Source organism: uncultured Brachybacterium sp., from assembly GCF_947500705.1.
Lineage (GTDB): Bacteria > Actinomycetota > Actinomycetes > Actinomycetales > Dermabacteraceae > Brachybacterium.
Genome location: NZ_CANMSY010000006.1, coordinates 1 through 56,563, shown reverse-complemented (window position 1 = coordinate 56,563; position 56,563 = coordinate 1). Strand labels below are relative to the sequence as shown.

Below are 56,563 nucleotides of genomic sequence, written 5' to 3'. Positions count from 1 at the left end.
GGCTGAGCGGTGGGGGCCTGGAACAGCAGCGAGGCGAAATCCATCTGGACCTGCTCGCGGCGGCGAGCGCGGTCACCATCCGCCGTCGCGGCGGAATCGTCCGCGCCGGCGCCTCGGGCCGAGGCGAGGGCACGGAGGTCGCCGAGGACAGAGTTGTCGTCGGTCACCATCGCCGGCTCGACCGCAGCGGGCGTCTCCTCGACAGCCTGATCCTCGACAGCCTGAGGCTCCGGCGCGGGCTCCGCGACGGGCTCCGCCGCCGGGATCACCGGGGCGCCGGCCGGGGCTCCGGCGCGGCGTCGGGGGCGCTTGGCACGAGACGCTGCCGGAGGGGGCTCCGCCGCCGTCGGCTCCTGTGCGGCCACCACGGTGCGCGGGGCCGAGGTCTCCGGCTGCGGGACCGCAGGCGGGGTGAAGGAGGGGGCTCCGGCAGGGGCTCCTGCGCGCCGCCGACGACGAGCGGGAGCAGCGGGCTGCGTCTCGTCCGACGAATCGTTCTCGGGAATATGGGTGCTGTCAGCCATGCGGCCGTCTCCTTCTGGAGGACCAGCGCACCCTGGCCCCTTCTGGTCATCGTCGCTGTGGACGGAAGTCTCAAGCCCTCGCCGTCGCGCAGCTCCCCGATGGAAGCGCTGCGATGCCGACCGAGGGAACACTGCGGTCGCGGTCGTCCGCGTAGCCGGTGCTCCGACGTCACGACGCCGGGAGGTTCCCCCACCCGGTACGGAGCAGGAGAGTGCCGCGATCAGTATGGCACAGGGGGTGCTCCCCCCGGAGGCGACATGCTCGGATCGTTCGCGCGGGATGACGCTCGCAGGAGGGACCATCGTCCTTCGTCGCGTCGCTGACTGCCCGGTAGTTTTCATGACGGCGTGTCATCCACTCGGGAGGATCCATGGAAGCCCTCGACCTGGCACGGTGGCAGTTCGGCATCACCACCGTGTACCACTTCATCTTCGTTCCGCTCACGATCGGGCTCTCCCTGCTGGTCGCGATCATGCAGACCCGGGCGGTGTTCTCGAAGGACCCCGCGCGCAAGGACGCCTGGACGCGGATGACGAAGTTCTTCGGCTCGATGCTGATCGTGAACTTCGGCATCGGCATCGCCACCGGCATCGTCCAGGAGTTCCAGTTCGGCATGAACTGGTCCGAGTACTCCCGCTTCATCGGTGACGTCTTCGGAGCCCCTCTCGCCCTCGAGGGCCTCGCCGCCTTCTTCGTCGAATCCGTGTTCCTGGGTCTGTGGATCTTCGGCTGGGGCAAGATGCCCGAGAAGATCCATCTGCTGACGATCTGGGCGGTGGCGCTGGCGACCACGGGCTCGGCCTACTTCATCGTGGCTGCGAACTCGTTCATGCAGCACCCCGTCGGCGCGACGCTGAATCCCGAGACCGGTCGCGCCGAGCTGGACCCTTCGCAGGGCTCGCTCCTGGCGGTGCTGACGAACGTGACCACGCTCGCAGCCTTCCCCCATGTGGTCTCCGGCGCCTGGTTGGTCGCGGGTGCCTTCCTCACCGGTGTCGCCGCCTGGCACATGGTCCGCCACCACAATCGGGCCCGGGAGCTGGGCTTCGAGACCGAGGAGGGTCAGGAGCAGCACCTCGCCGCCCGTGATCTCTACCGTCCCACCGTCCGCTTCGGCGTCGTCGCGATGTGCGTGGCAGCGGTGGCGCTGGTGATCTCCGGCGACTTCCAGGCGCAGATCATGTTCAAGCAGCAGCCGATGAAGATGGCCTCGGCCGAGGCGCTGTGCGAGACCGAGACCGGCGCCTCCTTCTCGATCCTCTCCGTGGGCGGCCCCGAGGCCTTCGCCCAGGACTGCGAGGACGTCACCCACCTCATCGAGGTTCTCTACGTCACCTCGTTCCTGGCCACCCACACCTTCGACGCCACCCTGCAGGGCGTGGACGACCTCAACGCCCAGTACAAGGACCAGTTCGGCGAGACCGCGACCGATATCCACGGCAACGAGGTCGAGCTCGACTATCGACCCAACCTGTTCGTGACCTACTGGTCCTTCCGCCTGATGATGGGCCTGGCCGCCTTCAGCGGGATCCTCGCGCTCTGGACCCTGTGGGTCACCCGTGGCAAGGGCGAGAACGCCCGCACCACCGGGTCGAAGCGCTTCCAATGGTTCGCAGTGCTGGCGATCCCGATGCCGTTCTTCGCCAACGCCGCAGGCTGGGTGTTCACCGAGATCGGGCGACAGCCCTGGGTGGTGCACCCCAATCCCGATGATCCGACGATCCGGCTGATGACCATGCAGGGGGTCTCGAGCCATCCCGGCTGGATGGTGCTGACCTCGCTGGTCGCCTTCACGCTGGTGTACGGCGTGCTCGCGGTGCTCTGGTTCGGGATGATGCGCAGAGCCGCCCTGAAGGGGGTGCCGCTCGCGACACGCGATCCGGAGACCGACGAGCTCGACACCCCCACCCTGTCCTTCGACTACTGAGAAGGGACCAGATCAGATCATGGATGCCATGCTCGACCCCACGGTCCTCCAGACCCTGTGGTTCGCCCTCATCGCCTTCTTCTTCCTGGGCTACTTCGTGCTCGAGGGATTCGACTTCGGCGTGCAGATGAACGTCGCCACCTTCTGGCGGCGCGGCATCGGCACCCGCGGCACGATCCTGAAGACCATCGGCCCCGTCTGGGACGGCAACGAGGTCTGGGTGATCACCGGCGGCGCCCTGATGTTCGCCGCCTTCCCCGAGTGGTACGCCACCCTGTTCTCCGGCTTCTACCTCGCGCTGCTGCTCCTGCTGCTGGTGCTGATCGTGCGGGTCTGCGCCTTCAAGTGGCGCGACAAGGTCGACAGCGATCGCTGGAAGAACTCCTGGGACGTGGTGCACATCATCGGCGGCTTCGCGCCCGCCCTGCTGTGGGGTGTGGCCTTCGGGAACATCGTCGCCGGAGTCGCGATCGATGAGAACCGCTGGGTGACCACCTCCCTGCTGGGGCTGCTCAACCCCTTCGCCCTGCTGGCCGGCGTGGTGTTCGTGCTGCTGTTCTGGCTGCACGGCACCCACTACCTCGCGCTCAAGGTCGAGGGCCGGCTGCGAGAGGACGCGAACCGCCTGGCCGGGATCCTGGTGTGGCCGACGATCGTGGCCGGTGCGGCGTTCCTCCTCTGGTTCCAGCTCGCCCACTCGAACACCTGGTTCACCCTGATCCCGGTGGCCGTGGCCGCGCTGGCTCTGATCGCCGCGGTCCCTCTGCACCGGAGACGCCGCGAGGGCCTGGCCTTCGGCGCGACCACCACCGCGATCGCCGCGGCCGCGATCACCCTGTTCGGCGGCCTGTTCCCCTACGTCATGCCCGCCACCAACGATCCGGCGAACTCGCTGACGGTCGCGAACGCCTCCTCGACCGAGCACACGCTCACGGTGATGCTGGTCGCGCTGTGCCTCTTCCTGCCGCTGGTGATCGGGTACACGATCTGGGCCTATCGGGTGTTCCGCCACCGGGTGAGCGACGAGGACTCCCCCGCCCCGGGCGCCGAGCTGCTCGAGAAGGCGAAGAAGGGCTACCGGGAAGCCTTCGAGCAGGGCTGACAGACTGATCCCGATGACCACCGCGACCGCAGAGCCCACCATGGCCCGCTCCGCCGACCCCGCCGCCGACCCGGCGCCGCGGCGGAGCCGGGCACCGCTGGACCCCCGCCTGGTGCGGGAGGTGCGAGCGGCCCGACGCCATCTCGCTCGGTCCGTGGTGCTGGGACTCGTCCAGTCCGCCTGCATCATCGTCACCGCCCTGGTCATCGCTCGCCTCGGCGCCCAGCTCCTGACCGAGCGCGACGTCCCCCAGGACGCGCCGGCCCTGCTGCTGGTGCTCGTCCTGGCGCTCGCGGTGCGGGCCGGCGCCGTGCTCCTCGAGGAGGCCACGGCCCACCGTGCTGCGACTGCGGCGATCAGCGAGCTGCGCGGGAGGATCGTGCGCCACGCCGCGTCCCTCGGTCCGCGCGCCGGTGCCGGCCGCGGTGCGGACCTCACGGCGCTGGCCACCACCGGCATCGAGAACCTCCGCCCCTATCTGGTGGGATATGTCCCGCAGCTGCTGCTCTCGCTCACGGTGACCCCGCTGTGCCTGCTGACCATCGGTCTGCTGGACCCGCTCAGCGCGGTGATCGCGGCGGTCACGCTGCCGCTGGTGCCGCTCTTCATGGTGCTGGTCGGAAAGCTCACCGTAGGGCGCTCCGAGAAGCTGATCGCCGATATGCGCTCCCTGTGGACCCAGCTGCTGGACCTGGTGGATGGGCTGCCCACGCTGCGGGCGCTGGGTCGCGAGCGCGGTCCGGAGAGGACGGTGCGGGAGCTCGGTGACCGTCACCGCGCCTCCGCGATGGGCTCGCTCACGTTCGCCTTCCTCTCCTCGATGGTGCTCGAGCTGCTGGCGACGCTGTGCGTGGCGCTGATCGCGGTGAGCATCGGGATGCGGCTGGTCTACGGGGACATGGAGCTCGCGCCCGCGCTCGCGGTGCTGGTGCTGGCCCCGGAGATCTACCAGCCGCTGCGCAACGTGGGCTCGCAGTACCACGCCTCCACCGACGGCCTGGCGGCGGTCTCAGCGGCCTTCGAGGTGCTCGATGAGCAGCCGCCGGCCGACGGCACACTCCCCGCCCCGGATCTGCGCACCTCCACCCTCGCCCTGCGCGGGGTCTCGGTGCGCTCCCGCGAGGGCTGGGCACCGCATGCCGCCGAGCTCACGGTGCGCCCCGGGCGGGTGCTCGCCCTGACCGGCGCCTCGGGCGCCGGCAAGACCACGGCGGTCCAGGTGCTGCTGGGACTGGTGGACCCGGAGCAGGGCAAAGCGGAGATCATCACTGCCGACGGCACGGCGACCGACGTCCGCGAGCTCTCGCGACGCAGTCTGTGGGACCAGATGGCCTGGCTGCCGCAGCGTCCCGTGCTGCCCCCGGGGACGATCCGTTCCGTGCTCGTCAGCTCCCGTGCCGGTGTCGGCCAGGCCGAGCTGGAGGCGGCGGCCGCCGCGACCGGACTCGATGCGGTCATCGCCGAGCGCGGCTGGGACGCGGATCTCGGTCGCGGCGGGCACGGGATCTCGCTCGGAGAGCGGCAGCGCCTCGCTCTGACCCGGGCCGTGCTCTCCCCCGCCCCGCTGGTGATCCTGGACGAGCCCACCGCGCACCTCGACGGTGCCGCCGAGCAGGTGGTGCTCGACCTGATCGAGGAGCTGCGCGGCCAGGGACGGACCGTCGTCGTGATCGCCCACCGCTCCCGGCTGGTGGATGTCGCCGATGACGTCGCGAGCGTGGAGGCCGGCTCATGACCTTCACCCCGACGACCCCCGCCGCCCCCGCTCGCTCCGACCTGCGCCAGGCGGTGGCGGCGCTCGAGATCCCCCGTGCACGGCTGCTGGCCGCGGTGCTCGCCGCCTGCGCGACCCTCGGCTCCGCCTTCGCCCTTGCCGCGGTCTCCGCCTATCTGGTCACCCGTGCGTGGACGATGCCTCCAGTGCTGGACCTCACCGTCGCCGTGGTGATGGTCCGGGCGCTCGGCGTCTCCCGCGGGGTGTTCCGCTGGCTCGAGCGGATGCTCACCCACGATGTCGCGCTGCGCGGCGTGGTCTCCCTGCGCACGAACCTCTTCACCGCGCTCGCCGCCCGCACCGATGACACCCTCACCCGGCTGCGGCGCGGTGACCTGCTGAGCCGTCTGGGCGACGATGCGCAGGAGCTCGGGGACCACGTCATCACCGCGGTCGTGCCCGGTCTGGTCGCGATCGTGATGGGGATGGTCGTGCTCGCGACCTTCGCCCCCCTGTCGCCGGCTGCGACCGTGGCCATGCTCGGGGCGCTGCTGCTGGCGAGCGTGCTCGCGCCGGTGGCCGCCCACCGCGCCGCCCGCCTCTCCGAGCAGGCCGTGCTGACCACCCGCGCCGGGGTCAGCGCCCAGACGCTCGAGATCCTCGATGACGCCACCTCGCTCCAGGTCGAGGGCCGGCTCGAGGCGGCGCTGACGCAGCTGCACGCCCGGCAGGCGGCGCATGATGCCGCGATGGACCGCGCCGCCCTGCCCGCGGCCGTCGCCGCCGCGGCGGTGCCGCTCACGCTGATCCTCGCCGTGACCGGTTCCCTGCTCGCCGCCGGTGGGCTGTGGCTGGACGGCGGCGCATCGGCCGGGCAGATCGGCATCCTGCTGCTGCTGCCGCTGTCCTCCTTCGAGGCGGCGACCGCGCTGCCCGCCGCCGCTGCCCAGCACGCCCGCTCCACGGCTGCCGCGCAGCGCCTGGGACAGCTCGTGGGAGGAGCTGGCGCAGCGCCCGCACCCGCACCCGCTGCACCGGCCCCGCAGCGCCCCGGGACCGCCTCTCTCCGCGCGGTGGGGCTCACGGCCGGCTGGAGCGCCGATGCCCCGCGCGTGCGTTCGCTGGACCTCGACCTGCCGCCCGGAGCCCGGCTCGCGGTGGTCGGCCCTTCGGGCAGCGGGAAGTCCACCCTGCTGGCGACCCTCGCAGGCCTGCTCGATCCGCTCGCGGGCCGGGTGGAGCTCGGCGGCCGGGACATCGCCTCCCTCGCCCCGCAGGACGTGCGCTCCCGGGTGACGATGTTCGCCGAGGACGGCCACGTCTTCGCCACCACGCTGCGAGAGAACCTGCGGGTGGTGCGCGGGGATCTCACGGACGCCGAGGTGCAGGAGGCGCTGCGGGCCGTCGGCCTCGAGGACTGGGTCGCGACCCTCCCCCGCGGGCTCGATACCTTGCTCGGACCGGATGGCACGACGATCTCCGGCGGAGAGCGACGGCGGCTGCTGCTGGCCCGTGCGGTCGTTCGCGGCGGGCCGGTGCTGCTCCTGGACGAGCCCACGGAGCACCTCGACCCCGGGCGGGGTGACGCACTGCTGCGCGCGCTGCTCGACCCGGACGGGAGCACCCTCGTCCCTGCGACCACCACCGTCGTGGTCGTCACCCACCGTCTTGAGGCGATCCCCGCCGACACCCCGATCCTCTGTCTTCAGGAGCACCGTTGACCGTTCACCCGTCGTCCGCCCCGCCTGCCCGCCCCCATCGTCCGCGGGTCCAGGATCTCGCCGGTGCCGTCCTCGCCGGCGGTGAGACCGAGGACCTGCTGGACCTGCTGCTCCGCTCCGCCCGTACCGATCTCACCGCCCGCAGCGCCGCCCTGGTGATGCCGCTGGGCCCCTCCCGCTGGGCGATCGAGATGGTGGACGGCCCGGACGCCGACTCCCTGCTCGGCGAGGAGATCCCCGCCGACTCGCTCCTCGGCGAGGGCCTGCTGCGTTCGGATCCCGAGGCGCTCGAAGCCATCGGCAGCTTCGAGCTCGGCAACGGGCAGGAGGACGGCCGGGCGCTGCTGGCCGTGATCGATGCCGCCGAGCAGGGGACCGGGCTGCTCGCGGTGCTGCGCGCCGCCGATGCCGAGCCGTTCACGGTCGCGGATCGCGAGCGGCTGGACTCCCTGGCGGGCCTGATCGCCCTCACGCTGCGCGCGCCCTCGCTGCGCCGCGACAGTGACAGCGGTATCGATGACGAGCGCGGCCGCATCGCCCGCGACCTCCACGATCTCGCGATCCAGGAGCTCTTCGCCGTCGGGATGGAGCTCGAGAGCCTGGTCCAGTCCCTCGAGGCGCCGGGCATGACGCCGTCGAACGCCCGGATCCGCAGCTCCGTCACGAGCTCTGTGCAAGGGGTCGAGAACGCCGTCTCCCAGATCCGGCAGATCGTGCAGTCGCTGCGCCGCGAGCGCGCCGTGGCCAGCCTCTCCGAACAGCTTCGTCACGAGGTGGGTCTCGCCACCGCCGGGCTGGGCTTCGTCCCCTCGATGCGGCTGCCCCCGCATCCCGCGGAGATGGATGCCGAGCTGCCGCCGGAGATCGCCGAGGATGTGGTGGCGGTGGTGCGCGAGTGCCTCGCCAATGCAGCCCGGCATGCGCATGCCAGCGCGGTGGCGGTCTCGGTGGCGGTGTTCTCCGAGGGCGTCGACAGGGTGGTCCAGGTGAACGTCTCGGACAATGGTCGAGGGATCGATCCGTCGGTGCGCCGGCGCAGCGGACTGGCGAACATGTCCGCCCGGGCGCGGCGTCATTCCGGCTGGGCGGACGCGATCAACCTCGAGCCGGGGACGATGATCTCCTGGCGGGTGACACTGCCGAGCTGAGGGCTGCTACTGCTGCTTCCAGCCGGCGCGACGGCGCGCGGCGACCAGCGCCGCCACCTGGGTGCGGCGCTGCATCCCGAGCGCCTGCAGGATCACGGTGACCCGGTTCTTGACGGTCTTCTCGGCGATGCCGAGCGCCTCGGCGATCTCGCGGTTGGAGTGGCCGTCGCCGATCAGCTCCACGATCCGCTGATCGGACTGCGAGAGGTCCGGCCCCTCGTCGTCGTGGTCAGGGGGCCAGATCGACTTGCCGGCGTGCACCGCGATGATCGCCTCGACGATCTCCTGGGAGCGCGCAGACTTCAGCATCAGCCCGGCGGCTCCGGCCGCCTTCGACTCGCGCAGCGCGGCGTCGTCGTCGAAGCTGGTGAGCACCAGCATCAGCTGCTCGGGGTTCAGCTCCCGGGCCGTCTTCATGACGTCGATGCCGGTGCCGTCCGGGAGCTGGAGGTCCACGACCAGCACTTCGGGCCGGATCGCGGGCAGGCGACGGTTCGCCTCGGTCACCGAGGACGCCTCGCCGATCACGCTCAGCTTCTCGCTGGCGTCGATCACGGTGACGATGCCGCGACGGACCACCTCGTGGTCGTCCACCAGCATCACGCGGATCGGGCCCTGCTGTTCGGTCGCTGTCACAGAGCGTCCTTCCTCGTATCACCTGCTGAGATGTGTCCTCGACGAATCTACCGCACCTTGCGCCGTGCTCGTCGATCCCCTCGCTCACGGCGGCGACGCCGGATCAGCGTCGCCGCTGACACCTCGGGCAGAAGTGCGAGGAGCGGTTCTGGTGCAGCTCCCGACGGATCGTCACCCCGCAGCGAGGGCAGGGCTCGCCGGTGCGTCCGTAGGCGCTCAGTGAGCGGGCGAAATACCCGCTGCGCCCGTCGACGTTCACATACAGCGCGTCGAAGCTGGTCCCGCCGACCTCGAGCGCACGGTGCATCACCTCACGGGCGGCGCGCAGGATCTCGAGCGCCTTCCGCTGGCTGAGCACGGTGCCGGGGGTGTCGAAGCGGGTGCGGGCCGCCCACAGCGCCTCATCGGCGTAGATGTTCCCGATCCCGGAGACGATCTCCTGGTTCAGCAGCAGCGACTTCACGGCGCTGCGCCGCGTGCGCAGGGCACGGGCGGCGGCCGCGAGGTCGAGGGCGGGATCGAGCAGATCGCGGGCGATATGCGAAGCGTCCTCCGGCAGGAGCGCATCAGGGCTGCCCGTCCCCGCGACCGCACCGTCGGCCGCCACGACCAGCGGACTGGTCCACAGCCCTCCGAACAGCCGCTGGTCGATGAGGTCCACCCGGGAGGCGTCGTCGAGGTGCAGCGACAGGCGCCGGTGGCGGAGCGGGTCGGAGGCGGGACCTTCCGAGCGCTCCGAGCCGGTCGCCGGGACGGCGCCTGCGGTGCCGATCCGCAGCTGACCGCTCATGCCGAGATGGCCCATCAGCGCCTCGCCGGTGTCGGCGCCGTCCTCGTCGGCGAGCCGCCACCACAGGAACTTCCCGCGCCGGACCACCGCAGTGAGGGTCGTGCCGAGGAGGGCGGCGCGCAACCGGTCCGCTCCCCCGGCCTGGCGGCGGATGATCCGGGAGTCGAGCAGCTCGACCCCGGTGACGGTGCGGCCGACGGTGAGGGGCTCGAGACCCCGCCTTACGACCTCGACCTCAGGCAGCTCCGGCATGGGCTCTATCTCCGCTCAGCCTCGCGGGATCAGGGTCTCGCCGCGCTCGGCGAGGATCCCCCGCACCGCGTTCTGGGCGGCGGCGAGCTCGGAGTCCTTCTTCGAGGCGCCGTCTCCACGGGCGGTGACGATCCCCTCGACGGTGACCGTGGCGGTGAAGGTCTTCTGATGCTCGAGACCGGATTCGGTGATCTCGTAGGTGACGCTCTCCCCCTCGGCGGCGGCGATCTCCTGCAGCCGGGACTTGAAGTCGTATCCCGTCTCGAGGAACTCGTCGGAGTCCAGCAGGGGACGCAGCAGCTCGAGCACGAAGTGGCGGGAGATGTTCTGACCGAGTGCCAGGTGGGTGGCACCGATCACAGCCTCGGTGGTGTCCGCGAGGATCGATGCCTTGGCACGGCCTCCGGTGAGGTCCTCGCCGCGCCCCAGTCGCACATAGGCGCCGAGGTCGAGCTTGGAGGCGATGACGGCGAGCGCACGCGTGCTCACGGTCGCCGCGCGACGGCGGGCGAGATCACCTTCGGGCAGCGTGGGATGGGTGGCGTAGAGATGCTCGGTCACCGCGAGCTGCAGCACCGCGTCGCCGAGGAACTCGAGCCGCTCGTTGTGCGGCAGACCGTCGTTCTCGTACGAATAGGAGCGATGGGTCAGCGCGAGCTCGAGGAGCCCGGACTCGCTGAGATCGGCCGCCTGCCCGGCGTCCAGCGGCAGGCGATCCAGCAGGCCCTGCGGGGTGGCGGCCTCGGTGGCGCGGCGCCTGCGCGCCATCAGGCCTCCTCGTTCTTCGACTCGTCCTCGAACAGGCCCTGCAGCGCGGCGAAGCGGTCATCGATGACGTCGTGGTGGTGGTCCGGATCGTCCTCCATGCGGAATCCGCACTGGCCGCACAGGCCGGGGCAGTCCTCACGGCACAGTGGGCGTTCGTCGGCCTCCATCGCGAGCGCGTCACGCACCAGCGGGCCGAGGTTGACGGCTTCGTCCTCGAGCAGGGTCGAGTCCTCCCTCTCGTCGGCCTTCACCTTCTCGGGGAACATGAAGAGCTCGTTGAGGCGGGCGGTGACGTCCTGCTCGACGGGGTCGAGGCAGCGGGAGCACTCGCCGTCGAGGTGCGCGGTCACGGTCCCGTGGACGTAGATCCCTTCGACCACGGACTCGAGCTCCGCCTCGACAGCGATATCCTGGCCTTCGGGGACCTGCATCGCGATGCCGCCGGCTTCACGGGCCGGGGCGGGGACGGTGCGGTCCACGTGACGGTGCGCTCCGGTGCGGCTGATGAGGTCGACCGCGTCGAAGAGCAGGGCGGTGTCCAGCGATGAGGTGGAGGCGGGGTCGGAAGACATCGGTGATGGTCCTGTTCGTGTCGAGGGGGTCACTCAGGATACGGCGGAGGCGGTGCGAAGAGCGTCCATGGAGGGGGCGGGAAGCATGTCGGAGACGTCACCTCCGAGCGCGTGCACCTCCCGCACGAGGGACGAGGAGATGTGGGAGAGAGTCGCATCGGTGAGCAGGAAGAGCGTGTCGACCTCCGCGAGATGATGGTTCATCCGCGCCATCGGCTCCTCGTAGGCGAGGTCGAGCTGGGAGCGCAGCCCGCGCACCACGGCGCTGGCACCGAGCTCCCGGCAGAAGTCGACCAGCAGCCCCCGGGGAAGCGTGCGGACCTCGACGCTCTGGGAGAGGTCCCTCTCCTCGAGCGTCCGGGTGATCGCAGCTTTGCGGGTCTCGAGATCCAGCGTCCCCTGCTTCGAGGGGTTGTGGGAGACGGCGATGATCACGTGGTGGCCGAGGGCGGCGGCCCGACGGGTGAGATCCAGGTGTCCCAGGGTGAAGGGATCGAACGAGCCGGGCAGGACGACGGTGCTCATATCGCCACTCTAGTGCTGATCAGCTCGGGTGCTGATCAGTCGAGCTCGATGCTGACCTGGTGGACGCCCTCGTCATCGATCACGCCGATGGTGAGCGTGCCGGTGACTCCGGCGAGGTCACCGGTGCCGGAGCCGGGGGCGATGAGATAGAGGAGGTTCGGATCGCCGCCCGACATGGTGCCGAGCTGTTGGAAGGTGAGGCTGCCGCGGCGACCGTCGAGGACGCCCTCGAAGAGCTCGGACGCGATGTACGAGGCGCTGCCGCTCGCGGGGTCCCCTGCGGTGAGCATGACCCCTCGGGAGGTGCCCGCGAGGTCACCGGTCCAGGTCTTGGCCAGATCGAAGCGATCAGCGGCGCCGGGGAGCATCTCGGCGGGGGTCAGGTCGACGGTGAAGGTGGCGCTGAGAGTGGTCATAGCTCAAGTATCGCCGCTGCGCGCTCCTCCGCTCTGTTGCTCCACCGCTCTGCTGCTCCACCGCTCTGCTGCTCCACCGCTCTGGCGTGCGCGGTATTCGCTCGCCAGCAGCGCGTAGGACATCCCGTCGAGCCAGCGACCGCTGCGGTGCAGGGATTCCTCGCGGAAGGTGCCCTCGAGCCGCAGACCGATCTTCTCCATCACCCGTCGCGAGGGAAGATTGTCGGCGAAGCACGATGCTTCGACTCGGCGTACTCCGAGACCGTCGAACGCGAGGCCGAGCAGGGCGGCGGCGAACTCAGTGCCGAATCCGCGGCCGTGGATCGAGGGTGCCAGGACCCACCCGATCTCGGCCTGTTGCCCGGCGGCCTGGTCTTTCATGTCGGCCTGGGACCACGCGTCCTGGCGCTCGAGCTTGCCGGAGGCGAGGATCTCACCGTCGAGCAGGCCCACCAGGCAGCTGTCGAGAGTGCTGTCCCACCACTGCTGATGATCCTCAGGGGTAGTGCTCAGCGTGGTGGTCCATTCCTGCACCTCGGGACGACGGAACCACGGCCACACCGCCGCGGCATCTTCAGGGAGTCCTGGACGCAGGACCAGGCGGTCCGCGCGCAGAGGCCAATCGAGGTGAGTGAAGTCGGTGAGCGTGCGCGCCATCCGGTCAGGGTATCGGCGCGCTCAGTACGGCGGCGGGCGATGTTCTGGCAGTGACGCCAGCGGCGGCGGCCCGGGATCGGTGTGCTCGTCGTACTCAGGGCGGGAGTAATACTCGGTGAGGTGGAGCCCCCACCGGTATGCCTCCTCGCGGTCCGCGCTCTCGGCGGGACTCTCGTCGAAGATTCCGAGGCTGGTCAGGGCCTCGAACTCGAGATCGCTGCTGTACTGCTCCCATGCGCGGTGCAGCTTCTCGGAGAGTTCCCGGGTGACCAGATCGGTGGTTCCGGCGACGTCGCAGACGGCGGCGCCACCGATCACCCACCGGGTGGTGCCGGTGGCTTCATCTCGGTCGGGATCGAGATGTCCGGCGGTCTTCATCCGATGGTGGATCCTGCAGAGGCGGTGGAGGTTCGCGATCGTGGTGGGTCCGCCGCGGGCCGGGTTCTCGAGATCGAACTCCTCGATGTGGTCCATCTCGCCGATGGTCATCACGGAGCGGGTGCAGCCCGGGACCGCGCAGACGGGATCGATCAGGCGGAGATTCTCGGCCATCGCTGCGGACGGTCGGTAGGTCTGGGAGGCACAGGGCGGGTAGTCCCCCGAGATCGGGTCGGAGAGCACCCGCTCGAAGGCGGGCGCCTTGGCGACCAGCTCCCGTGCCAGACGTGGCGGAATCGGGATCCTGCCATCCAGCGTGGCAGGGGCATTCGAGAGTCCGAGCAGCGTGAGCACGGGGACGACGACAGAGATCCGGAAGGCGGGAGCGGGAACTTCGACCGCCCCGGTCTCGAGCATCGACCGGACCGCGATCGCATACTGCAGGGCTGCGAGCGACAGGTGCTTGCCCTCGCGGGCGGCGTCGCCATCGAGGTCGAAGGGGATCGGCGCGCCGGTCTCGAGCGCATGGCGCTGGGCGTCCTGGACGGCACGGGCTGCGGCGTCGAGCCGCTGGCCGAAGTCGAGGATCTCGGGGATCGGGCCGCGAATCATGATGCAGGCGGTACCGTCGCCGTCGGGCGAGGGCCGGATGAACACGCTGCGCTGTTCCTGCGGGGTCTCCTGGACGGCTGCGCGGCCGAACCATTCGATGAGCGTGCGCAGCTCCCGGTAGAAGCGCTCGACGTCGATCGCCTCGAGCTGCCAGGCCGCGACCCGTTCATCGACCTGGCGGCGCTGGACGTGCGTCAGTCGCAGCACGCTGCGGATCAGCCAGTCGAACCAGTCCACAGGCAGGGCGCCCTCCTCCACGCGTGCGAAGCACGCGGGCAGATCGGTGACCGCGACGTGCGCATCTCGGAGGCGGTCCTCGCCGCGGGGCAGCTTCATGCGCAGTCCGGCAGCGGCCGCCAGTGCGTGGAGGGCTTTCTCGTCTCCTTCGTCGTCCTCGGACCAGAGGGAGGCGAGGTCGCGCATCTCGGCGACATAGAGGGCGGCATGCTCCTGCCGCCGGCGGTGGAAGATCCGCAGCACCGTCTCCGCCTCAGGCGTGCTGGGCAGGACATCGGCGCGTTCGACGAGCGATGTCGGGGTGAGAGGGCTGCGGGCTCGCACCGTGATGCAAGGAGGCTCTGCGCCGTGCTGCTCCATGGCGATCCCCTCTCTGCGTCGCTGCTCGTGATGTGCGGCCCGTGATCTGCGGCAAGTCCGGCCGTTCTTTCTGGGAAGACAGACCATCCACCGATGCCTCTTATTTTAGAACACTTGCTCGACATGCGCCAGAGTAATGGACCAAACGTACGAAATTGTGGAAAACCATGGTCGGTGGAGGAACAGTCGAGATATCCACATTTCGTGCACTATTTGGGGATACTCCTTGGTCACTTGGCCGCATGCACTGCAGGGAAAATTCCGCACCAACACTCTCGCGCGTCGCATGTATCGCATTTACGCAGATCAGGAAGCCGTTGCTCACGAGTACCCAACAAACCTCGCACCGCAAGCACTTCACGGGAATGTGGAGAGAGCGGCCGTGTATCCCCCGAAGCGAGCACCGTGAGCGCTGGGAGACGCCGGGGCGGGAGGCACCGGTCAGGTACCTCTGATTTAGGCCGGGCCCGACAGTGTCAGGCCGGGCCACCGAACTGCAGCGCGGTCTCGCCATAACCCTTGCTGCCGTCGTCGGCCCACCCCTCGGGCCAGACGACGGGGCGGGTGCGTGAGGATCTCTCGATCACGACCACTGCATCGTCGGCCAGGGCGGGGCGGAGGGTGAGCAGAAGCTGCTCGAGCGCCTCGGTGGTGACGTCATACGGCGGGTCGAGGAAGACCAGGGTGGCGGCATGACTGTCGGGCTGAGTCGCAGGCTGGTTCGCGAGCTGCGCCGCAACAGCGGCAGCCCTGCCGATCCGGATGTCCGTGCGTTCGGCGAGTCCGAGGTCCGCCGCAGTGCGGCGCAGCTGCTTGGCCGTCGGTCCGTGCAGCTCGACCAGCAGAGCATGCTCGGCACCTCGCGACAGCGCTTCGAAGGAGAGTCCCCCGGTGCCCGCGTAGAGGTCGAGCACGCGAGCACCGGCCAGAGCGTCCCAGCCCTCGAGCCGGTTGAACAGGGCTTCGCGCACCTTGTCCGTGGTGGGGCGGGTGCCCTTGCCGGGCGGGCCGGGGATGGTGCGGCCGCCGAGGGTGCCGGAGACGATGCGCGGCATATCAGCTCCTCTCCACGTCGGGGTCGGCATCCCGCAGCCGGTCCTCGATGGCGCCGGCGAGCACGGGATGGGTGGTGAGCTCGGGATCGGCGGCGACCACGGCGAAGGCGTCCTCGCGGGCCTGCTCGATGGCTCGGGCGTCCCGGATGACATCGAGGTGCTTGAGCGTGCGCTGCAGCCCGGACTGCTCCTCCCCCACCAGGTCACCGGCACCACGGCGACGCAGGTCGAGCTCGGCGAGCTCGAAGCCGTCGGTCGTCTCCGCAATGGCCCGCAGGTGCGTGGAGTGCTCCTTCCCCGGCACACCGGAGGTGTCGAAGAAGGCGATGCCGGCATGCTCACCACGACCCACCCTCCCGCGCAGCTGATGGAGCTGGGAGACGCCGAAGCGCTCGGCGTCCAGGATGATCATCACCGAGGCATTGGGGACGTCGACCCCCACCTCGATCACGGTGGTGGAGACCAGCACGTCGATCTCGCCCCGGACCATCTGCCCCATCACCTCCTGCTTCTCCTCGCCGGTGAGGCGGCCGTGGAGGATGCCGAGGCGGGCCCCGGTGAGCTCGGGCCGCTCGGTGAGCCGCAGGGCGGTCTGGAGGACACCGCGGGCGGGATCGAGACTCGGCGCCTGCTCCCTGCCGTTCTCGTCGAGGATCGAGGGGGCGGGTGCGTCGTCCGCAGCATCGTCCTCATCGATGCGGGCGCAGACCACGAAGACCTGCCGGCCTGCGGCGATCTCCTCCGCGGCGCGCTGCCACATCCGCTGCTCCCACTTCGGGAGCTTCTCGTGGACCACGAAGCTGGTGACCCCGGCGCGCTGCCCCGGGCTCTCGTCGAGGGTCAGCACATCGAGGTCCCCGACGGTCGCGAGCGCCGCGGTGCGTGGGATCGGGGTCGCGGTCATGACGATCACGTGGGGGCTCTGCCCGGCGGGGCCCTTGGCGCGCAGCCGGCGGCGATGGTCGACTCCGAAACGATGCTGCTCGTCGATCACCACGAGTCCCAGAGAGGCGAACTGGACCTTCTCGGCGAGCAGGGCATGGGTGCCCACGACGATCCCGGCCTGCCCGGAGGTGACGTCGAGCAGGGTCTCCCGGCGGCCAGCGGTGCGCTGGGAGCCGGTGAGCAGGCGCACGCGGGTCGCCGCGGCGTGCCCATCGAGCTGACCGGCGCGGGCGAGGTCCCCGAGCAGGGTCATCAGGGTGCGATGGTGCTGTTCGGCGAGCACCTCGGTGGGGGCGAGCAGCGCGGCCTGGTGGCCGGAATCCACGGCGCGCAGCATCGCGCGCAGGGCGACGACCGTCTTGCCGGAGCCGACGTCCCCCTGCAGCAGCACGCTGGTGGGATGATCCTTGCCGATGCGCTCCTGGATCATCGCTCCGATGTCGCGCTGCCCGTCGGTGAGGGTGAAGGGCAGGCGCTGATCGAGCAGGGGCTGCAGCGGACCCTCGGCGGAGAGGACCGGGGCGGGGGTGCGTTCGTCCTGGGCGCGGCGCTGGGCGAAGATCGCCTGCAGGATGAACGCCTCCTCGTAGCGGAGGTGTGCCATCCCGCGACGGGTGTCCTCGACGGTCAGCGGGGTATGGACCAGGCGGGTCGCCTCGGCGAGCTGCGGCAGGCCGCGGCGGGCGATCACCTCATCCGGCACCGGACGGGCGAGGGAGTCGGCGAACTCGAGGCCCTTCTCGACTGCAGAGCGCATCGTGGCCAGGGCGATGTTCTGGCGCAACGGGTAGATGGGACGGGGCCGCTGGGCCCAGGCGCGACCCTCATCGGTGTCCTCGATCGTCTCGTAGTCCGGGTGGGTGATTTGCAGGGACTCGCGGTAATCGTCGTAGCCGACGGTGCCATGCACCGTGATCAGCGCGCCGAGGGGGAGCCGGCTGCGATGCCACTGGACATGGTGGGGCTTGGTGAGGAAGAAGGTGAGCGGCATGTCCTCGATGCCGTCGGAGACGGTCACCTCGAGGACGAAGCCGCGCCGACTGCGCATCGCGCGATCCCGGACCGAGACCACCGAGACCACGGCGCTGACCGCCTCGCCCTCGTTGACCTCGTGGAGGGAGCGCAGCGGAGCGGGCACCACATAGCGGCGCGGAGCGAAGCGCATCATCGTGTCCAGGTCATACACCCCGAAGGACGCCATGGCCTTGGACTCCTTGGAGATCAGCAGCTCCTTGAGCGGCATCGAGCCACGGGCGGACTCGTGCCTCCTGGCCATGCGGGCGTCTCCTCGTGCTCGGCGTGCGCCGCCCGGTACTGTGCGACGTGCGATCCCTATCGTGCCACCATCCGGCGGTGTCGTGATGGAGTCCACATGGGGAGGAAGCGTCCTTCGCTTCTGGCGCGGGAGCATCTGGGCTATGATTCCGTGGTTGCCCTGACCTCCGGGGGGTCGCACCTCCGTGCTCACCCAAGGTCACCGACCCCGCCGTTCCGGCGCGGGGGTGGAGCGGGCACCGAGATCAGAACATCGACGTACCAGGAGACGACAGTGGCTGCTTCCACGTGTGACATCTGCGCCAAGGCCCCGAGCTTCGGCAAGTCCGTGTCTCACTCGCACCGCCGCACCTCGCGTCGCTGGAACCCGAACATCCAGTCCGTCCGCACTGTGATCAACGGCACCAGCAAGCGCGTGAACGTGTGCACCTCCTGCCTCAAGGCAGGCAAGGTCAGCACGCTCGGTGCCTGAGCGAGACCGCACAGCTTTCATCCACGAGAGCCCTCACCCTTCGGGGTGGGGGCTCTCGTGGATTCTCCGGTAGCGTTCGGATCTTCCATCATCTCCTGAGGAGCCCCTGATGCCTGCGTCGGCCCCCACCATCCTCGCCACCAGCGCCGGCTACCGGCCGCACCGGCGTCTGCGCTTCGGGTTCGGGCCGATGATCGGCCTCGCGCTCGAGCTCGGGCAGGAGCGCGGGCCGCGCGCCGACGGGCCGCCCCGGATCTGCCACATCGGGACCGCGAGCGGCGATGACAAGGGCTTCCAGCGGGACATGGAGGAGGCGGCGCGGGAGGCCGGATACGAGCTGCACCACCTGAGCCTGTTCGCCCAGCCGAACGTCGAGGACATCGAGGGCTACCTGCGAGGGTTCGACGTGGTGTGGGTGAACGGCGGCTCGGTCGTGAACCTGCTCGCCGTGTGGCGCGCTCACGGCCTGCCGGAGATCCTCCACCGCCTCTGGCAGGACGGCGTGGTGCTGGCCGGTATCTCCGCCGGGTCGATCTGCTGGTTCGAGGGCGGGGTCACCGACTCCTTCGGACCCGACCTGCAGCCGGTCACGAACGGGCTCGGTTTCTTACCCGGGGCCAATGGCGTGCACATGGACTCCGGGGAGGGGCGGCGGCCGCTGCTGCGCGAGCTGGTGTCCGACGGGACGCTGGGTACCGCGCTGTGCACCGACGACGGCACCGGGCTGCTGTTCCGCGGCACCGAGCTGGTCGAGGCGGTCGCGGAGGTCGACGGGGCCCGGGTCACCCGGATCGAGCGCGGGGCCGACGGGCTCGCCGTGGAGACCGAACTGCCGGTGCGACGCCTGCGTTGAAACTCAGGGCTGCGCTGGCCCTCAGGGCACGTCGCGCAGCACTGCGGTGAGGCCGTTCGGGATCTCGACCAGGTGCACGGGGTCGATCTCGGTGCGCCGCAGGGTGGCCAGCAGCGGGGCGGTGTGCGGGTCGGTGGGATGGTTGTCGAAGTCCATGGTCTCCACGCCCATCCCCCGCAGGTCCTCGAGCAGGGCGGCGAGGCAGAGGGCGACGTCCGCCCGGGCGTGCGGGACCGCGGCGTCAACGGCCTCGAGGGCGCCTTCGCGGTGGTGGCCGACAGTGTCACCGGCCTCGCCCGCCTCGCCACCCTCGGTGCTGTAGAGGTCGGCCAATGCCGTGATCTCGCCATCGCGGAGGACCGCCCAGGAATGCTCGCGCACGGACTCCTCATAGAACTCCTCCCCCACCTCAGGGCGGATCACCTCGCGCAGCGCCGTCGGCGACCAGCTGGCGTGCTGCCAGAGGTAGCGCGTGGTGAGGGCGTCGATCAGCTGCTCGCGCGGGAGCTCAGTCCAGGGCACGACGCGGGCAGCCACGTCCACCCCTCCGCGTACCGCTGCGCACCAGCGGGCCGTGCGGTCCGCGGCAACGTCCACGCGGAGCAGCGGAACCTCGAGATAGGTCACCGCTCCCTGAGCACGGAGGAACCCATCGCGCGCGGAGCCCGGCACCACCTTGCTGGACAATGGATTATTGCTGTATTTGCGAAGTTCGTGGAGAAGCGCTGTTCCGTGGCCTCGGCGCCGGTGCCCCTCCTCGATCTCGAGCTCGACCAGATCTTGGCCCGGATGGACGGTGTTCGGGCCGATGCGGCCGACGCCGACCACGCGCGGTTCCTCGAACTCCGGGTCATCGACCTCGAGCACCAGGGCACGGAAGCCCTCCCGCCAGCCGTCGGGCTTCAGCCACTCGAAGCGGTGGCCGTCGCGGACGACGTCTGCCGCCGTGGTGGGGCGGAACTGGCGGGAGGGGGCGCTCAATCTCTCTCGCTCGCTGTTTCGTTCACTCCGCCGCGGCGTCCGCGAAGGTCGCGGTGTCGATCACGGCACGGAAATGGACGTCGCCGGCGACCACGCGGTCGTAGGCGGCGTCCGCCTCCCCGACCCCGATGACCTCGATCTTCGCGGCGAGGCCGTGCTCGGCGCAGAAGTCGAGCATCTCCTGGGTCTCGGCGATGCCGCCGATGTTCGAGCCTGCGAGCACCTTGCTGCCACCGATCAGGGAGCCGAAGCTGAGGGGCTGCTTCGTCGGCGGCAGGCCGACGACCGCCATCACGCCGCGGGGCGTGAGCAGGCGCAGATAGCGGTCCACGGGGATGTCGGCGCTGATGGTGTTGAGGATCAGGTCGAACTCGCCGCGGTGGTCCGAGAAGAAGTTCTCCTCGGTGGTGGCGAGGACGCGCTGCGCGCCGAGCGCGAGGGCATCCTGCTCCTTCTTCAGCGACCGGGAGAGCACGGTGACCTCCGCGCCCATCGCCGCAGCGATCTGCACACCCATGTGGCCGAGCCCGCCGAGGCCCAGCACCGCGACGCGCTTGGCACGGCCCTCGACCTGCTCGCCGGCGCCCCAGCGGCGCAGCGGGGCGTAGGTGGTGATGCCCGCGCAGAGCAGCGGGGCGGCGGCGTCGAACGCCATCTCGTCGGGGATCCGGCACACGAAACGCTCATTCACCACGACCTTCTCGGCGTAGCCGCCCTGGGTGATCGTGCCGTCGACATCCTTCGCGTTGTAGGTGCCGACGTTCCCCTTCAGGCAGTTCTGCTCCTGGTCGGCGCGGCACTCCTCGCAGTCCCCGCAGGAGTTCACCATGCAGCCCACGCCCACGCGGTCCCCGACCTTCCAGTCGGTGACGGACTCGCCGACGGCGGAGACGACTCCGGCGATCTCGTGGCCGACGGTCAGCGGGAAGCTCGCCTCGCCCCATTCGTTGCGGATCGTGTGGATGTCGCTGTGGCAGATCCCGGCGGCCTCGATGTCGATGACCACATCATCGGCGCGCGGATCGCGACGCTCGATGGTGGTGACGCGGAACGGCTGATCCGGACCGGTCTTCTGCAGGGCCTTGACGGTGATCGGCATGAGAATTCCTCCAGCAGGTGGTGGTCGTGGCGCGGAGAGCGCCGCGGGCCAGCCTAGTCGGGCTCAGGCGAAGTGGTCGAACCCTTCCCCGTCGATGCGCGACCCGTCCAGCAGCACCGTCGGACCCTGCTGCCCGGCGGGCAGGACCCGGCCGATCGGGCGGAAGCCCTCCGGCACCTCGCCCGGGGAGAAGGTGGCGAGCATCGCGTGCTCCTCACCCCCGTGGAGCACCCAGGTCCAGGGGTCGATGCCGAGCTCGGTGGCGAGGTCGGCGAGCTGCGCGATATCGGGGGCCAGCGCGCTGCGGTCGAGATCGAGCGCGACATCGGACGCCCGGGCCAGACGGCCGCCGTCGCGGACCAGCCCGTCGGACAGATCCATCATGGCGTGCGCCGCGCGACCGCCGGTCCACCCCAGCGAGAGGTCGGGATCCGGGGCGTCATGCCAGCGCACCAGCTCCGCCGCCGAGGGGTCTGCGATGTCCCGGAGCATGATCGTGGGGTGGGTGCCGTCCGGGGCATGGACCAGGGCCCGCTGCCCCAGCACCAGGGCGAGCCCGGCGGCGGAGCGACCCAGACGGGGAGAGCCGATCGCGAGGACATCTCCGGCACGGGCGCCGGTGCGGGAGATGGCCGGCTGCGCCTCCGGCAGCGAGCCCATCGCCGTGACCGTGAGGACCAGCTGGTCCGCACGGCCCAGGTCACCCCCGACGATGCTCGCACCCTCCGCCTCGGCGCGCGTGGCCAGACCGATCGTCAGGTCCTCGAACAGCGCGGACGGGGTGCTGGCCGGGGCGGAGATCGCGACCACCAGGGCCAGCGGCCGGGCCCCCATCGCGGCGATGTCGGCAAGGTTCTGAACCGCTGCCTTGTGCCCGATCCAGCGGGCGGTGGTGGCATGCCTCAGGAAGTCATGACCCTCGACCAGCGAGTCCGTGGTGACCACCAGGCGCGGAGAGGGCAGGTGCACCACCGCGGCGTCGTCCCCCGGACCCACCTCGACCTCGGGGCCGTGGCTCAGGTGCGGGAGCATGCGGGCGAGGAGAGCGGCCTCGCTGCGGGAGGTGCTGTCGTGCAGGGTGCTGTCGTCGGGGGCGTTGCCTGGCATGCCCCCAGTCTGCCGGACCGATAGGCTCGCGGGGTGCTCCGCTCTCGTCTGCTCGCCCTCCCTGCCGCCGGCCTGTTGGCCCTGGGCCTGGTCTCGTGCGGCACCGTCACGGTGCCTGCGGGGGCCGACGCCGCCAACCCGGACTGTGCGGACATCGTGATCGGTGCCCCTCCCGAGGTGCTGGGCATGGAGCGGGCGGAGACCTCGAGCCAGGGCACGGCCGCCTGGGGCAGCGGGGAGGACACGGTCGTGATGCGCTGCGGGGTGACCCCGCCCGGACCCACCACCGACCTCTGCACCACGCTCGCCGATGGCAATGGGGTCGAGGTGGACTGGATCGTGCGCGAGCTCGAGGGCGAGATGTTCCTGTACACGACCTACGGCCGGGAGCCCGCGATCGACATCACGGTGCCGAGGTCGGCCGCGCCCGATCAGCCCTCGGGTGCGGCGCTGGCCCTCTCCCAGGTGGTCAGCCGGAACATCGAGGCGACGGACTTCTGCATCGGCCCGGGCGACCAGCCCGACCAGTAGCGTCCCGACCAGCTGCGCCCCGACCAGCAGCGCACAGCCGCGTCCCGGTCGCGCCAAATGCTCAGCGAGGGCCCAGGCGGCGCTTCCGCGCCTGCTCGATCAGCGCGGCGATGAGGTCCGCATAGCTCATCCCCATGTGCTCCCAGAGCACCGGGAACATCGAGTACGGGGTGAAGCCCGGCATCGTGTTGACCTCGTTGATCAGCACCCGACGGTCCCGGGTGACGAACATGTCGACTCTCGCCAGGCCCTCCAGACCGAGCGCTGTGAAGGCGCGGGAGGCGACCTCGCGCGCCTCCTCGAGCAGGTCATCAGGCAGGCCGGCGGGCACGTCGATGCTCACGGTGCCCTTGCCGAAGTACTTCGCCTCGTAGTCATAGAACTCGAGGTCATCCCCGACCTTCACCTCGCCGGGCAGGGTGGTGCTGGGTTCCCCGCCGTCGCGTCCCTGCAGCACACCGCATTCGACCTCGCGGCCGTCGAGCCCCTCCTCGATCAGGACCTTGGGATCCTCGGCGAAGGCATTCTTCACCGCGGTCCCGAGCTCAGCGGGATCGGTCACCCTGGTGACGCCCAGGCTGGACCCGGCCCGGGCGGGCTTGACGAACCACGGCAGCGGATGATTCCTGCGCAGATAGGTGGCGATGCGGTGGGCTTCGCTCGCCCAGCCGTCCTCGTGGACCACGATGCCGGGGGCGCACTCGAGGCCGACGGCGCGCAGGACGAGTTTCGTCGCCGCCTTGTCCATCGCTGCAGCCGAGGCGAGCACTCCGCTGCCCACGTACGGGATGTCGAGCATCTCGAGCATTCCCTGGACCGTGCCGTCCTCGCCGTAGGCGCCGTGCAGGAGCGGCCACACCACGTCGATGTCCGCGAGGTCGTGGACCATGCCGTCGCGGACGGTGCGCAGGGTGATCCGCTCTCCGGGCCGATGGCGGGTGCTGGGCAGCAGCACCTCGTTCCCGGAGGGGTCCACCTCGGGGGCGCGGCCGTCGACGAGGGTCCAGTCGCTCGGATCGTCGGAGACGTGGATCCAGCGGCCCTCGCGGGTGATGCCGATCGCGATCACGTCGAAGCGCTCGCGATCGACCGCGGCCAGGATGCCGCCGGCGGTCACGCACGAGATGCCGTGCTCCCCGCTGCGGCCGCCGAACAGGAGGGCGACGGTGGTTCTCATGGGCCAAGGATATTCACTGTTGGTCACTCCGGGCGCACCGAGCGCGCCAGCAGGGACGTGGTGACCTCTTCGATACGAGCGCCGTGATCGACGACCGCGACCACCGCGCGGGTGATCGGCACGTCCACGTCGAGCCGAGCGGCGAGCTCTGCCACGGCGCGGGCGGTCGCGACCCCCTCGGCGGTCTGTCCCACCTCGGCGGCGGCCGCACCGACGTCCAGACCCCGGCCGAGGGCGAGGCCCAGACGATGGTTGCGGCTCAGCGGTGAGGAGCAGGTGGCCACCAGGTCCCCCATCCCGGCGAGACCGGAGAAGGTCTCCCGCCGGCCGCCGAGAGCGACCCCGAGCCGGGTGATCTCCGCGAGCCCGCGCGTGATCAGGGAGGCCGTGGTGTTGTGGCCGTGACCGAGCCCCACCGCCGCACCGACCGCGATCGCGACCACGTTCTTGACCGCTCCGGCGATCTCCACGCCGATCACGTCGGTCGAGGTGTAGGCGCGCAGGTACGGCGCCTCGCTCCAGGTGGCCAGGACATCCGCCAGCTCCGGGGAGGAGGCGGCGACCACGCTCGCGCAGGGCCTGCGCTCGAGGATCTCCGCCGAGAGGTTCGGGCCCGAGAGCACGCCGACGAGCTCCGGGTCGACTCCCCCGGCCTCGCCCAGGATCTGGCTGATGCGGGCATCGGTGCCGCGCTCGATACCCTTGGTGAGCGACAGCACCGGCACCTCGGGCAGCTCGGGCCAGGGGTCGAGGGTCGCTCGCATCGACTGCGCGGGGATCGCGACCACCAGTCCGTGGGCTCCCTCGAGCGCCTCCTCGAGCCGGGAGGTCCCGTGGATCGACTCGGGAAGCCGATGCTCTCCGAGGTAGGTGCTGTTGCGATGCTCCTCACGGATCTCGCGCGCGATCTCCTCACGGCGGGCCCACAGGGTCACCTCGGCACCGCCATCGGCGAGCACCTGGGCGAAGGTGGTGCCCCAGCTTCCGGCGCCGAGCACAGCGAGGCGGGGTGTCGATGTCATGAGATCTGCTTCCAGGCTCGATATCCGTGCTGGGGTCTGCCCACCTCGGGGCGATGGGCATCCGTGCTGCCGTCGTGGAGCCGTCGCGGGGGCTGCTCGTGGCGCAGCTGTCCCAGCAGCTCCGCGATCTTCGCCATCAGCTCCTCGGTGACGCGCCGGGCGGCCTGCTGGAGGTTCTCACCGTCACGGCGGGCGACGGTGTACGGCTCGCCCACGAGCGTCTGCACGTGCCGGCCGGGCCGTGGTCGTGGGAAGGGCGAGCCGACGGGCCACAGCGCCCGCCCGCCCCAGGTCGCGATCGGGAGCAGCGGGGTGCCGGTCTCCAGAGCGAGCCGGGCGGCACCGAGCCGGCCCTGCATCGGCCACAGTGCGCGATCCCGGGTATAGGTGCCCTCGGGGAAGAGCATGACCAGCTCGCCGCGCTCGAGGGCGGCGCGGGCATCGGCCAGCGCGTCCCCGCCGCGGGAGGTGCCGCGCCGCACCGGGATCTGGCGCGCCGCGCGCAGCAGGGCACCGAGCACCGGCACCCGGAACATGGCCTCCTTGGCCAGGAAGCGCGGCGCGATCCCGTGGGCCTGGAGGAGATGTCCGTAACCGAAGGCGTCGAAGGCGCTCAGGTGGTTCCCGCAGGCGATCATCGCCCCCGCCTCCTCGGGCAGGTGCTCGACTCCCTCCCAGCGGGGACGGGACAGCAGGGTGATCAGGGGGCGCAGCGGGAGCTGGGCGAGAGCGATCACGAGCCCTGCCCGTCGCGCGGGGTTCCGGGCGGAGCCGATGTCCCAGCTGCGCAGCAGGGAGGTCATCGCGCAGCCGAAGGGCCTCTGCCCAGCGCCTTCCGCGAGACCTGTCCGGTCAGCGAGGCGGCGGCGGGGTCGCCCGCCAGGGCGCGTCGGCGCAGGGTGGTGGGAGCCCGCCGGGCCAGGGTGTTGACCGCGGCGGCATGCATCAGCCGGCGCGGGGCGAAGGCCAGACGGCCCCGCACCGAGCGGAACTTCACCGCCGTGGTGACCTGCAGCAGCTGGCCACCGGGGAGCAGTGCGACCCCGATGCGCACCGTCAGCTTGTCGTCGTCGTCGATGATCAGCGCCTCGGAGCCGAGCACCTCATCCGCGATGAACTCCTTCTGCGGCGGCGGCACCATGTCGAACAGACGGATGGCCTCATCGCGCAGAGCCCGCAGACCCCGGGAGGTGAGCGGGGTGTTCTCGTGGGAGAAGATCGCGTCCGCCCAGACCCGGGGGTCCGACTCGTCGACTCCGGCGGTGGGCACGATCACCACATCGCAGTAGTCGGGGATCGGGATGTCCCGCAGCGCGAGGGATCCCGCTGCCCCGGCCACCGGGCCGGAGATCCGGCCGTCAGGCAGCTCCTGGGCCGCCATCAGCTCTCCTCCCAGAACTCGCCGCCGAGGGCGTCGAGCTTGTCGCGGAAGGATTCGTACCCGCGATCGATGAGATCGATGCCGCGGATGGTCGAGACCCCTTCGGCGCCCAGCGCGGCGATCAGGTAGGAGAAGCCGCCTCGCAGATCGGGGACGGTGATATCCGCTCCATGCAGGGAGTTGGGGCCGGAGACCACTGCGGAATGGTTGTAGTTGGAGCGGCCGAAGCGGCAGCTCGAACCACCCAGGCACTCGCGATACACCTGGATGCGGGCGCCCATGTCGTTCAGCGCGGAGGTGAACCCCAGCCGGTTCTCGTACACCGTCTCGTGGAGGATCGAGATGCCGTCGGCCTGGGTGAGGGCGACCACCAGCGGCTGCTGCCAGTCGGTCATGAACCCGGGATGGACATCGGTCTCCAGCGCGATGGCCTTCAACGAGTTGCCGGGGTGGAAGAAGCGGATGCCGTCCTCGCCGATCTCCATCCCACCGCCGATCTTGCGGAAGATGTTCAGGAAGGTCGCCATCGGCTTCTGCTGGGCTCCGCGCACGAAGACGGAGCCCTTGGTGACCAGTGCCGCGCAGGCCCAGGAGCCCGCCTCGATGCGGTCGGTCAGCGCCGTGTGCTCGTATCCACCGAGGCGGTCGACGCCCTCGATCGTGATGGTGCGGTCGGTCTGCAGGGAGATGATCGCGCCCATCTTCTGCAGCACCGCGATCAGGTCCTCGATCTCGGGCTCGACCGCGGCGTTGGTGAGCTCGGTGATGCCCTGGGCGCGGACCGCCGTGAGCAGCACCTGCTCAGTGGCGCCCACGCTCGGGTACTCGAGGTGGACCTTGGCGCCCTTCAGGCCGTTCGGCGCGGTGATGTAGATGCCCATCTCGCGCTTGTCCACGACCGCACCGAAGTTGCGCAGCACATCGAGGTGATAGTTGATGGGGCGGTCACCGATCCGGCAGCCGCCGAGGTCGGGGATGATCGCCTCGCCGAGACGGTGCAGCAGCGGACCGCAGAGGAGGATCGGGATGCGCGAGCTGCCGGCATGGGCGTCGATGTCGGCCACATGGGCGCGCTCGACGTTCGAGGGATCCAGCCGCAGCGTGCCCTCGGCGACGTCATGCTCGACCTTGACCCCGTGGATCGAGAGCAGCTTCGAGACGATCCGCACATCGGAGATGTCGGGGACCGAGCGCAGGATGCTCGGCCCCTCCCCCAGCAGCGCCGCGACCATCGCCTTCGAGACCAGGTTCTTCGCCCCACGCACAGTGATCTCACCGTCGAGGGGCCGTCCTCCGCGCACATGGAATGTCGAACTCATGGTGTCCTTGCCTCGACGTTCGGGCGCCCGTGGACGCCGCTCTCTGACCGGCTCACCATACCGGAGGGACCGCACCGGGAGCCGGAAACCGGCTCCCGGTCCCAGGGGCATTCGGTCAGAGACCCTCAGTCCGAATCCGCCGTGCGGACCGGCAGGGTCTTCGGCATCCAGGAGGGACGCGTCGCCTCGAAATCGGTGATGTCCTGCTCATGGCGCAGGGTCAGCCCGATGTCGTCCAGGCCCTCCATCAGGCGCCACCGGGTGTAGTCGTCGACCTCGAAGCGGAAGGTGCTGTCTCCGGCATGGGCCTGAAGGTTCTCCAGGTCGACGGTCACCTCGGTGCCGGGGTTCTCCTCGAGGATCTTCCACAGCTGCTCGAGATCGTCCTGGGAGAGGATGCCGGCGACCAGACCCTGCTTGCCGGCGTTGCCGCGGAAGATCTCCGCGAAGCGGGTGGACAGCACCGCTTTGAAGCCATAGTCGCGCAGTGCCCAGACCGCATGCTCGCGGGAGGAGCCGGTGCCGAAGTCCGGGCCGGCCACGAGCACCGAGCCCTTCGCGTAGGCGGGCTGGTTCAGCACGAACTCGGGATCGTTGGTGCGCCAGGCGTTGAACAGGCCGTCGTCGAAGCCGGTCTTGGTGACCCGCTTGAGATAGACGGCGGGGATGATCTGGTCGGTGTCTACATTGCTGCGACGCAGCGGGACGCCGATGCCGGTGTGGGTGGTGAAGGCTTCCATGGGGATGCTCCTGGTCAGGCGACGGGCTGGAGGTCGGAGGGCGCGGAGTCCGCGCCGAGGTCCGACGGCGAGGACAGGGTGCCGCGCACGGCGGTGGCGGCAGCCACCACCGGGGAGACCAGGTGGGTGCGGCCACCCTTGCCCTGGCGACCCTCGAAGTTGCGGTTCGAGGTGGAGGCGGCGCGCTCACCGGGTGCCAGCTGGTCAGGGTTCATGCCCAGGCACATCGAGCAGCCGGCCTGACGCCACTCGGCTCCGAAGTCCAGGAAGATGCGATCCAGCCCCTCCTGCTCGGCCTGCAGGCGCACCCGGGCCGAGCCGGGAACGACCAGCACCCGCACGTCGGGATGCTTGCGCCGCCCCTCGAGCACCGAGGCGAAGGCGCGCAGGTCCTCGATGCGACCGTTGGTGCACGAGCCCATGAAGACGGTGTCGACCTTGATGTCCTTCAGCGGGGTGCCGGGGACCAGGTCCATGTACTCCAGCGCACGCTCGGCGGCGTTGCGGGCGCTGTCATCGGTGAAGTCCTCGGGCGCCGGGACCGACGCGGACAGCGGCAGGCCCTGGCCCGGGTTCGTGCCCCAGGTGACGAAGGGCTCGAGCGCGTCGGCGTCGATGAACACTTCGGTGTCGAAGGTGGCGTCGTCGTCGGTCCGCAGCGTCCTCCAGTAGGCGACGGCCTCGTCCCAGTCCGTGCCCTGCGGCGCGTGGGGACGGCCCTGGACGTACTCGAAGGTGGTCTCGTCGGGAGCGATCATGCCCGCGCGTGCACCCGCCTCGATGGACATGTTGCAGATCGTCATCCGGCCCTCCATGGAGAGCTGGCGGATCGCCTCGCCGCGGTACTCGAGCACATAGCCCGCACCCCCGCCGGTGCCGATCTTGGCGATGACCGCGAGGATGATGTCCTTCGCGGTCACACCCGGCTTCAAGGAGCCGTTCACGGTGATCGCCATGGTCTTGAAGGGGTTCAGCGGGAGGGTCTGGGTGGCGAGCACGTGCTCGACCTCGCTGGTGCCGATGCCGAAGGCCAGGGCCCCGAAGGCGCCGTGGGTCGAGGTGTGGGAGTCTCCGCACACCACGGTGATGCCGGGCATGGTCAGGCCCAGCTGGGGGCCGACGACGTGGACGATGCCCTGGTCGACGTCGCCGAGCGAGTGGATGCGCACGCCGAACTCCTCGGCGTTGCGGCGCAGGGTGTTGATCTGCGTGCGCGAGGTGATGTCCGCGATCGGCTTGTCGATGTCGATCGTGGGGGTGTTGTGATCCTCGGTCGCGATCGTCTGATCGATCCGGCGCGGCGCGCGGCCCTCCTGACGGAGGCCATCGAAGGCCTGCGGGCTGGTCACCTCGTGCAGGAGCTGGAGGTCGATGTACAGCAGGTCCGGTTCGCCGTTCTCTCCGCGACGGACCACGTGATCCGCCCAGACCTTCTCCGCGAGGGTCCCCGCCATGTCGATCCTTCCCTGCGCCCTGGATCTGGGCGCGCTGCTGAATGCTGAGATGCACTCTGGGTGCGAGTGCTGTCCCCATGGTGGGCGGGTCCACGATGCGATGCACTTGCGTCTCACCAAATAAGACGGCAGTATCGGAGCATGGACAAGACCTCAGAGGAGAACGGCAGCGGAGTCGGCGTGCTGGACAAGGCGGCGATCGTCCTCGGCGCCCTCGAAGCAGGCCCTGCGACGCTCGCTCAGCTCGTGCAGTCGACGGGCCTCGCCCGTCCCACCGCACATCGACTCGCCGTCGCGCTCGAGTTCCACCATCTGGTCGCCCGCGACATGCAGGGACGGTTCGTCCTGGGCCCGCGCCTGGGAGAGCTCGCCGCCGCCGCCGGGGAGGACCGCCTGCTGGCCTCAGCAGGTCCCGTGCTCGCCGCGCTGCGGGATCACACCGGCGAATCCGCCCAGCTCTACCGCCGCCAGGGGGATCACCGCATCTGCGTGGCCGCGGCCGAACGGCCGATCGGACTGCGGGACTCGGTGCCGCTGGGTGCGGCGCTGACCATGCGAGCAGGCTCCGCCGCACAGATCCTGCTGGCCTGGGAGGAGCCCGACCGCCTGCACCGAGGGCTGCTCGGCGCCCGGTTCACCGCGACTCAGCTCTCCGCCGTGCGGCGACGCGGATGGGCGCAGTCCATCGGCGAGCGCGAGCCCGGCGTGGGCTCCGTCTCCTCCCCCGTCCGCGGCCCCAACGGCCGAGTGGTCGCAGCCCTGAGCATCTCCGGCCCGATCGAGCGCATCACCCGCCAGCCGGGGCGCCTCCATGCAGCCTCGGTCATGAGCTCGGCGAACCATCTCACCGAGCTGCTGCGCCGCGCCGGCGCCTGAGGGTGATCAGTCCCGTTCGACCCAGACCGGAGTGTTGGCGAAGCGCAGCACGTTGACCAGCTGGCGCGGCGCGGCAACCTTGCCCCCCGCACTCGCTGAGCGCTCCCCTGCGACCACCATCAGGCAGGCGTCCTCACTGGCCTGGACCAGCTGCTTCGGACTGTCGGAGGCGGCGATCGTCACATCCCGCACGAAAACCCCCGGATGCGTGAGCGAGATCCGCTGCGCCACCCCGGCGAGGATCTCCTGCGCCTGCTCGGGCGTGGTCTCCGGGCGCACCACCAGGTGGATGTCGCGCTGATAGGCCTCTGCGAGGTCCGCAGCCCGGGTGACGACCTCGGTCGCGATCTCGTGATGCACCAGACCGATCGGCCCTGAGCCGTCGACCTTGCCGCGGACCACCACCACCGGGCAGTACGAGCGCGCCGCCAGCGCGAGGCTCTTGGAGCCGACGATGAGTGTCATCAGGCGCCCCAGGCCGCGGCCTCCGAGCACCAGCAGATCGGATTCCTTGCTGACCTGGACCAGCACCGGCACCGCATTGCCGTCGACGATCTCCGAGGTGACGGAAAGGTCGGGGTGCGACTCGCGGATGATCCGGGTGGCGTCGAGGATCAGGCTGTGGGCGGCATTGCGGAAGCCGGAGCCCGCCATCCCCGAGATCGGGTCGATGTTGACATCCAGCTCGGTCCAGACGAAGGCGTGGACGAGATGGACGGTGCCGCCGACTGCTGCGGCATGGAAGGCGGCCCAGCGGACCGCCTGATCGGATTCGTCGGCATCGAACACACCGACCGTGATTCGGGGACCAGTGCTGTGCGTCATGTCACGACGATACTCTGCTCGACCGGTGCACGGCGGGGAATGACGAAAGGAGCCGACACTGGGAAGTGTCGACTCCTGCTCGTACCCCGTACCGGATTTGAACCGGTGTTACCGCCGTGAGAGGGCGGCGTCCTAGGCCTCTAGACGAACGGGGCTGGAGCGAGATCCGAGGATCTCGCGTCGTACCCCGTACCGGATTTGAACCGGTGTTACCGCCGTGAGAGGGCGGCGTCCTAGGCCGCTAGACGAACGGGGCGCGGGCCGTGCGGCACTGACGTGCCGCGTAGCGCTGGGGTACCAGGACTCGAACCTAGAACGACGGTACCAGAAACCGCTGTGTTGCCAATTACACCATACCCCATGGTGAGAAGTACTTTCTGCAGTAATTTCCGTGCTGTTCCCCGGTGGTTTCCGTGGAATTTCCGAACCGTTCTGCATGCCGTACCGAGGTAAGACTCTACCGGGTTCTCGTTCGGAGTACAAAGCGAGAAGGGCCCTGGACGCTGTGAGGCTCGGCACCCTGCCCCACAGCGCCCCCGAGGTCACCCCACCTCAGCCCTCTGCGGCCAGCCGAGCGTGCAGCGAGCGCAGGCGGGCGAGGCTCGACGGCTTGCCCAGCAGCTCCATCGACTCGAACAGGGGCGGGGAGATCCTGCGCCCGGAGATCGCGCTGCGCAGCGGTCCGAAGGCGAGGCGGGGCTTGACCCCCATGTCGTCGACGATCGCTCCCCGCAGCGCCGGCTCGAGGGCCTCTGCCGTGAAGGCATCCTCGCTGATCGCCTCGACCTCGGTGATCGCACGCTCGAGCACTGCGGCGGGATCATCGCCGAGCTTCTTCAGCGCATCATCCTGGACCTCGAGGTCCTCGTCGGCGGTGAACAGGAAGCCCATCAGCTCGGGTGCCTCGCCGAGGAGGTTCATGCGGGTCTGGACCAGCGGGGTGGCCGCGGCGACCAGTGCGCGCTGCTGCTCGGTCACGTCCTCGCCCAGCACCCCACCGGCCTGGAGGTACGGGAGCAGGCGCTCGGCGAGCTCCGCCTCCGGCAGCAGCCGGATGTGGTCCGCGTTGATGGCGGTGGCCTTCTTGAGGTCCACGCGAGCCGGGTTGGGGTTCACCGCCGAGGCATCGAAGCGCTCGACCAGCTGGGCGCGGCTGAAGATGTCCTCGTCAGCGCTGTAGCCCCAGCCCAGCAGAGACAGGTAGTTCACCATGCCCTCGGGGATGAAGCCCTGCTCCCGATAGAGGAAGAGATCCGCCTGGGGGTCGCGCTTGGAGAGCTTCTTGTTGCCCTCCCCCATCACGTAGGGCAGGTGTCCGAACTCGGGCATCCGCTGCGCGACACCGATCTCGATCAGTGCCCGATAGAGCGCGATCTGACGAGGGGTGGAGGACAGGATGTCCTCGCCGCGCAGCACATGGGTGATCCGCATCAGCGCATCATCGATCGGGTTGACCAGCGTGTACAGCGGCTTGCCATTGGCGCGGACCACCACGAAGTCCGGCGTGGTGCCGTGCTTGAAGGTGATCTCACCGCGCACCATGTCGGTGAAGGTGATGTCCTCCTCGGGCATTCGCAGCCGCCAGGTGGGCTCGCGCCCTTCGGCGCGGAGCGCGGCCTTCTGTTCGTCGGTGAGGTCGCGGTCGTAGCCGTCGTAGCCCAGCTGCGGGTCGCGGCCCGCCGCCCTGTGGCGTTCCACGATCTCCTCCGCGGTGGAGAAGGATTCATAGATGTGCCCGGACGCCTTCAGCTTCTCGATGACGTCCTGGTAGATGTCCCCGCGCTGCGACTGACGGTAGGGGCCGTCGGGTCCGCCCACCTCGACGCCCTCGTCCCAGTCGATGCCGAGCCAGCGCATCGCGTCGAGCAGCTGGTGGTAGGACTCCTCGCTGTCGCGCGCCGCGTCGGTGTCCTCGATGCGGAAGATCAGCTTGCCGCCGTGATGGCGGGCATGGGCCCAGTTGAACAGGGCGGTGCGCACCATCCCCACGTGAGGGGTGCCGGTGGGGCTGGGGCAGAAGCGTACGCGGACCTCGTCGGCGGTGCCGGTCGGGGTCGAGATCGAGGCGGGGGCGGTGGTCACGCGAGATGCTCCTGAGGAGGTGTCGAGGGCGTTGTCGAGGTCGAGGGAGGAGGGCGTGCCGCTCAACGGCGCACGATCGGGTTGGTCAGAGTGCCGATTCCCTCGACGGTGATGTCGACCGAGACGCCGGCGGGGACGCTGCGCACCCCGGCCGGAGTGCCGGTCAGGACGAGATCCCCGGGCAGCAGGGTGACCACCGAGGAGATCTCTGCGATCAGCTCCGCGACGGATCGGACCATGTCCGCAGTGCTGCCCTGCTGCGCGATCTCGCCGTCGACGGCGCTGGAGATGGCGAGCCCAACACCGGCCGCGGGATCCAGATCGGTCTCGATCCAGGGCCCGATGGGGCACGAGGTGTCGAAGGCCTTGGCCCGGAACCACTGATCCTCCTCCCGCTGCGCATCGCGCGCGGTGAGGTCATTGGCGCAGGTGTACCCGAGCACATGGTCGGCGACCTGCTCGGGGGCGAGGTTCTTGGCCATCCGCTTGATGACCACGGCGAGCTCGGCCTCGAGGCTCACCTCCTGGCTGTAGGAGGGCAGCACCACCGGATCGCCGGGGCCGACGACGGCGGTGTTGGGCTTGAGGAAGTAGAGGGCCTGCTCCGGCACCTCGTTGCCCATCTCGGCGGCATGCGCGGCGTAGTTGCGGCCGACGCACACCACCTTGGAGCGGGGGATGACGGGCGCCAGCAGGCGCACATCCTCGAGCGGCACGACGGTGCCGGTGGGTCGGATCTCTGTGTACAGGGGGTCACCGGTGATCCCATAGACCATGTCCCGGCCGTCCTTCTCCTGGACGATGCCGTACATGGGGTCTTCACCGGTGGTGAATCGGGCGATACGCATGCCCGTCAGTCTAGGGCGTCAGCCGTTGACCTCTTCGGCGACCTCGATGTCGAAGGTCACCTCGCTGTCCTGGACCGAGGTGACGATGACCATGACGTCGATGGTCTCGTCGCCCGCGCTGAGCACGCAGGTCATCTCCGCGCCCTCTTCGGCGGGGAGGTCCTCGGGGCACGAGACGTCCTCGGGGGCCTGGCCGACGAGCTCGGTGAGCTGATCGGTGACCTGGGTCTCGACATCCTCCGCGGGGACCGATCCGTCGCCGAGCATTCCGCAGCCGGCGAGCGCGAGACCGGCGCCGGCGGCGAGGACGAGCGGGCGGACGAGGGTGCGCGAACGCTGACGCATGGGGTGACCTCCACATCGGTGCACCGTCCGGGAGGGTCGACCAGGAGGCCGGCGCGGACCGTGCGAGTCCGCTCATCGTGCAGGGGGATCGCCCAGGGCGTCGATGGGGAGCAGTCCCCGTCCGCGGGCGTCCACCGTTTGCACCGCAGGGCTGAACCCTTCCCGTCCAGCACCCCCTGGGCTATACTTGAATCATCAATGACCCTCGCGGTGCAGGTGCCTGCGCCGCAGAATGGAGCACCCTCATGCCCGATCCGACCACGCGGACCACGACCGCCATCGAGCCCTCACGGCTGACCTTCGGACTGGACACCTTCGGCGATGTCACCCTCGACCAGTCCGGAGATCCCGTCCCCGCCTCCCAGGTGATCCGCGATGTGATCGCGCAGGGGGAGCTCGCGGACCGGGTGGGCATCGACCACTTCTCCGTCGGGGAGCACCATCGCCCCGACTTCGCCATCAGCGCCCCTGACATCGTGCTCGCTGCGCTCGCCGCACGGACCGAGCGGATCACCCTCGGTACCGCGGTGATCGTGCTCAGCTCCGACGATCCGCTGCGAGTGGTCGAGCGGTTCTCGACCCTGGATGCACTCTCGCAGGGCCGCGCCGAGCTCACGGTGGGGCGTGGTTCCTTCACGGAGTCGTTCCCGCTGTTCGGGTTCGCGCTGCAGGACTACGAGACCCTCTTCGAGGAGAAGCTGGACCTTCTCGTCGCCGCGATCGAGGGGGAGCCGATCACCTGGTCCGGCACCACACGGTCCCCTCTGACGCAGCAGTCGCTCTATCCGCCGCTCGAGCGCGCACTGCCCACCTGGGTCGCGGTCGGCGGCAGCCCGAACTCGGTGGTGCGGGCGGCTCGCCACGGCCTGCCCCTGATGCTCGCGATCATCGGCGGATCCGCCGATCGCTTCGCCCCGTACGTCCGACTGTTCCATGAGGCGAACGAGAAGCTGGGCAACGACAGCCTCCCCGTCGGCGTCCACTCCCCCGGCCATATCGCCGCCGATGACGCGACCGCACGGGAGCAGCTGGCCTCGCACTGGATCCACAACCGCAACGAGATCGGGCGCGAGCGAGGGTGGGGCCCGTCCGGCATCGCCGAGTTCGATGCCGAGATGCAGCATGGCGCGCTGTACGCCGGTTCTCCTGAGACGGTCGCGCAGAAGATCGCCTCGACGATCCGCACGCTCGGCGTGGACCGGTTCGATCTGAAGTACGCGAACGGGCCGATGCCGCATCAGCAGCTGATGGAGTCGATCGAGCTGTACGGCACCGTCGTGATCCCCCGCGTGCGCGAGCTGCTGGCCGAGGGCGCTGCCCGGGGTGAGCAGGGCGAGAGCTCCCCCTTCGACGAGGTCTGAACGGCCTGAGCGGTCTTCTGCGGCTGGTGCTGCTGATGCGGAGCGGTGAGTTCGCCGACTCCTCGCTCAGTGCTCCGGGTCCTCCAGCAGCATCGACCGAAGTCGCAGCTCGGCCTCCTGCCGGCTGATGCCCTCCTGCTCCTCGCGCACCAGGGCGTGCCCGGAGGTCAGCTCCGGCACGACCAGGGGCGCCCTCCGCGCGGGAGCGATCACCCGTACGGGGACGGACAGCGAGTCCTCACAGCCCGGAAGTTCGCTGGCGAGCGTGCCGAGATAGTCCCCGCGATAGTGCGGCTGCTCCCAGTGCTCGACGAGATCGAGATAGTCCTTCTCCCTCACCTGGACCCACGGCATGTAGACGAGCATCGCCGCTTCCTCGAGGACCGGGAGGGACAGATACCCCGTGAGATAGCAGTCGACCGAGCGGCCGTTGTCGATCAGGCACAGCTCATCGGTGGACCGGGTGCGGGTCAGCTGCTCCCAGGAGTCCATCCGGAGGTACACCTCGGGGCGGGTGAACTCGATCAGCGGCCAGGGGTTCGCCACTGTGCCGTCGGCCCCCTCATGGCGATGGCCGCAGCCGGCGCAGTCGTAGTCGATACCTGGCATCTCGGTCGCTCCTCCCCCTGCGACGCTCTGTCGCGGGATGAGGACCACCGTAGGAAGACTCGACGGCGCGAGGCCATGGCGATCGCCACTCTGTGGATGGTGGTCCGCTGGGGAGGAACCGTGGGTACTCATAGGATGGCTCGGTCGTCCACCCACCCGCTCCCGGAGGCCCCGTGAACATCCCGCACCTCGCCGCCCCGGCGTGCACGCTGTCGGCCGAGGAGGCCACCGAGGCCCGCCGCGCGCACGAGGACCGGGCCGACGCGCTGACCGCCGCCCACCGCGCCCGGCGCCTCCGAGGCGAGAAGCACGCGGTCGAGGACTTCCTGTTCACCTACTACCCGTTCTCCCCCGCCCGGTTGCGGCGCTGGCACCCCGGATGGGACGCCGCCTACGACGCGACGGCGGATGTCGGGGCCGACGGCAGTCCCGCGATCGCGGACCTGGACGAGGCAGGGCATCGCTCCTGGTACCTCGACGACCCCCGGCACATGCCACTGCGTCGCGCCGATGTCACGCGATACCTCGCCGAGCGCGGTGACGCGCTCGGCTTCATGTCGCGGCTGCTCTCGGCGTCCTCGCTCTCACGGCGGCGACCGGAGTTCGGCTGCTTCGGCCTGCACGAGTGGGCGATGGTGCACCGGGTGCCGGGCGGCGAGCAGCGTCATGAGGATCTTCCGCTGCGGCTCTCACCGGCGGAGACCGACGCGGTCGTCGAACGGGAGAACCTGGTGTGCTCCCATATCGATGCCTTCCGCTTCTTCACCCCGTCGGCCACGCCGCGCAATGCGTCGGAGCCCACCCGCGCCCTGCAGGTCGAGAACGACAACCCCGCCTGCCTCCACGTCGGGATGGACCTCTACAAGTGGGCCATGAAGCTCACGCCGCTGGTGCCGTCGGAGCTCGTGCTCGACTGCTTCGAGCATGCGCGCGAGACCCGGGTGCTGGACATGGAGGCGAGCCCCTACGACGTGCGCCCGCTGGGCTACGGGGTGGTCGCGATCGAGACCCCGGCGGGCAAAGCCGAGTACGTGCGGCGGCAGCGGGCGCTGGCGACGAGGGCCGACGCGCTGCGGGAGCGGCTGCTGGCGGTGGTCTCCCCGCTGGCCGAGGTTCCCGCGACCTGAGCTCTGCTCCGCCGGCTCCGCTCCCCGGTGCCGGCCTCGCGCGCCCGGCCTCGCCCCTCGAGTCCAGGCGTCCGGGGATCCCGTTCACCGGTGTGCCCACAGAGGTCATTCCGCCCTCGGCATCCTCGTCGTGCAGCTGGTGGTCCAGGAACATCTCCTCGGAGACCTCCGCCGGCGCCGGTGGCGCGGGAGCGCCACGCACCGGTCCGGTCGACGGAAGCTCAGCGCCCGCCACGGGGCATCCTTCCCACCCTCGGTATCAGGATGGTCACGCCCGCAGGCCGAGCAGCAGCAGTCGATGCCCGCCACGGCCTCTCCCCATCCTGGTCCCCGCGCCCCATCGGCCCGGATCCTCGCACCGTAGAGGCAGCAGGCCTCGTGCGTCGCGGTCCATGGCCCGGGTGTGGACGGAGGAGCCATGGGGAGGATCCGTGCGTCGCCCGGGGTGACGCCCACCGCCGTCCTCTCCGCGGGACGTTCGGCGGGGTCCGAGCACCCTGGCAGACTGGGACCATGCCCCTCCTGATGCCGTTCCTGCCCGACAGCTCCGCCGACGCCGGACAGGACGCGATCGTCGACGGGTTCATCGCGGCCCAGGAGTCCGTGGGCCGGACCCTGTACCCGCATCAGGAGGAAGCGCTGCTGGCGATCGCCGCCGGTGACCACGTCATCGCCGCGACCCCCACCGGCTCCGGCAAGACCACGATCGCGTACGCCGCGATCTTCGCCGCGATGGCCCGTGGGGAGAAGTCGTACTACACCGCTCCGATCAAGGCACTGGTGAGTGAGAAGTTCTTCGACCTGGTCGCGCAGTTCGGGGCCGAGAACGTGGGCATGATGACCGGCGACTCCGCCGTCAACCACGATGCCCCGATCATCGTGTGCACCGCAGAGATCTTCGCCAACCACGCGCTGCGCGACGGACCCGGCAGCGATGTCGGCATGGCGGTGATGGATGAGTTCCACTACTACGGCGACTCGCAGCGCGGGTGGGCCTGGCAGGTGCCGCTGGTCGAGCTTCCCGATTGCCAGTTCGTGCTGATGAGCGCGACCCTCGGGGATGTGACGCGCTTCGTCGAGGATCTCCCGGAGCGCACCGAGCGGGATGTCACCGTCATCGACGATGCGCCTCGCCCGGTGCCGCTGGACTTCCGCTGGTCGCTGGAGCCGCTGCCGGAGACGATCACCACGATCCTCACCGACCGCGATGCCCCCGTCTACATCGTCCACTTCACCCAGAAGGATGCCCTCGAGCAGGCACAGGCGCTGCAGGGCCAGAAGATCCTCTCCCCCGAGGAGAAGGTCCAGATCCGCGAGATCATCGGGGACTTCCGCTTCTCGAAGGGCTTCGGGCAGATCCTCTCCAGGCTCGTGCGTGAGGGCATCGGGGTGCACCACGCCGGGATGCTGCCGAAATATCGGCGGCTGGTGGAGAAGCTCGCGCAGTCCGGACTGATGAAGATCATCTGCGGCACCGACACCCTCGGGGTCGGCATCAACGTGCCGATCCGCACCGTGCTGCTCACCGGGCTGGCGAAGTTCGACGGCAAGCGGATGCGGCTGCTGAACGCCCGCGAGTTCCACCAGATCGCAGGTCGCGCCGGCCGTGCGGGCTACGACACCATCGGTCATGTGGTGGTGCAGGCACCCGTCTGGACGATCGAGTTCGAGAAGGAGCGGGCCAAGCACCGCCTCCGAGAGCAGGCCGGCAAGGTCTCCAACAACGCCAAGAAGCGCAAGAAGGAACCCAAGCCCCGGGTGCCGGAGGGCGCGATCTCCTGGTCCGAGGCGACGATGACCAAGCTGGTCGAGAACGCCCCGGAGCAGCTGCGGCCGCATCTGAAGATCACCGCCGGCATGGTGCTCGCCCTGATCGCCCGGCCAGGGGACGCGATCAGCTCCGGGCGCCACCTGATCATGACCAGCCATCAGACCACCGGGCAGAAGCTGACGCTGGTCAAGGACGCCGTCGAGATCTTCCGCGGGCTCAAGGACGCGGAGATCATCGAGGTGCTCGACGCACCCGACCATCTCGGCCGCCGCTTCGCCCTGGTCGAGGACCTGCAGCTGGACTTCACCATGAACCAGCCGCTGGCACCTTTCGCGATCGCGATGATCGACTCGCTCGACGAGGAGTCCGACTCCCTCACCCTGGACACCGTCTCGATCATCGAAGCGGTGCTCGAGGACCCACGCCAGATCCTGCTCGCGCAGCAGAACTCCGCCAAGGGCGAGCTGCTCGGCGAGCTCAAGGCCGACGGTGTCGAGTACACCGAGCGGATGGCGCTGCTCGACAAGGTCACCTGGCCGAAGCCGCTCGAGGAGGACCTCGAGGCGGCGCTCGAGATCTACGCACGCTCCCGCCCCTGGGTGCGCGTCGATGACCTCTCCCCCAAGTCTGTGGTCCGTGAGATCTACGAGACCGGGCAGACCTTCAGCGAGTTCGTGCAGCGCTACGGGCTTCAGCGCTCCGAAGGCATCGTGCTGCGCTATCTCTCCGATGCCTACCAGGCGATGCGTCGCACCATTCCGCAGGATCTGCGCACCGAGGATCTCGAAGACCTGATCGAATGGCTCGGCGTGCTGGTGCGCGGCATCGACTCCTCCCTGCTGGATGAATGGGAGGCGTTGACCCACCCGGAGGACGCCGACCCCGACGGCGCCTCGGAGATCCGACCCACCACCCCGCGGGGCCTCTCCGCCCAGACCAAGGTGCTGCGCACGATGGTGCGCGCCGCCATGTGGCAGCGCATCGAGCATTTCGCCTTCGAGCGGGAGGCTCGCCTGGCGGAGCTCGACGGCGGCTCCGGCTGGGACCGGTCGCGCTGGGCGACGGTGATGGACGAGTACTACGACATCTACGACGAGGTCGGGATCGACGGTCCTGCGCGGTCGCCGCAGCTGCTGCAGATCACGGAGGAGTCGAAGCTCTGGCGGATCCGGCAGGTGCTCGCGGATCCGGACGGCAACCACGACTGGGCGATCGAGGCGGAGCTCGACCTCGAGGCGACCGATGAGGCAGGCGAGCCGGTGCTCGCGATCACGCACGTCGGGGATGCCTCGACCCGTCCCTGAGCATCGATGACCGAGCACTCGGCGTCCTCACGCGGAGAAGGCCGCCGTCCCTGGGGACGACGGCCTTCTTCCTGTGCTCCGCGCCTCAGGCGCGGTCTGCTGCTACCGGGGGTCGCCTGTCACCAGGGGTTGACCTCGACCGCAGGCTTGCTCACGCCCCAGGGGTTGACCTCGACCGCAGGCTTGCTCACGCCCCAGGGGTTGACCTCGACCGCAGGCTTGGTCACCGACCAGGGGTTGACTTCCACCGCCCAGGGGTTCACTTCGACCGTCGGGCTGCTCACCTTCCACGGATTCACCTCGACCGCCGACGCGGCTCCGGCTCCAGCTCCGGCGAGCGCGAGCCCGAGGGCAACGCCTCCAGCCAGTGTGGCGGCGCGGGCCCATCGACGGCGCGGCCGCGGAGTCCCATCCTTGTATGCACTCACCATGTTCATCCTCTCGAGGAAAGCTTCAGCGGCTCAGAAGGAGCGCACTCCCCCCAGGATACCTGTTGTGAGTGCGATCACAAGCTTTTCAGCCAGGTGCAGGAAAGGTGTCCTGCGGTGCAGACCTCAGACGGCGGTGCGCTCGCGGGTCACGACCTCGACCGCGGCACATGCCTCCTCGAGGCTCGCCCCGCGTGCCACTGCCGCGCCGACGAGGAAGGCGGAGATCGGGGCCATCGAACGCTGAACAGCGTCCGCGACGACGCCCGTCATCAGATGGACCCGATCCACATTCAGATCCACACAGGACACGTCGAGCTGCTCCGCCACGCGGTCCAGCCACGGCAGCAGGGTGCTCTCCCAGTCCTCCTGCAGGGTCACCGGAGGCTTCGCCGCCATCAGAACTTCACCTTCTCCCAGCCACGGCGCTCGGCCTCCTTGCGGGGGTCCTTGCTGCGGTAGAGGATGTACGGCCTGGTCAGGTAGCCCACCGGCGCCGCGAAGACGTGCACCAGGCGGGTGAAGGGCCAGATCCCGAACAGCGCGATCGCACTGAGGACGTGCAGCTGGAAGAAGATCGGCGCCTGGCTCATCAGCTCCACGGAGGGCTGCAGGGTCCAGAACTGCCGGAACCAGATCGAGACGCCCTCGCGGTAGTCGTAGGTGCCGAACGTCGTGTGCACCACGGTCGCCAGCACCCCGCAGAGGATGGTCATCGCCAGCAGCAGGTACATGAGCTTGTCGCCGGCGGTGGTGGCCCCGAAGACCCGCCGGTTGGTGCGCCGACGGTAGATCAGGATCATCAGCCCGCCCACGCACGCCACCGCGGCGGCGAGACCGATCGTGACCGCCATCAGGTGATACATGTGGTCGGAGATCCCGACGAACTGGGTCCAGGACTTCGGGATGCCCAGGCCCACGACGTGCCCGAGGAAGATCCCGATGATCCCGTAGTGGAACATCGGGGAGCCGATCGAGAGCAGCTTGGACTCGTAGATCTGGCTCGAACGGGTGGTCCAGCCGAAGCGGTCGTACTTGAATCGCCACACGTGACCGAGCACGAACACGGCGAGCACCATGTAGGGGAACACCACCCACAGCAGCAGCTGGAGCGTGGTTGTGTCGTTCATGAGGGTCGTCCTCTCAACAGGTCCACGGGGACAGGTCCGGGCGCCGCGGCGTCGGAGCCGCAGCCGTTCGAGGCGAAGGTCTGGCCGGCCAGGTCCCCGGCGTCGCCGTCGAGCCCGTAGCCGTCCAAGCCCACGGTCTCTTCCTCGGGGCCCTCCTCGGCGAGCCTCATGACCGCTTCTCGATCGTCGGCGTCCAGCGGTGGCAGGGTCGAGCACAGCGCCACCAGCGCGCCATGCCAGGGGGAGTCGATGTCCGCCAGGTGCAGGCGCAGCAGCTCCACGCCGGGGCGGTTCGAGCGCAGGATCTTCGCCCCGCGCTCGGCATCATGGCCCGCACCGAACTCGAGCACCACCGGCAGGTGATCGGGGAGCTCCTCGCTGCCGATCTCCAGACCCGCGGCGCGGAAGTCCTGCTTGATGCGCAGCAGGGCCATGCCGCGGCGGCGGGTGTCGCCGTGGCTGAAATAGGTCAGGTGCAGGCACCCGCGGCGGCGGGTGTCGAAGGTGTCGACGTACTCCTCCTGCACCGAGACGTCGTCACGCTCGCCGAGGACGTCCACGGTGCGCAGCAGCGCCGAGCGGGTCGGCTCCGGGAGTCCGCAGGCGAGCTCTCGCACCGCGGGATAGCGGGCGATGGTGTCCCGATCCGGATAGGTCAGCAGCCATGAGACCGCGATCCAGGTGATGCGCAGCTGCTCGGTGGTCATCCCGGAGGCGTGCAGGAGGTCCTTCGTGGCCTGCCCCCGCGGGGGCAGGGTCGCGACACCTCCTACTCCGGGATCGCTGCGTCGGCTCAGCAGCCGTGCCAGGGCACCCATCAGGCGGTCCCCGCGGCGGGGCTCGGGAACAGGCCCTCGGGCCGACCGTTGCCGTCCCAGTTCAGCAGGTTGATCCGGACACCCTCGGGCTTCTCCACGGCGTTCTCCTGCCGCTTGCTCGAGAACCCGGGACCGGACATCCCCATCGACTCCTCGGGCAGGGACATTCCCATGCCGGGGCCACCGGGGGCGTTCAGCGGGCAGTCGGTGCCGGTGGACTCGAGATCGTGCGCGGACTCGTGGTGTCCCACCGGGATCACGTAGCGGTCCTCGTACTTCGCGATCGCCAGCAGGCGGTACATCTCCTGCATCGTCTCGCCGTCCATGCCGACGGCGTTCGCGATCCCCTCTCGGGGCGCGTTGCCGAGGTTGATGTCACGCATGTACGAGCGCATCGCGGCCATCCGGTAGAGCACGCGCTCGACCGTGGGGACATCCCCCGCGGTGAACAGGTTCGCGAGGTACTCCACCGGGATCCGGAGCGCATCGATGGCGGCGAACAGGCTCTCCGCGTCCTCGGCGTCGTAGCCGGTGTCCCGGACCACGTCCACCACCGGCGACAGCGGCGGAATGTACCAGACCATCGGCATGGTGCGGTACTCGGGGTGCAGCGGGAGCGCGACCTCGTATTCCTTGATCAGCTTGTAGGTCGGGGAGTTCTGCGCGGCGAGGATCCAGTCATGGTGGATCCCGGCGGCCTCCGCCCCGCGGATGACCTCGGGATCACGCGGGTCCAGGATGACGTCCATCTGGGCCCGGTAGAGGTCCTTCTCGTCCGTGACCGAGACGGCCTCGGTGACCTTGTCCGCGTCGTAGAGCACCAGGCCGATGTAGCGCAGGCGACCCACGCAGGTCTCCGCGCAGACCGTCGGCTCGCCCTGCTCGAGGCGGGGATAGCAGAAGGTGCACTTCTCGGCCTTGCCGGTCTGGTGGTTGAAGTAGATCTTCTTGTACGGGCAGCCGGTGATGCACATGCGCCAGCCGCGGCAGCCGTCCTGGTCCACCAGGACCACGCCGTCCTCCTCGCGCTTGTAGATCGCGCCCGAGGGGCACGAGGCGACGCAGGTGGGGTTCAGGCAGTGCTCGCAGATGCGCGGCAGGTAGAACATGAAGGTCTGGTCGAACTCGAACTGGACCTTGTCCTCGATGCCCTTGAGCATCGGGTCCTTGTCCTTGTGCAGGTAGGTGCCGCCGAGGTCGTCATCCCAGTTGCCCGACCACTGGATGTCCATCCGCTCACCGGTGATCAGGGATTTCGGGGGCGCGGTGGGGATGGTGTCCTGCTGCGCCGGGGCGTGGAGCAGGTTGTCGTACTCGTAGGTCCACGGCTCGTAATAGTCCTCGATGCCCGGCAGCTTCGGGTTCGAGAACAGCTGCATGAGCTTGGTGATGCGGCCGCCGGCCTTGAGCTTCAGGCGCCCGTTCCTCCCGAGCTCCCAGCCGCCCTTCCACTTCTCCTGGTCCTCATAGCCGCGGGGATACCCCTGGCCGGGCCTGGTCTCGACGTTGTTGAACCACATGTACTCGGTACCGGACCGATTCGTCCACGCCTGCTTGCAGGTGACCGAACAGGTGTGGCAGCCGATGCACTTGTCGAGGTTCATCACCATCGACATCTGGGCCATGACTCGCATGTCGTTGCTCCTTCTCGCTCGCTGGGCTCAGTACTCGACGGGGGTGGTGCGCTTGCGGATCATCGTGACCTCGTCGCGCTGGTTGCCTGTCGGGCCGTAGTAGTTGAAGGCGAAGGACAGCTGTGCGTACCCGCCGATGAGGTGCGAGGGCTTGATCATGATCCTCGTGAGGGAGTTCGTGATCCCGCCTCGCTTGCCGTCCCGCTCGGTCAGCGGCACGTTGACCGTGCGCTCCTGCCCGTGATGCATGAAGGCCGTGCCGGGGGGCATCCGGTGGGAGACCACGGCGCGGGCGGAGACCACCCCGTTGCGGTTGGTGACCTCGACCCAGTCGTTGTCGGTGATGCCGACGGCCTCGGCGTCCTGCACGCTCATCCAGATGTTCTGCCCGCCGCGGGACAGGTTCATCATGAAGAAGTTCTCCTGGTACATCGAGTGGATGGCCCACTTGTTGTGCGGGGTCAGGTACCGCACGGAGATGGACGTGCCGTCGCTCGCCCCGATCGGCTGCTCGCCGAACAGGGCGGTCATGTCCAGCGGCGGTCGGAAGACCGGCAGCGCCTCCCCCATCTCCAGCATCCAGTCGTGGTCGAGGTAGTAGTGCTGGCGCCCGGTCAGCGTGTGCCAGGGCTTCTTGCGCTCGACGTTGATCGTGAACGGGCTGTAGCGGCGCCCGCCGCTCTCCGACCCGGACCATTCGGGGCTCGTGATGACCGGGACCGGTGCCGCCTTGGTGTCGGCGAAGTGGATCCGCTTGCCCTCATGCTCGGCGGCGAGATCATGCATGCGCACGCCGGTGCGCTTCTCGAGGGTCTTGAAACCCTCGGTGGCCATCTTCCCGTTGGTGGTGCCCGAGAGCCCCAGGATGAACTCGCAGGCGTCCAGATCCGTGACCAGCTTGGGGCGGCCCGCGGTGGGTCCGGTGCGATGGATGCCGTTGAGCGCGCCGAGCTCGGCCACGAACTCCTTCACGTCGTAGGTCAGGCCCTTGGTGGTCATGCCCTTCTCCTCGAGGAGCGGCCCGATCGAGGTGTACTTGGCGTGGATCTGGGTGTAGTCGCGCTCGACCTCCACCAGCGCGGGCATGGTCAGGCCCGGGACCGCCTCGCACTCGCCCTTCTTCCAGTCCCGCACCCGGCCGTGCGGGGTGGCCATCGCGCCGGGCGAGTCATGCTGCAGGGGGAAGGCGACCACGTCGGTGCGGGTGCCGAGGTGGGTCTCGGCGAGCTCGCTGAACTTCTCCGCGATCGTCGCCCAGGTCTCCCAGTCCGTCCGCGACTCCCAGGGATTCGAGATCGCGGGGTTGAACGAGTGCACGAAGGGGTGCATGTCGGTGGTGGAGAGATCGTGCTTCTCGTACCAGGTCGCGGCCGGCAGCACCACATCCGAGTGCAGGGTGTGGCTGGTCATCCGGAAGTCGAGCGTGAGCATCAGATCGACCTTGCCGATCGGCGCCTCATCATGCCACTTCACCTCCCGCGGGCGCAGATGCTCCGGCGTCTCCTCGCCGGTGACCGAGCTGTCCACACCCAGCAGGTGACGGAAGAAGTACTGGTCGCCCTTGGCCGAGGAGCCCAGGGTGTTCGCCCGCCAGATCGACCAGATCTTGGGATGGTTCTGCGGTGCATCCGGATCCTCGGCGGCGAAGCTGATGCCGCCGTTCTTGAGCTGGTCGACCAGATACGGGACGGTCTCCTCCCCCGCCGCGGCGGCGCGGTCGGCGACGTCCAGCGAGCTGATGTCGAACTGCGGGTAGAAGGGCTGCCAGCCCAGGCGCTGCGAGAGCGCGACCGCATCGGCAGTGGTCATGTCCGCGAAGGCTCCGGCACCGGTGGTCGCGGCCAGGGTGTCCGCACCGAAGCGGTCGTACCGCCACTGATCCGAATGCATGTACCAGTAGGTGGTCTGCGTCATCTGCCGGGGTGGGCGCGACCAGTCCAGGGCATTGGCGAGGTGCGACCAGCCGGTGATGGGCCGGACCTTCTCCTGGCCGACGTAGTGGGCCCAGCCGCCACCGTTGACCCCCTGGGTGCCGCACAGGTTGGTGAGGGTGAGGAAGGAGCGGTAGATGGTGTCGGAATGGAACCAGTGGTTGGTGCCCGCGCCCATGATGATCATCGAGCGTCCGCCGGAGTCGATCGCGTTCTGCGCGAACTCACGGGCGATGCGCGCCGCGGCCTGGCCGGGCACTCCGGTGATGGACTCCTGCCAGGCCGGGGTGTACAGCGCGTCCGCGTCGTCGAGCCCCGTGGCCCACTGTCCGGGCAGGCCCTCGCGGCCCACGCCGTACTCGGCCAGCAGCAGGTCGAAGACGGTGGTGACGATGCGACCGTCGACCGTGCGCACCGGCACCCCGCGGGGCACATCCCCGCGGCCACCCTGGCCGGCCGTGTCGAAGCGCGGCAGCAGCACCTCGGCGACGCCCTCGTGGTGGCCCAGCAGCGAGAGCGCCGGGTCGAGATCGCCCAGCTCGAGGTTCCAGCGGCCTTCGCCGTCGGCGGAGAACCGGTGGCCGAGGGTGCCGTTCGGGACGGCGACGTCGCCGCGGGCGAGATCGAAGAACATGGGCTTGAAGTCGGCGTGCTCGGTGGCGGCCTCCGCGGTGCGGTGCTCCCCTGCCTCGCTCGCGACCAGGAACTTGCCGGGCACCAGGGTGCCGTCCTCGCGCCGCTCGAGCTGGACCAGGAAGGGCAGGTCGGTGTACTGCTTCGAGTAGGACTCGAAGTAGGGCACCTGCTTCTCGACGTAGAACTCCTTCAGGATGGTGTGGCCCATCGCCATCGCCAGCGCCGCGTCGGTGCCGGGATGCGGGGCGAGCCACTCGTCGGCGAACTTCACCGACTCGGCGTAGTCGGGGGCGATCGATATGACCTTCTGCCCTCGGTAGCGGGCCTCGGTCATCCAGTGGGCGTCGGGGGTGCGGGTCAGGGGGACGTTGGAGCCCCACATGATGAGATAGGCGGCGTCCCACCAGTCACCGGACTCCGGCACATCGGTCTGGTCGCCGAAGACCTGCGGGGAGGCGGGGGGAAGATCGGCGTACCAGTCGTAGAAGGACAGCATGGAGCCGCCGATCAGCTGGTGGAAACGGGCCCCGGAGGAGAAGGAGACCTGGCTCATCGCCGGGATCGGGGAGAAGCCGGTGGCCCGGTCCGGGCCGTACTCCTTGACCGTGTGGACGTACGCGGCGGCGACCAGCTCGACGACCTCGTCCCAGGTTGCTCGGACGAGCCCGCCCTTGCCGCGGGCCCGCTTGTAGCGCATCGCCTTCTTCGGATCGGAGACGATCGCCTTCCAGGCTTCGACCGGGTCGTGGCCGGGTGCCTTGGCCTTCTCCTCGCGATACAGACGCAGCAGCTCGGAGCGCACGTAGGGGTAGCGCACCCGGGTGGGCGAATAGGTGTACCAGGAGAACGAGGCGCCCCGGGGGCAGCCGCGCGGCTCGTACTCGGGCTTGTCCGGACCCACCGAGGGATAGTCGGTCTCCTGCGACTCCCAGGTGATCACACCGTCCTTGACGTAGACCTTCCAGGAGCAGGACCCGGTGCAGTTCACGCCGTGCGTGGAGCGCACGACCTTGTCGTGGCTCCAGCGCTCGCGGTAGAAGGAGTCGCCGCTGCGCCCGCCCACCTTGTGCGTCTCGCGGTTGTCCTCGCTGATCTTCTCCGAGCGGGAGAACATCTTGCGCGCCCCGATGAGGGCATCGAACAACGGGGAGTCGATCCCGGCGGCCTTGGCTGGGCTGTTCTTCGGTGCCTGGCGGTCCTGGATGGTCATGGGGTGCTCCTCCTGGAGATGAGGGGTGCGGTGCGACGAGGGACGAGGGCGGACACAGGGGTCATCGGGAGACGGTGAGCTTCTCCTCGGCGGACGCACGGGCGCCACGGGCGACGAACAGCGTCACCACGATGGCGCCGACCGTCGCCAGCAGCAGCAGGACGATGCCGAGCGAGTAGCTGCCGCTGTCGGAATGGATGGCCGCCATCACCAGCGGGGGCACGAAACCTCCGAGCCCCCCGGCGGCGCCGACGAATCCGGTCACGGAGCCGACCACCGAGGGATCGCTGGTCTGCGCGACCAGGGCGAACACCGCTCCGGAGCCGAGACCGAGGCCGGCGGCCATCACGATGAACGCCACCGTGCCGACCGGCATCAGGTCGGGCTGGAAGGCCAGGGTGAGCGCGGCCAGCGCGACCGCGATGTAGGAGACCAGCAGTGTGTTCGACGCTCCCAGGCGGTCCGAGAGGGTGCCGCCGAGGGGGCGCATGATCACGGCGACGATCACGAAGCCGGCCATCCTGAAGGAGGCGTCGGTGGCCTCGAGTCCGTACCAGTTCTGCAGCATGGTGGGCAGGAAGACGGAGAACGCGACGTAGCCGCCGAAGGACAGCGCGTACAGGTAGCACGCCTGCCAGGTCACCTTGAGCTTCATGACCGACAGCGACTGGGCGACGATGTTCTTGCGGGAGGGCTCCCAGGTGGGGGCGTTGTGCATGAACAGCCAGGCGATCACCGCGTAGAGCACCAGGGCGATCGCGGTGAGCACGAAGGGGGCGGCGTCACCGACCGAGTTCACCAGCGGCACGGTGGTGAAGGCGCTGATGGCGGTGCCGCCCATGCCCACGCCGTACAGGCCGGTGGCCATGCCGCGCTTGGCGGGCGGGAACCAGGAGTTCACATAGGGCACGCCGATCGCGAAGGTGGTGCCGGCGATGCCGAGGAAGAATCCGCCGAGAATCAGGGTGGAGAACGTGTACTGGCCGATGAACCCGACGAAGAGCACGGGGATGGCGGTGATCAGCGAGACCACCGGGAACATCAGGTGCCCGCCGAGCCTGTCGGTGAGCCCGCCCATCACGATGCGACCGAGGGAACCGACCAGCACCGGGATCGCGACGATCAGGGACGCGTCGGAGGCCAGGCCTCTCTCGACATAGACCGGGCCGAGCGGACTCAGCAGCGCCCAGGCCCAGAAGTTCACGCCGAAACCGAGCGTGACAAGGGCAAGTGCGCGCCAGGCGCCAGGGGGCACCGTGGTGCTGGGGATGGTGGTGGTACTGGGGGACGCGGTCATCGTCGATTCTCCACGTTCGAGGGCGAGTACATGGATCGAGGAGCGTCCGAGGACTCGCGGCTGGGGTTTCTCTGCACCCGCTCAGGGTCCTCGACCCATGACTCCAGATTAGGGGACTTCGGTCCCGGAAAGCAGTGGTTTGGAAGATCAACTGCGTTTCCCCGAGTTTATGGGCGTGCGTCGCGAAGTCGATCTCCTGAAAATGAATTCAGCAATGCTGGCGTCACGTAATCATGGCCGCTGCACGGTCATTCCGCGGCGTCGAGCTCCAGGTCGACCATCAGCTCGGCGGCGATCGTCTCGAGCGCGTCCCGGACGTCACCCTCGTCGGCCGCAGTGGGCAGTCGCAGCTCGGCCTCCGCCTCGAACAGCATGCCGCCGCCCTCCGGCGCCTCCCGGGTCCAGCTGCGCAGCCCGTCGATGGTGGCGCCCTGCGAGCGCAGTGCGGAGGTCACCTCGCGGACCATCCCGGTGCGGTCCTGACCCAGCAGATGCAGGCGCAGCGCCCGGTGCGGGGTCGTCGCCCGCCCCTCCGGTGCTCCCGCAGTCGCCTCGACCGCGAGTCCCACCTCATCGGCGAGAGCCGGAAGGGACTCCAGGAAGGCACCGACGCGCTCATCGGGAAGGTCCACCTGCACGATGCCGGCGAACTTCCCTGCGAGCAGGGCGAGCTGGCTGTCGACCCAGTTGCCTCCCTGCTCGTCGACAGCGGCGGCGAGGGCGGCGACGAGGCCCGGGCGGTCGTCTCCGATGGCGGTCAGCACGTAGGTCGTCATGCACCCAGCCTAGCGCTCGAACCGGGCACGGACCACGGAACCCGTGCTCAGACCCCGGACTTGTACAGCCCGTAGGTGAACGCGTCGTAGATCGCCTCCCAGGAGGCCTCGATGACATTGGGGCCCACACCGACGGTCTGGAACTCGAGCCCCCGCCCGGAGGTGCGCACCAGCACCCGGGTGGTGGCGTCCGTGCCGTGCTGAGCATCGAGGATTCGGACCTTGAAGTCGCGCAGCTCGAAGTCATCGATCTCCGGGTGGTGCTCGCGCAGCGCAGCCCGCAGGGCGAGGTCCAGGGCGTTGACGGGGCCGTTGCCCTCGGACATCGTGACCTCACGGCGACGTCGGCCCTCCCCGCCGGCGACCAGCTTCACGGTCGCCTCGGACTCGAGAGTGCCGTCCCGGCCGAGCTGCGTGGTGGCCCGCCAGGACTCCACGGTCGAGTAGCTGGGCGCGCGCCCGAGCTCGTCGAGCAGGAGCAGCTCGAAGGAGGCATCCGCGGCTTCATAGGAGTAGCCGACCGCCTCCCGCTGCTTGACGGTCGTGGCGAGGCGCGAGAGCAGCTCGGGGCGGCCGGTCAGGTCGAATCCGAGTTCACGGCCCTTGAGCTCGATGGAGGCGCGGCCGGCCATGTCGGAGATGATCATGCGCATGTCATTGCCGATCGCCCGGGGATCGGTGTGCTGATAGAGGTCCGGATCCACCTTGATCGCGCTCGCGTGCAGGCCGGCCTTGTGGGCGAAGGCGCTCGCGCCGACGTAAGGGGCTCGAGCATTCACCGGCATGTTGACGATCTCCCCGATCGCGTGGGCGATGCGCGTGGTCTCGGCGAAGGTCTCCGCCGGGACGAGGTCCATCCCCATCTTCAGCTGGAGGTCGGCCATGAGAGTGACCAGATCGGCGTTGCCGGTGCGCTCGCCGTAGCCGTTGATGCAGCCCTGGACGTGGGTGATCCCGGCGCGCACCGCGGAGATCGCGTTGGCGACCGCGCAGCCGGTGTCGTTGTGCATGTGGGCGCCGAGTCGGGCGTCCTGCGCCCCAGCGGCCGTCAGCCGGTCGCGGAGCTGCTCGATGATCTCGGTGACCTGGTGCGGGAGCATCCCGCCGTTGGTGTCGCACAGGACCATCACTGCGGCCCCGGCCTCATGGGCGGCGAGCAGCACGGAGGTCGTGTACTCGGGCTCGTGCAGGAAACCGTCGAAGAAGTGCTCGGCGTCGACGAACACCTCGCGGCCCAGCCCCACCAGATGCTCCACCGTGTCCCGCACCATGGCGAGGTTCTCCTCGGCGGTGGTGCGCAGGGCACCGGTGACGTGCCGGAGGTCGGACTTGGCGACCAGGGTGATGGTGGGTGCACCGGAGTCGACCAGAGCTGCGACCTGGGGGTCCTCCCCCACGGCGACGCCGGCCTTGCGGGTCGCGCCGAAGGCGGCGAGCCGCGCATTGCGCAGCTCGAGCTCGCCGGCGGCACGGGCGAAGAACTCTGTGTCCCGCGGAACGGCACCGGGCCAGCCGCCCTCGATGTAGCTCACCCCGAGCTCATCGAGATGGCGGGCCACGGCCAGCTTGTCCGTGACCGACAGAGTGAGGCCCTCCTGCTGGGAGCCATCGCGCAGAGTCGTGTCGTAGAGGTGGAACGACGGGATGGGAGCAGTCGCCTCGGAGGCGGCGGTGATGGTCATCGAGTCCTCACACCAGTCGGGTCAGCCAGCCGTGACGGTCCGGGATCCGGCCGTACTGGATGTCGGTGAGCTCCTTGCGCAGGGCCAGGGTGACCTCGCCGGAGCCGCCGTCGCCCACGGTCCAGGAACCGCCCTTGGCACGGAACTCTCCGATCGGGTTGATGACCGCGGCGGTGCCGCAGGCGAACATCTCGGTGATCTCGCCGCTGCCGAGCTGCTCGAGCACCTCGCTCATCACGAGGCGCTGCTCGATCACCTCGAGACCGCGATCGGTGGCCAGAGCCAGGATCGAGGAACGGGTGACGCCCTCGAGGATCGAGCCGGTCAGCGCCGGGGTGAGGAGACGGCCATCGCGGGTGATCGCGAAGACGTTCATCCCGGAGAGCTCATCGATGCTGGTGTGGGTCTCGGAGTCCAGGAAGAGCACCTCGTCGGCTCCCTGCTCGGCAGCCTCGTTCTTTCCCAGCAGCGAGGAGGCGTAGTTGCCACCGCACTTCGCCGCGCCGGTGCCGCCGGCCCCGGCGCGTGCGTACTCGTCGGTGATCCACACGATCAGCGGCTGCACGCCCCGCGGGAAGTACGGGCCCGCCGGGGAGGAGATCACGTAGTAGTCGACCGTGCGGGAGGCCCGCACACCGAGGAACTCCTCGCTCGCGAACATGAAGGGCCGCAGGTACAGCGACTCCTCGCTGGTGGCCTCGGGCACCCACGGCTCGTCGGCGGCGGTGGCCGCCGTGAGCGACGCCAGGAAGTCCTCCACCGGCAGCTCGGGCAGTGCGAGCCGGCGGGCGGAGCGCTGCATGCGCTCGGCGTTGGCCTCGGGACGGAAGGTCCACACCGAGCCGTCGGCGTGGCGGAAGGCCTTGAGACCCTCGAAGATCTCCTGGCCGTAGTGGAGCACCGCGGCGGCGGGCGAGAGCTGCAGCGGACCGAAGGGCACCACCTCTGCATCGCCCCAGCCGCGCTCGGCGGTCCAGCGGGCATGGACCATGAAGTCCGTGTAGTGCTGGCCGAAGCCCGGATCGGCGAGGATCTGCGCGCGCTCGTCGTCGCCGATGCGGCGAGTGGTGCTGGTGCGGGTGAAGTCGAGCGCGCTCACGGGTTTCTCCTCGTTGCAGGGGGCAGGGTCAGTGTGTCAGGGTCGGGCGCTCAGCGCCCGGAGATCGCGGCGACCAGGTCGTCGCCGATCTGCACGGTGCCGCGGGTGGAGAGCTCCTCGGAGTCGGCGCGGGCGGCGAGGTCGTTCTCGACCGCGGCGCGTACGGCGGCCGCCGGCTCGACATGCCCCAGGTGGTCCAGCAGCAGCGCGACCGAGAGCACCGTGGCGGTGGGATCGGCGAGGTCCTTGCCGGCGATGTCGGGGGCCGAGCCGTGGACCGGTTCGAACATCGAGGGGAAGGCGCCGGTGGGGTTGATGTTGCCGCTCGCGGCGAGACCGATCCCGCCGCCCACCGCGGCGGCGAGGTCGGTGACGATGTCACCGAAGAGGTTGTCGGTGACGATGACGTCGAAGCGGGACGGATCGGTGGCGAGGTAGATCATCGCGGCGTCCACGTGGGCGTAGTCCACGGTGACCTCGGGGTGCTCGGCGCCGACCTGCTCGACGATGCGGCGGTAGAGGTGACCGGCGTGGACCAGCACGTTGTGCTTGTGGACCAGCGTGAGCTTCTTGCCCCGCGCCTCGGCCTGTGCGAAGGCATAGCGCACCACGCGCTCGACGCCGACGGCGGTGTTGAGGGAGACCTCGGTGGCGACCTCCAGCTCGGTACCGGCCCGCAGCGTGCCGCCGTTGCCGACGTAGGGGCCCTCGGTGCCCTCGCGGACCACGACGAAGTCCATCTCCCCGGGATCCGACAGGGGCGAGACGACGCCGGGGTAGAGCTTGGTGGGGCGGAGGTTCACGTAATGGTCGAAGGCGAAGCGGAGCTTGAGCAGCAGGCCCCGCTCGAGCACGCCCGAGGGCACGCCCGGATCGCCGACGGCGCCCAGCAGGATCGCGTCATGCTCCGCCAGGCGTGCCATGTCCTCGTCGGTGAGGGTCTCACCGGTGCGATGCCAGCGGCCCGCCCCGAGGTCGAAATCGGTGGTCTCGACGGTGACGCCGACGGGCTCGAGGGCGGCGCGCAGGGCGCGCAGGCCCTGGGGGACGACCTCCTGGCCGATGCCGTCCCCTTCGATGACGGCGAGCTTCAGGACGGACGACGGGACAGCGGTGCTGGGGGTGCTCATGACAGGACTCCGGTTCTTCGACAAGCGATCAGTAGACGAGATCGACGGCGTGGATGGAGCGCGCATCGATCGCAGCGCCGAGCTCCTCGGCGAACTCGCGGTTCACGGACTCGTCGAGGTTGAGGACCACCAGAGCCTCGGCGCCGCGGGCGTGACCTGCGCGGGAGACCTGCATCCCGGCGATGTTGACCCCGGCCTCGCCGAGGCGGAGCCCGTACTTGCCGATCAGGCCCGGGCCGTCCTCGTAGCGGATGATCAGCAGGTGGTCGCTCATCGCGACGTCCAGGGCATGGCCGAAGACCTCGGTGAGCTTGTGCTCCTGGTCCACTCCGCTCAGGGTGCCGGAGACGGTGACGACGGTGCCATCGCGCAGGGTGCCGCGCAGGGTGATGACGTTGCGGAAGCGCTCGGAGTTCTCATCGGTGACCAGCTGCACGGCGATGCCGCGCTCCTCGGCGAGCACCGGGGCGTTGACATAGCTGACCTGCTCGGTGACCACGGAGCGGAACAGACCGCGCAGCGCGGAGAGCTTCAGCGCGGTGACATCGCGCGAGGCGATCTCGCCGTGCACCTCGATGTCGAGCAGCTCGGGGGACTCCCCCGCCAGAGAGGTGAACAGCTGGCCGAGCCGGTCGGCCAGCGCCACGCCCGGGCGCACCAGGTCGTCGATCGCGCCCCCGGCGACGTTGACCGCGTCCGGGACCAGCTCGCCGGCCAGGGCCAGGCGCACGGACTTCGCGACCGCGACGCCGGCCTTCTCCTGGGCCTCGGCGGTGGACGCTCCGAGATGCGGGGTGAGGGTGATGGTCCCGAGCTCGAGCAGTCGCTTCGCGGTCTCGGAGGCCGACGGCGGCTCGGAGCTGTAGACGTCGAGCGCAGCACCGGCGATCTGGCCGCAGGAGAGCGCCTCGTACAGGGCCTCCTCATCGATCAGTCCGCCGCGGGCGGCGTTGACCACGTGCAGGGAGGGCTTGGCGAGCGCGAACTGCTCGGCGCCGATCAGGCCCGTGGTCTCGGGGGTCTTCGGCATGTGGACGGTGACGACATCCGCCTCGGCCATCAGCTCGTCGAGCTCGACCACCCGTGCGCCGAGCTCGGCGGCCCGGGCATGGTTGACATACGGGTCGTAGGCCAGCAGGTGCACACCGAAGGGCCGCAGCCGCTCGGCGACCAGCTGACCGATGCGACCGAAGCCCACCACGCCGACCGTCTTGCCCAGCAGCTCGACGCCGGTGAGCTGCTTGCGCTCCCACTTCCCGGCCTTCACCGAGGCGTCGGCACGGCCGAGATTGCGCAGCGAGGCCAGGATCAGTGCGACCGCCAGCTCGGCGGCGGAGGTGATGTTCGAGGTCGGGGCGTTGATGACCATGACGCCTGCGCTGGTCGCAGCGGGCACGTCGACGTTGTCCAGCCCCACCCCGGCGCGCGCGACGACCTTCAGCTGCTTCGCCGCGGCGTAGACCTCGGCGTCGACCTGGGTCGCCGAGCGGACCATGAGGGCGTCGGCCTCCCGGACCGCCGCCAGCAGGGCGGGACGGTCGGTGCCGTCCACATTCCTGACCTCGATGTCCGGCCCCAGGACCTCGACGGTCGCGGGCGACAGCTCTTCTGCGATGAGCACGACGGGACGCGTCACGGGAACTCCTCCGGTAAGGATGGTTGTCGTCGCACGCATCCTCGGGGGCGACGGGTACCGGGACAGCTTAAACCGCTGTCCGCCATGCGGTCACACCAGTCAGGATGCGAGACGCGGCGGCGGGGGGGCCCCGGGGGGGGGCCCCCCCCCCCCCGGGGGGGGGGGGGGGGGGGCGGGGGGGGGGGGGGCCGGGGGGGGGGGGGGGGGGCAGAGGGGGGGCCCGACGAACAAGATGGGCAGGGACGTGCGCACGCCCA

50 protein-coding genes and 3 tRNA genes (1 of these 53 cut by a window edge) are annotated in these 56,563 nt (G+C 69.6%); 12 read left to right on the top strand and 41 right to left on the bottom strand.

Annotated elements, in window-relative coordinates; genetic code table 11:
* On the bottom strand, positions 1 to 524 hold the beginning of the coding sequence (locus Q0937_RS11760; RefSeq protein WP_299303809.1) for an Rne/Rng family ribonuclease. The gene continues 2,302 nt to the left of window position 1, outside the view; the window shows 524 of its 2,826 coding nt (coding positions 1-524); its start codon is at positions 522 to 524; its stop codon lies off the left edge, out of view.
* Between the two features lie 371 nt (positions 525 to 895).
* Between Q0937_RS11760 and Q0937_RS11755 the strand changes: the two genes are divergently transcribed.
* From Q0937_RS11755 to Q0937_RS11735, 5 genes are read left to right on the top strand one after another with little or no spacing between them, the layout of a single operon-like run.
* Entirely contained in the window at positions 896 to 2,452 is a 1,557-nt protein-coding gene (locus Q0937_RS11755; RefSeq protein WP_299303807.1) for a cytochrome ubiquinol oxidase subunit I, read from the top strand.
* 19 nt (positions 2,453 to 2,471) lie between these two features.
* A complete protein-coding gene (gene cydB, locus Q0937_RS11750; protein WP_299303805.1) occupies positions 2,472 to 3,554 on the top strand; it encodes a cytochrome d ubiquinol oxidase subunit II in 1,083 nt (360 codons plus the stop codon).
* Positions 3,555 to 3,567: 13 nt separating this feature from the next.
* Positions 3,568 to 5,289, top strand: coding sequence for a thiol reductant ABC exporter subunit CydD (gene cydD / locus Q0937_RS11745; protein WP_299303803.1), 1,722 nt, complete (start codon positions 3,568 to 3,570; stop codon positions 5,287 to 5,289).
* On the top strand, positions 5,286 to 6,989 hold the full coding sequence (cydC, locus tag Q0937_RS11740) for a thiol reductant ABC exporter subunit CydC (protein ID WP_299303801.1): 1,704 nt from the start codon (positions 5,286 to 5,288) through the stop codon (positions 6,987 to 6,989). The genes cydD and cydC overlap by 4 nt, the downstream gene beginning before the upstream one ends.
* Entirely contained in the window at positions 6,986 to 8,137 is a 1,152-nt protein-coding gene (locus tag Q0937_RS11735) for a sensor histidine kinase (protein ID WP_299303799.1), read from the top strand. The genes cydC and Q0937_RS11735 overlap by 4 nt, the downstream gene beginning before the upstream one ends.
* A gap of 6 nt (positions 8,138 to 8,143) precedes the next feature.
* Here the strand turns inward: Q0937_RS11735 and Q0937_RS11730 are convergent, their stop codons facing one another.
* The 10 genes from Q0937_RS11730 to Q0937_RS11685 form a co-directional block, all read right to left on the bottom strand.
* Positions 8,144 to 8,773, bottom strand: a complete 630-nt coding sequence (locus tag Q0937_RS11730; protein ID WP_299303797.1) for a response regulator transcription factor — start codon at positions 8,771 to 8,773, stop codon at positions 8,144 to 8,146.
* A gap of 103 nt (positions 8,774 to 8,876) precedes the next feature.
* Positions 8,877 to 9,815: a bifunctional DNA-formamidopyrimidine glycosylase/DNA-(apurinic or apyrimidinic site) lyase gene (gene mutM / locus Q0937_RS11725; protein WP_299303795.1), complete on the bottom strand. Its 939-nt coding sequence runs from the start codon at positions 9,813 to 9,815 to the stop codon at positions 8,877 to 8,879.
* A 15-nt stretch (positions 9,816 to 9,830) separates the two neighbouring features.
* Positions 9,831 to 10,583, bottom strand: a complete 753-nt coding sequence (rnc, locus tag Q0937_RS11720) for a ribonuclease III (RefSeq protein ID WP_299303793.1) — start codon at positions 10,581 to 10,583, stop codon at positions 9,831 to 9,833.
* The gene (locus tag Q0937_RS11715; RefSeq protein WP_299303791.1) at positions 10,583 to 11,155 is read right to left on the bottom strand and encodes a DUF177 domain-containing protein; all 573 of its coding nucleotides are present in this window, start codon (positions 11,153 to 11,155) and stop codon (positions 10,583 to 10,585) included. The genes rnc and Q0937_RS11715 overlap by 1 nt, the downstream gene beginning before the upstream one ends.
* A gap of 33 nt (positions 11,156 to 11,188) precedes the next feature.
* Positions 11,189 to 11,680 (bottom strand): pantetheine-phosphate adenylyltransferase, encoded by a 492-nt coding sequence (coaD, locus tag Q0937_RS11710; protein WP_299303789.1) that lies wholly within the window; start codon positions 11,678 to 11,680, stop codon positions 11,189 to 11,191.
* Positions 11,681 to 11,715: 35 nt separating this feature from the next.
* Positions 11,716 to 12,096: a DUF3224 domain-containing protein gene (locus Q0937_RS11705; protein ID WP_299303788.1), complete on the bottom strand. Its 381-nt coding sequence runs from the start codon at positions 12,094 to 12,096 to the stop codon at positions 11,716 to 11,718.
* 3 nt (positions 12,097 to 12,099) lie between these two features.
* Entirely contained in the window at positions 12,100 to 12,753 is a 654-nt protein-coding gene (locus Q0937_RS11700) for a GNAT family N-acetyltransferase (RefSeq protein WP_299303786.1), read from the bottom strand.
* Positions 12,754 to 12,774: 21 nt separating this feature from the next.
* A complete protein-coding gene (locus Q0937_RS11695; RefSeq protein WP_299303784.1) occupies positions 12,775 to 14,340 on the bottom strand; it encodes an HNH endonuclease signature motif containing protein in 1,566 nt (521 codons plus the stop codon).
* A 476-nt stretch (positions 14,341 to 14,816) separates the two neighbouring features.
* Positions 14,817 to 15,395 carry a 16S rRNA (guanine(966)-N(2))-methyltransferase RsmD gene (gene rsmD, locus Q0937_RS11690; RefSeq protein ID WP_299303782.1) on the bottom strand — a complete coding sequence of 193 codons (579 nt, stop codon included), beginning with the start codon at positions 15,393 to 15,395 and terminating at the stop codon, positions 14,817 to 14,819.
* A gap of 1 nt (position 15,396) precedes the next feature.
* Entirely contained in the window at positions 15,397 to 17,616 is a 2,220-nt protein-coding gene (locus Q0937_RS11685; protein ID WP_299303780.1) for an ATP-dependent DNA helicase RecG, read from the bottom strand.
* A gap of 273 nt (positions 17,617 to 17,889) precedes the next feature.
* On the opposite strand from Q0937_RS11685, the gene rpmB reads away from it, so the two are divergent.
* Positions 17,890 to 18,087, top strand: coding sequence for a 50S ribosomal protein L28 (rpmB, locus tag Q0937_RS11680; RefSeq protein ID WP_299303778.1), 198 nt, complete (start codon positions 17,890 to 17,892; stop codon positions 18,085 to 18,087).
* Positions 18,088 to 18,196: 109 nt separating this feature from the next.
* Entirely contained in the window at positions 18,197 to 18,940 is a 744-nt protein-coding gene (locus tag Q0937_RS11675) for a peptidase E (RefSeq protein WP_299303776.1), read from the top strand.
* A gap of 21 nt (positions 18,941 to 18,961) precedes the next feature.
* Here Q0937_RS11675 and Q0937_RS11670 read toward each other — a convergent pair whose 3' ends face one another.
* The 3 genes from Q0937_RS11670 to thiL form a co-directional block, all read right to left on the bottom strand.
* Positions 18,962 to 19,921, bottom strand: a complete 960-nt coding sequence (locus tag Q0937_RS11670; protein WP_299303774.1) for a GNAT family N-acetyltransferase — start codon at positions 19,919 to 19,921, stop codon at positions 18,962 to 18,964.
* 22 nt (positions 19,922 to 19,943) lie between these two features.
* Positions 19,944 to 21,020 carry an NAD(P)-dependent alcohol dehydrogenase gene (locus Q0937_RS11665; protein ID WP_299303772.1) on the bottom strand — a complete coding sequence of 359 codons (1,077 nt, stop codon included), beginning with the start codon at positions 21,018 to 21,020 and terminating at the stop codon, positions 19,944 to 19,946.
* 63 nt (positions 21,021 to 21,083) lie between these two features.
* Complete coding sequence (gene thiL, locus Q0937_RS11660) at positions 21,084 to 22,127, bottom strand: thiamine-phosphate kinase (RefSeq protein WP_299303770.1); 1,044 nt, start codon at positions 22,125 to 22,127, stop codon at positions 21,084 to 21,086.
* A 33-nt stretch (positions 22,128 to 22,160) separates the two neighbouring features.
* Here thiL and Q0937_RS11655 point away from each other — a divergent pair, with 33 nt between their 5' ends.
* Positions 22,161 to 22,658, top strand: coding sequence for a DUF3515 domain-containing protein (locus tag Q0937_RS11655; RefSeq protein ID WP_299303768.1), 498 nt, complete (start codon positions 22,161 to 22,163; stop codon positions 22,656 to 22,658).
* Between the two features lie 61 nt (positions 22,659 to 22,719).
* Here the strand turns inward: Q0937_RS11655 and Q0937_RS11650 are convergent, their stop codons facing one another.
* The 7 genes from Q0937_RS11650 to leuC form a co-directional block, all read right to left on the bottom strand.
* On the bottom strand, positions 22,720 to 23,835 hold the full coding sequence (locus tag Q0937_RS11650; protein WP_299303766.1) for a D-alanine--D-alanine ligase family protein: 1,116 nt from the start codon (positions 23,833 to 23,835) through the stop codon (positions 22,720 to 22,722).
* Between the two features lie 23 nt (positions 23,836 to 23,858).
* Entirely contained in the window at positions 23,859 to 24,857 is a 999-nt protein-coding gene (locus tag Q0937_RS11645; RefSeq protein ID WP_299303764.1) for an NAD(P)H-dependent glycerol-3-phosphate dehydrogenase, read from the bottom strand.
* Positions 24,854 to 25,660 (bottom strand): 1-acyl-sn-glycerol-3-phosphate acyltransferase, encoded by an 807-nt coding sequence (locus tag Q0937_RS11640; protein WP_299303762.1) that lies wholly within the window; start codon positions 25,658 to 25,660, stop codon positions 24,854 to 24,856. The genes Q0937_RS11645 and Q0937_RS11640 overlap by 4 nt, the downstream gene beginning before the upstream one ends.
* Complete coding sequence (locus Q0937_RS11635) at positions 25,657 to 26,238, bottom strand: hypothetical protein (RefSeq protein WP_299303760.1); 582 nt, start codon at positions 26,236 to 26,238, stop codon at positions 25,657 to 25,659. The genes Q0937_RS11640 and Q0937_RS11635 overlap by 4 nt, the downstream gene beginning before the upstream one ends.
* On the bottom strand, positions 26,238 to 27,557 hold the full coding sequence (gene murA, locus Q0937_RS11630) for a UDP-N-acetylglucosamine 1-carboxyvinyltransferase (RefSeq protein WP_299303758.1): 1,320 nt from the start codon (positions 27,555 to 27,557) through the stop codon (positions 26,238 to 26,240). The genes Q0937_RS11635 and murA overlap by 1 nt, the downstream gene beginning before the upstream one ends.
* 125 nt (positions 27,558 to 27,682) lie before the next feature.
* A complete protein-coding gene (gene leuD / locus Q0937_RS11625; protein WP_299303756.1) occupies positions 27,683 to 28,297 on the bottom strand; it encodes a 3-isopropylmalate dehydratase small subunit in 615 nt (204 codons plus the stop codon).
* A 14-nt stretch (positions 28,298 to 28,311) separates the two neighbouring features.
* A complete protein-coding gene (gene leuC / locus Q0937_RS11620; protein WP_299303753.1) occupies positions 28,312 to 29,751 on the bottom strand; it encodes a 3-isopropylmalate dehydratase large subunit in 1,440 nt (479 codons plus the stop codon).
* 141 nt (positions 29,752 to 29,892) lie between these two features.
* Here leuC and Q0937_RS11615 point away from each other — a divergent pair, with 141 nt between their 5' ends.
* Entirely contained in the window at positions 29,893 to 30,627 is a 735-nt protein-coding gene (locus Q0937_RS11615) for an IclR family transcriptional regulator (RefSeq protein ID WP_299303751.1), read from the top strand.
* Positions 30,628 to 30,633: 6 nt separating this feature from the next.
* Here Q0937_RS11615 and Q0937_RS11610 read toward each other — a convergent pair whose 3' ends face one another.
* The 7 genes from Q0937_RS11610 to Q0937_RS11580 form a co-directional block, all read right to left on the bottom strand.
* The gene (locus Q0937_RS11610) at positions 30,634 to 31,452 is read right to left on the bottom strand and encodes a universal stress protein (protein WP_299303749.1); all 819 of its coding nucleotides are present in this window, start codon (positions 31,450 to 31,452) and stop codon (positions 30,634 to 30,636) included.
* Between the two features lie 82 nt (positions 31,453 to 31,534).
* Positions 31,535 to 31,607, bottom strand: a tRNA-Glu gene (locus Q0937_RS11605).
* A 28-nt stretch (positions 31,608 to 31,635) separates the two neighbouring features.
* Positions 31,636 to 31,708: transfer RNA gene (locus tag Q0937_RS11600), tRNA-Glu, on the bottom strand.
* Between the two features lie 33 nt (positions 31,709 to 31,741).
* A tRNA-Gln gene (locus tag Q0937_RS11595) sits at positions 31,742 to 31,813 on the bottom strand.
* 191 nt (positions 31,814 to 32,004) lie between these two features.
* Entirely contained in the window at positions 32,005 to 33,534 is a 1,530-nt protein-coding gene (gene gltX, locus Q0937_RS11590; RefSeq protein WP_299304063.1) for a glutamate--tRNA ligase, read from the bottom strand.
* A 62-nt stretch (positions 33,535 to 33,596) separates the two neighbouring features.
* Positions 33,597 to 34,382 (bottom strand): fumarylacetoacetate hydrolase family protein, encoded by a 786-nt coding sequence (locus Q0937_RS11585; protein WP_299303747.1) that lies wholly within the window; start codon positions 34,380 to 34,382, stop codon positions 33,597 to 33,599.
* A gap of 18 nt (positions 34,383 to 34,400) precedes the next feature.
* Positions 34,401 to 34,727, bottom strand: a complete 327-nt coding sequence (locus Q0937_RS11580; protein ID WP_299303745.1) for a DUF4333 domain-containing protein — start codon at positions 34,725 to 34,727, stop codon at positions 34,401 to 34,403.
* A 245-nt stretch (positions 34,728 to 34,972) separates the two neighbouring features.
* Between Q0937_RS11580 and Q0937_RS11575 the strand changes: the two genes are divergently transcribed.
* A complete protein-coding gene (locus Q0937_RS11575) occupies positions 34,973 to 36,088 on the top strand; it encodes an LLM class flavin-dependent oxidoreductase (protein ID WP_299303744.1) in 1,116 nt (371 codons plus the stop codon).
* A 66-nt stretch (positions 36,089 to 36,154) separates the two neighbouring features.
* Here Q0937_RS11575 and Q0937_RS11570 read toward each other — a convergent pair whose 3' ends face one another.
* Positions 36,155 to 36,697, bottom strand: coding sequence for a DUF2199 domain-containing protein (locus tag Q0937_RS11570; protein ID WP_299303741.1), 543 nt, complete (start codon positions 36,695 to 36,697; stop codon positions 36,155 to 36,157).
* 173 nt (positions 36,698 to 36,870) lie between these two features.
* Between Q0937_RS11570 and Q0937_RS11565 the strand changes: the two genes are divergently transcribed.
* A complete protein-coding gene (locus Q0937_RS11565) occupies positions 36,871 to 37,824 on the top strand; it encodes a 3-methyladenine DNA glycosylase (RefSeq protein WP_299303739.1) in 954 nt (317 codons plus the stop codon).
* A 513-nt stretch (positions 37,825 to 38,337) separates the two neighbouring features.
* Positions 38,338 to 40,899, top strand: coding sequence for an RNA helicase (locus Q0937_RS11560; protein WP_299303737.1), 2,562 nt, complete (start codon positions 38,338 to 38,340; stop codon positions 40,897 to 40,899).
* Positions 40,900 to 41,018: 119 nt separating this feature from the next.
* Here the strand turns inward: Q0937_RS11560 and Q0937_RS11555 are convergent, their stop codons facing one another.
* From Q0937_RS11555 to serA, 12 genes are all read right to left on the bottom strand, one after another.
* Entirely contained in the window at positions 41,019 to 41,183 is a 165-nt protein-coding gene (locus tag Q0937_RS11555) for a hypothetical protein (protein ID WP_299303735.1), read from the bottom strand.
* A gap of 270 nt (positions 41,184 to 41,453) precedes the next feature.
* A complete protein-coding gene (locus Q0937_RS11550) occupies positions 41,454 to 41,726 on the bottom strand; it encodes a DUF6457 domain-containing protein (protein WP_299303733.1) in 273 nt (90 codons plus the stop codon).
* Positions 41,726 to 42,457 (bottom strand): respiratory nitrate reductase subunit gamma, encoded by a 732-nt coding sequence (gene narI / locus Q0937_RS11545; RefSeq protein ID WP_299303731.1) that lies wholly within the window; start codon positions 42,455 to 42,457, stop codon positions 41,726 to 41,728. The genes Q0937_RS11550 and narI overlap by 1 nt, the downstream gene beginning before the upstream one ends.
* On the bottom strand, positions 42,454 to 43,275 hold the full coding sequence (narJ, locus tag Q0937_RS11540; RefSeq protein ID WP_299303729.1) for a nitrate reductase molybdenum cofactor assembly chaperone: 822 nt from the start codon (positions 43,273 to 43,275) through the stop codon (positions 42,454 to 42,456). Before narJ ends, narI begins: the two co-directional genes overlap by 4 nt.
* The gene (gene narH, locus Q0937_RS11535) at positions 43,275 to 44,909 is read right to left on the bottom strand and encodes a nitrate reductase subunit beta (RefSeq protein WP_299303727.1); all 1,635 of its coding nucleotides are present in this window, start codon (positions 44,907 to 44,909) and stop codon (positions 43,275 to 43,277) included. Before narH ends, narJ begins: the two co-directional genes overlap by 1 nt.
* 27 nt (positions 44,910 to 44,936) lie before the next feature.
* The gene (locus Q0937_RS11530) at positions 44,937 to 48,686 is read right to left on the bottom strand and encodes a nitrate reductase subunit alpha (protein WP_299303725.1); all 3,750 of its coding nucleotides are present in this window, start codon (positions 48,684 to 48,686) and stop codon (positions 44,937 to 44,939) included.
* A 61-nt stretch (positions 48,687 to 48,747) separates the two neighbouring features.
* The gene (locus Q0937_RS11525) at positions 48,748 to 49,983 is read right to left on the bottom strand and encodes an MFS transporter (protein ID WP_299303723.1); all 1,236 of its coding nucleotides are present in this window, start codon (positions 49,981 to 49,983) and stop codon (positions 48,748 to 48,750) included.
* Positions 49,984 to 50,231: 248 nt separating this feature from the next.
* Positions 50,232 to 50,759 (bottom strand): glycine cleavage system protein R, encoded by a 528-nt coding sequence (locus Q0937_RS11520; RefSeq protein ID WP_299303721.1) that lies wholly within the window; start codon positions 50,757 to 50,759, stop codon positions 50,232 to 50,234.
* Between the two features lie 47 nt (positions 50,760 to 50,806).
* On the bottom strand, positions 50,807 to 52,441 hold the full coding sequence (gene cimA, locus Q0937_RS11515; RefSeq protein WP_299303719.1) for a citramalate synthase: 1,635 nt from the start codon (positions 52,439 to 52,441) through the stop codon (positions 50,807 to 50,809).
* 7 nt (positions 52,442 to 52,448) lie between these two features.
* Positions 52,449 to 53,540, bottom strand: coding sequence for a branched-chain amino acid aminotransferase (locus Q0937_RS11510; protein ID WP_299303717.1), 1,092 nt, complete (start codon positions 53,538 to 53,540; stop codon positions 52,449 to 52,451).
* Between the two features lie 50 nt (positions 53,541 to 53,590).
* Positions 53,591 to 54,670, bottom strand: coding sequence for a 3-isopropylmalate dehydrogenase (locus Q0937_RS11505; protein WP_299303715.1), 1,080 nt, complete (start codon positions 54,668 to 54,670; stop codon positions 53,591 to 53,593).
* Between the two features lie 28 nt (positions 54,671 to 54,698).
* Positions 54,699 to 56,306 carry a phosphoglycerate dehydrogenase gene (gene serA, locus Q0937_RS11500; RefSeq protein WP_299303713.1) on the bottom strand — a complete coding sequence of 536 codons (1,608 nt, stop codon included), beginning with the start codon at positions 56,304 to 56,306 and terminating at the stop codon, positions 54,699 to 54,701.
* Between the last annotated feature and the right edge of the window lie 257 nt (positions 56,307 to 56,563).

Excerpts from the sequence above, each read along its gene's own strand:
- Q0937_RS11755 (WP_299303807.1), top strand. The coding sequence starts at position 896 with ATGGAAGCCCTCGACCTGGCACGGTGGCAGTTCGGCATCACCACCGTG.
- cydB (WP_299303805.1), top strand. The coding sequence starts at position 2,472 with ATGGATGCCATGCTCGACCCCACGGTCCTCCAGACCCTGTGGTTCGCC.
- cydD (WP_299303803.1), top strand. The coding sequence starts at position 3,568 with ATGACCACCGCGACCGCAGAGCCCACCATGGCCCGCTCCGCCGACCCC.
- cydC (WP_299303801.1), top strand. The coding sequence starts at position 5,286 with ATGACCTTCACCCCGACGACCCCCGCCGCCCCCGCTCGCTCCGACCTG.
- mutM (WP_299303795.1), bottom strand. The coding sequence starts at position 9,815 with ATGCCGGAGCTGCCTGAGGTCGAGGTCGTAAGGCGGGGTCTCGAGCCC.
- rnc (WP_299303793.1), bottom strand. The coding sequence starts at position 10,583 with ATGGCGCGCAGGCGCCGCGCCACCGAGGCCGCCACCCCGCAGGGCCTG.
- Q0937_RS11715 (WP_299303791.1), bottom strand. The coding sequence starts at position 11,155 with ATGTCTTCCGACCCCGCCTCCACCTCATCGCTGGACACCGCCCTGCTC.
- coaD (WP_299303789.1), bottom strand. The coding sequence starts at position 11,680 with ATGAGCACCGTCGTCCTGCCCGGCTCGTTCGATCCCTTCACCCTGGGA.
- Q0937_RS11705 (WP_299303788.1), bottom strand. The coding sequence starts at position 12,096 with ATGACCACTCTCAGCGCCACCTTCACCGTCGACCTGACCCCCGCCGAG.
- Q0937_RS11700 (WP_299303786.1), bottom strand. The coding sequence starts at position 12,753 with ATGGCGCGCACGCTCACCGACTTCACTCACCTCGATTGGCCTCTGCGC.
- Q0937_RS11695 (WP_299303784.1), bottom strand. The coding sequence starts at position 14,340 with ATGGAGCAGCACGGCGCAGAGCCTCCTTGCATCACGGTGCGAGCCCGC.
- rsmD (WP_299303782.1), bottom strand. The coding sequence starts at position 15,395 with ATGCCGCGCATCGTCTCCGGCACCCTCGGCGGCCGCACCATCCCCGGC.
- Q0937_RS11685 (WP_299303780.1), bottom strand. The coding sequence starts at position 17,616 with ATGGCCAGGAGGCACGAGTCCGCCCGTGGCTCGATGCCGCTCAAGGAG.
- Q0937_RS11675 (WP_299303776.1), top strand. The coding sequence starts at position 18,197 with ATGCCTGCGTCGGCCCCCACCATCCTCGCCACCAGCGCCGGCTACCGG.
- Q0937_RS11665 (WP_299303772.1), bottom strand. The coding sequence starts at position 21,020 with ATGCCGATCACCGTCAAGGCCCTGCAGAAGACCGGTCCGGATCAGCCG.
- thiL (WP_299303770.1), bottom strand. The coding sequence starts at position 22,127 with ATGCCAGGCAACGCCCCCGACGACAGCACCCTGCACGACAGCACCTCC.
- Q0937_RS11650 (WP_299303766.1), bottom strand. The coding sequence starts at position 23,835 with ATGAGAACCACCGTCGCCCTCCTGTTCGGCGGCCGCAGCGGGGAGCAC.
- Q0937_RS11645 (WP_299303764.1), bottom strand. The coding sequence starts at position 24,857 with ATGACATCGACACCCCGCCTCGCTGTGCTCGGCGCCGGAAGCTGGGGC.
- Q0937_RS11640 (WP_299303762.1), bottom strand. The coding sequence starts at position 25,660 with ATGACCTCCCTGCTGCGCAGCTGGGACATCGGCTCCGCCCGGAACCCC.
- Q0937_RS11635 (WP_299303760.1), bottom strand. The coding sequence starts at position 26,238 with ATGGCGGCCCAGGAGCTGCCTGACGGCCGGATCTCCGGCCCGGTGGCC.
- murA (WP_299303758.1), bottom strand. The coding sequence starts at position 27,557 with ATGAGTTCGACATTCCATGTGCGCGGAGGACGGCCCCTCGACGGTGAG.
- leuD (WP_299303756.1), bottom strand. The coding sequence starts at position 28,297 with ATGGAAGCCTTCACCACCCACACCGGCATCGGCGTCCCGCTGCGTCGC.
- leuC (WP_299303753.1), bottom strand. The coding sequence starts at position 29,751 with ATGGCGGGGACCCTCGCGGAGAAGGTCTGGGCGGATCACGTGGTCCGT.
- Q0937_RS11615 (WP_299303751.1), top strand. The coding sequence starts at position 29,893 with ATGGACAAGACCTCAGAGGAGAACGGCAGCGGAGTCGGCGTGCTGGAC.
- Q0937_RS11610 (WP_299303749.1), bottom strand. The coding sequence starts at position 31,452 with ATGACGCACAGCACTGGTCCCCGAATCACGGTCGGTGTGTTCGATGCC.
- Q0937_RS11585 (WP_299303747.1), bottom strand. The coding sequence starts at position 34,382 with ATGCGTATCGCCCGATTCACCACCGGTGAAGACCCCATGTACGGCATC.
- Q0937_RS11580 (WP_299303745.1), bottom strand. The coding sequence starts at position 34,727 with ATGCGTCAGCGTTCGCGCACCCTCGTCCGCCCGCTCGTCCTCGCCGCC.
- Q0937_RS11575 (WP_299303744.1), top strand. The coding sequence starts at position 34,973 with ATGCCCGATCCGACCACGCGGACCACGACCGCCATCGAGCCCTCACGG.
- Q0937_RS11570 (WP_299303741.1), bottom strand. The coding sequence starts at position 36,697 with ATGCCAGGTATCGACTACGACTGCGCCGGCTGCGGCCATCGCCATGAG.
- Q0937_RS11560 (WP_299303737.1), top strand. The coding sequence starts at position 38,338 with ATGCCCCTCCTGATGCCGTTCCTGCCCGACAGCTCCGCCGACGCCGGA.
- Q0937_RS11550 (WP_299303733.1), bottom strand. The coding sequence starts at position 41,726 with ATGGCGGCGAAGCCTCCGGTGACCCTGCAGGAGGACTGGGAGAGCACC.
- narI (WP_299303731.1), bottom strand. The coding sequence starts at position 42,457 with ATGAACGACACAACCACGCTCCAGCTGCTGCTGTGGGTGGTGTTCCCC.
- narJ (WP_299303729.1), bottom strand. The coding sequence starts at position 43,275 with ATGGGTGCCCTGGCACGGCTGCTGAGCCGACGCAGCGATCCCGGAGTA.
- narH (WP_299303727.1), bottom strand. The coding sequence starts at position 44,909 with ATGCGAGTCATGGCCCAGATGTCGATGGTGATGAACCTCGACAAGTGC.
- Q0937_RS11530 (WP_299303725.1), bottom strand. The coding sequence starts at position 48,686 with ATGACCATCCAGGACCGCCAGGCACCGAAGAACAGCCCAGCCAAGGCC.
- Q0937_RS11525 (WP_299303723.1), bottom strand. The coding sequence starts at position 49,983 with ATGACCGCGTCCCCCAGTACCACCACCATCCCCAGCACCACGGTGCCC.
- Q0937_RS11520 (WP_299303721.1), bottom strand. The coding sequence starts at position 50,759 with ATGACGACCTACGTGCTGACCGCCATCGGAGACGACCGCCCGGGCCTC.
- cimA (WP_299303719.1), bottom strand. The coding sequence starts at position 52,441 with ATGACCATCACCGCCGCCTCCGAGGCGACTGCTCCCATCCCGTCGTTC.
- Q0937_RS11505 (WP_299303715.1), bottom strand. The coding sequence starts at position 54,670 with ATGAGCACCCCCAGCACCGCTGTCCCGTCGTCCGTCCTGAAGCTCGCC.